At 60.6% G+C, this 57,671-nt stretch carries 48 protein-coding genes (2 of these 48 only partly in view); 17 read left to right on the top strand and 31 right to left on the bottom strand.

Translation table 11 applies throughout. The features are described from left to right. From HB376_RS15665 to HB376_RS15650, 4 genes are all read right to left on the bottom strand, one after another. A protein-coding gene (locus HB376_RS15665) for an ABC transporter permease (RefSeq protein ID WP_276572812.1) crosses the window boundary here: on the bottom strand, nt 1-294 show its 5' end (the start). Its footprint begins 444 nt before the window's first position; the window shows 294 of its 738 coding nt (coding positions 1-294); the start codon lies at nt 292-294; its stop codon lies beyond the left edge, outside the window. 345 nt (nt 295-639) lie between these two features. After that, nucleotides 640-1,326, bottom strand: a complete 687-nt coding sequence (locus HB376_RS15660) for a GntR family transcriptional regulator (RefSeq protein ID WP_213764571.1) — start codon at nt 1,324-1,326, stop codon at nt 640-642. Nucleotides 1,327-1,368: 42 nt separating this feature from the next. Next, complete coding sequence (gene ilvD, locus HB376_RS15655; RefSeq protein WP_213764570.1) at nt 1,369-3,042, bottom strand: dihydroxy-acid dehydratase; 1,674 nt, start codon at nt 3,040-3,042, stop codon at nt 1,369-1,371. A 12-nt stretch (nt 3,043-3,054) separates the two neighbouring features. Continuing rightward, nucleotides 3,055-4,401: an FAD-dependent oxidoreductase gene (locus HB376_RS15650; protein ID WP_213764569.1), complete on the bottom strand. Its 1,347-nt coding sequence runs from the start codon at nt 4,399-4,401 to the stop codon at nt 3,055-3,057. 122 nt (nt 4,402-4,523) lie between these two features. On the opposite strand from HB376_RS15650, the gene HB376_RS15645 reads away from it, so the two are divergent. Continuing rightward, the gene (locus tag HB376_RS15645; protein ID WP_213764568.1) at nt 4,524-5,894 is read left to right on the top strand and encodes an MFS transporter; all 1,371 of its coding nucleotides are present in this window, start codon (nt 4,524-4,526) and stop codon (nt 5,892-5,894) included. 235 nt (nt 5,895-6,129) lie between these two features. Here the strand turns inward: HB376_RS15645 and HB376_RS15640 are convergent, their stop codons facing one another. From HB376_RS15640 to HB376_RS15590, 11 genes are all read right to left on the bottom strand, one after another. Then, the gene (locus HB376_RS15640) at nt 6,130-7,077 is read right to left on the bottom strand and encodes a LysR substrate-binding domain-containing protein (protein ID WP_213764567.1); all 948 of its coding nucleotides are present in this window, start codon (nt 7,075-7,077) and stop codon (nt 6,130-6,132) included. Continuing rightward, nucleotides 7,074-7,928 carry an alpha/beta hydrolase gene (locus HB376_RS15635; protein WP_213764566.1) on the bottom strand — a complete coding sequence of 285 codons (855 nt, stop codon included), beginning with the start codon at nt 7,926-7,928 and terminating at the stop codon, nt 7,074-7,076. The genes HB376_RS15640 and HB376_RS15635 overlap by 4 nt, the downstream gene beginning before the upstream one ends. After that, nucleotides 7,925-9,028 (bottom strand): zinc-binding dehydrogenase, encoded by a 1,104-nt coding sequence (locus tag HB376_RS15630; protein WP_213764565.1) that lies wholly within the window; start codon nt 9,026-9,028, stop codon nt 7,925-7,927. Before HB376_RS15630 ends, HB376_RS15635 begins: the two co-directional genes overlap by 4 nt. Nucleotides 9,029-9,050: 22 nt before the next feature. Beyond that, nucleotides 9,051-10,277, bottom strand: coding sequence for an FAD-dependent oxidoreductase (locus HB376_RS15625; protein WP_213764564.1), 1,227 nt, complete (start codon nt 10,275-10,277; stop codon nt 9,051-9,053). Beyond that, nucleotides 10,274-11,263 carry a fatty acid desaturase gene (locus HB376_RS15620; protein WP_213764563.1) on the bottom strand — a complete coding sequence of 330 codons (990 nt, stop codon included), beginning with the start codon at nt 11,261-11,263 and terminating at the stop codon, nt 10,274-10,276. Before HB376_RS15620 ends, HB376_RS15625 begins: the two co-directional genes overlap by 4 nt. Nucleotides 11,264-11,407: 144 nt before the next feature. Then, nucleotides 11,408-12,925, bottom strand: a complete 1,518-nt coding sequence (locus HB376_RS15615) for a sugar ABC transporter ATP-binding protein (protein ID WP_213764562.1) — start codon at nt 12,923-12,925, stop codon at nt 11,408-11,410. A 15-nt stretch (nt 12,926-12,940) separates the two neighbouring features. Continuing rightward, nucleotides 12,941-14,500, bottom strand: a complete 1,560-nt coding sequence (locus HB376_RS15610; RefSeq protein ID WP_213764561.1) for an FGGY-family carbohydrate kinase — start codon at nt 14,498-14,500, stop codon at nt 12,941-12,943. 51 nt (nt 14,501-14,551) lie between these two features. Beyond that, entirely contained in the window at nt 14,552-15,595 is a 1,044-nt protein-coding gene (locus tag HB376_RS15605) for an ABC transporter permease (RefSeq protein WP_213764560.1), read from the bottom strand. After that, nucleotides 15,592-16,584 carry an ABC transporter permease gene (locus HB376_RS15600; protein ID WP_213764559.1) on the bottom strand — a complete coding sequence of 331 codons (993 nt, stop codon included), beginning with the start codon at nt 16,582-16,584 and terminating at the stop codon, nt 15,592-15,594. The genes HB376_RS15605 and HB376_RS15600 overlap by 4 nt, the downstream gene beginning before the upstream one ends. Nucleotides 16,585-16,660: 76 nt before the next feature. Then, nucleotides 16,661-17,956, bottom strand: a complete 1,296-nt coding sequence (locus HB376_RS15595; protein WP_213764558.1) for a sugar ABC transporter substrate-binding protein — start codon at nt 17,954-17,956, stop codon at nt 16,661-16,663. 80 nt (nt 17,957-18,036) lie between these two features. After that, a complete protein-coding gene (locus tag HB376_RS15590; protein ID WP_213764557.1) occupies nt 18,037-18,378 on the bottom strand; it encodes a non-heme iron oxygenase ferredoxin subunit in 342 nt (113 codons plus the stop codon). Between the two features lie 503 nt (nt 18,379-18,881). On the opposite strand from HB376_RS15590, the gene HB376_RS15585 reads away from it, so the two are divergent. After that, entirely contained in the window at nt 18,882-22,061 is a 3,180-nt protein-coding gene (locus HB376_RS15585; protein WP_213764556.1) for an EAL domain-containing protein, read from the top strand. 108 nt (nt 22,062-22,169) lie between these two features. Here the strand turns inward: HB376_RS15585 and HB376_RS15580 are convergent, their stop codons facing one another. Continuing rightward, the gene (locus tag HB376_RS15580; protein WP_213764555.1) at nt 22,170-23,576 is read right to left on the bottom strand and encodes a DHA2 family efflux MFS transporter permease subunit; all 1,407 of its coding nucleotides are present in this window, start codon (nt 23,574-23,576) and stop codon (nt 22,170-22,172) included. A gap of 15 nt (nt 23,577-23,591) precedes the next feature. Further along, nucleotides 23,592-24,020, bottom strand: coding sequence for a MarR family transcriptional regulator (locus tag HB376_RS15575; RefSeq protein ID WP_213764554.1), 429 nt, complete (start codon nt 24,018-24,020; stop codon nt 23,592-23,594). A gap of 226 nt (nt 24,021-24,246) precedes the next feature. Between HB376_RS15575 and HB376_RS15570 the strand changes: the two genes are divergently transcribed. The 5 genes from HB376_RS15570 to HB376_RS15550 all read left to right on the top strand — a co-directional run bounded on the left by HB376_RS15570 (nt 24,247) and on the right by HB376_RS15550 (nt 28,587). Then, nucleotides 24,247-24,573 carry a hypothetical protein gene (locus HB376_RS15570; RefSeq protein WP_213764553.1) on the top strand — a complete coding sequence of 109 codons (327 nt, stop codon included), beginning with the start codon at nt 24,247-24,249 and terminating at the stop codon, nt 24,571-24,573. A 314-nt stretch (nt 24,574-24,887) separates the two neighbouring features. Next, entirely contained in the window at nt 24,888-26,000 is a 1,113-nt protein-coding gene (locus HB376_RS15565) for an ABC transporter substrate-binding protein (protein WP_255631367.1), read from the top strand. Nucleotides 26,001-26,047: 47 nt separating this feature from the next. Further along, nucleotides 26,048-26,842, top strand: coding sequence for an ABC transporter ATP-binding protein (locus HB376_RS15560; protein ID WP_218627271.1), 795 nt, complete (start codon nt 26,048-26,050; stop codon nt 26,840-26,842). Further along, nucleotides 26,835-27,719, top strand: coding sequence for an ABC transporter permease (locus HB376_RS15555; RefSeq protein WP_213764552.1), 885 nt, complete (start codon nt 26,835-26,837; stop codon nt 27,717-27,719). The genes HB376_RS15560 and HB376_RS15555 overlap by 8 nt, the downstream gene beginning before the upstream one ends. After that, nucleotides 27,712-28,587 carry a transporter substrate-binding domain-containing protein gene (locus HB376_RS15550; RefSeq protein ID WP_213764551.1) on the top strand — a complete coding sequence of 292 codons (876 nt, stop codon included), beginning with the start codon at nt 27,712-27,714 and terminating at the stop codon, nt 28,585-28,587. The genes HB376_RS15555 and HB376_RS15550 overlap by 8 nt, the downstream gene beginning before the upstream one ends. Nucleotides 28,588-28,753: 166 nt before the next feature. Here the strand turns inward: HB376_RS15550 and HB376_RS15545 are convergent, their stop codons facing one another. After that, a complete protein-coding gene (locus HB376_RS15545) occupies nt 28,754-29,296 on the bottom strand; it encodes a hypothetical protein (protein ID WP_213764550.1) in 543 nt (180 codons plus the stop codon). Between the two features lie 485 nt (nt 29,297-29,781). Between HB376_RS15545 and HB376_RS15540 the strand changes: the two genes are divergently transcribed. The 4 genes from HB376_RS15540 (at nt 29,782) to HB376_RS15525 (ending at nt 33,563) form a co-directional block, all read left to right on the top strand. Next, nucleotides 29,782-30,735 (top strand): ABC transporter substrate-binding protein, encoded by a 954-nt coding sequence (locus tag HB376_RS15540; protein ID WP_213764601.1) that lies wholly within the window; start codon nt 29,782-29,784, stop codon nt 30,733-30,735. 260 nt (nt 30,736-30,995) lie between these two features. Further along, nucleotides 30,996-32,672 carry a bifunctional aminoglycoside phosphotransferase/ATP-binding protein gene (locus tag HB376_RS15535; RefSeq protein WP_213764549.1) on the top strand — a complete coding sequence of 559 codons (1,677 nt, stop codon included), beginning with the start codon at nt 30,996-30,998 and terminating at the stop codon, nt 32,670-32,672. 51 nt (nt 32,673-32,723) lie between these two features. Further along, nucleotides 32,724-33,095 (top strand): DUF3564 family protein, encoded by a 372-nt coding sequence (locus HB376_RS15530; protein WP_213764548.1) that lies wholly within the window; start codon nt 32,724-32,726, stop codon nt 33,093-33,095. Nucleotides 33,096-33,113: 18 nt separating this feature from the next. Further along, nucleotides 33,114-33,563, top strand: a complete 450-nt coding sequence (locus tag HB376_RS15525) for a hypothetical protein (protein WP_213764547.1) — start codon at nt 33,114-33,116, stop codon at nt 33,561-33,563. A 92-nt stretch (nt 33,564-33,655) separates the two neighbouring features. On the opposite strand, the gene HB376_RS15520 is transcribed toward HB376_RS15525, so the two are convergent. After that, nucleotides 33,656-34,321: a BON domain-containing protein gene (locus HB376_RS15520; protein WP_213764546.1), complete on the bottom strand. Its 666-nt coding sequence runs from the start codon at nt 34,319-34,321 to the stop codon at nt 33,656-33,658. A gap of 410 nt (nt 34,322-34,731) precedes the next feature. On the opposite strand from HB376_RS15520, the gene HB376_RS15510 reads away from it, so the two are divergent. The 4 genes from HB376_RS15510 (at nt 34,732) to HB376_RS15495 (ending at nt 37,662) form a co-directional block, all read left to right on the top strand. After that, nucleotides 34,732-35,559, top strand: a complete 828-nt coding sequence (locus HB376_RS15510) for a universal stress protein (protein WP_213764545.1) — start codon at nt 34,732-34,734, stop codon at nt 35,557-35,559. Nucleotides 35,560-35,652: 93 nt separating this feature from the next. Beyond that, nucleotides 35,653-35,931 carry a c-type cytochrome gene (locus tag HB376_RS15505; RefSeq protein ID WP_255631374.1) on the top strand — a complete coding sequence of 93 codons (279 nt, stop codon included), beginning with the start codon at nt 35,653-35,655 and terminating at the stop codon, nt 35,929-35,931. Nucleotides 35,932-35,952: 21 nt separating this feature from the next. Further along, nucleotides 35,953-36,309, top strand: coding sequence for a DUF3564 family protein (locus tag HB376_RS15500; protein ID WP_213764543.1), 357 nt, complete (start codon nt 35,953-35,955; stop codon nt 36,307-36,309). Nucleotides 36,310-36,567: 258 nt separating this feature from the next. Then, nucleotides 36,568-37,662: a PAS domain-containing sensor histidine kinase gene (locus tag HB376_RS15495; protein WP_213764542.1), complete on the top strand. Its 1,095-nt coding sequence runs from the start codon at nt 36,568-36,570 to the stop codon at nt 37,660-37,662. A 34-nt stretch (nt 37,663-37,696) separates the two neighbouring features. Here the strand turns inward: HB376_RS15495 and HB376_RS15490 are convergent, their stop codons facing one another. The 3 genes from HB376_RS15490 to HB376_RS15480 all read right to left on the bottom strand — a co-directional run bounded on the left by HB376_RS15490 (nt 37,697) and on the right by HB376_RS15480 (nt 44,997). After that, the gene (locus HB376_RS15490; protein WP_213764541.1) at nt 37,697-38,425 is read right to left on the bottom strand and encodes a Crp/Fnr family transcriptional regulator; all 729 of its coding nucleotides are present in this window, start codon (nt 38,423-38,425) and stop codon (nt 37,697-37,699) included. Nucleotides 38,426-38,848: 423 nt separating this feature from the next. Then, nucleotides 38,849-43,327: a chemotaxis protein CheB gene (locus tag HB376_RS15485; RefSeq protein WP_255631366.1), complete on the bottom strand. Its 4,479-nt coding sequence runs from the start codon at nt 43,325-43,327 to the stop codon at nt 38,849-38,851. 1,400 nt (nt 43,328-44,727) lie between these two features. Next, entirely contained in the window at nt 44,728-44,997 is a 270-nt protein-coding gene (locus HB376_RS15480; protein ID WP_213764539.1) for a hypothetical protein, read from the bottom strand. 625 nt (nt 44,998-45,622) lie between these two features. Here HB376_RS15480 and HB376_RS15475 point away from each other — a divergent pair. Both HB376_RS15475 and HB376_RS15470 read left to right on the top strand, forming a co-directional pair. Further along, nucleotides 45,623-47,419: a hybrid sensor histidine kinase/response regulator gene (locus HB376_RS15475; RefSeq protein ID WP_213764538.1), complete on the top strand. Its 1,797-nt coding sequence runs from the start codon at nt 45,623-45,625 to the stop codon at nt 47,417-47,419. A gap of 465 nt (nt 47,420-47,884) precedes the next feature. Beyond that, entirely contained in the window at nt 47,885-49,687 is a 1,803-nt protein-coding gene (locus tag HB376_RS15470) for a hybrid sensor histidine kinase/response regulator (protein WP_213764537.1), read from the top strand. On the opposite strand, the gene HB376_RS15465 is transcribed toward HB376_RS15470, so the two are convergent. The 9 genes from HB376_RS15465 to HB376_RS15425 form a co-directional block, all read right to left on the bottom strand. Then, the gene (locus HB376_RS15465) at nt 49,629-50,378 is read right to left on the bottom strand and encodes a response regulator transcription factor (RefSeq protein WP_213764536.1); all 750 of its coding nucleotides are present in this window, start codon (nt 50,376-50,378) and stop codon (nt 49,629-49,631) included. The genes HB376_RS15470 and HB376_RS15465 overlap by 59 nt on opposite strands. A gap of 189 nt (nt 50,379-50,567) precedes the next feature. After that, nucleotides 50,568-51,299, bottom strand: coding sequence for a GntR family transcriptional regulator (locus HB376_RS15460; RefSeq protein ID WP_255631365.1), 732 nt, complete (start codon nt 51,297-51,299; stop codon nt 50,568-50,570). Between the two features lie 32 nt (nt 51,300-51,331). Continuing rightward, the gene (gene hpxZ, locus HB376_RS15455) at nt 51,332-51,718 is read right to left on the bottom strand and encodes an oxalurate catabolism protein HpxZ (RefSeq protein ID WP_213764535.1); all 387 of its coding nucleotides are present in this window, start codon (nt 51,716-51,718) and stop codon (nt 51,332-51,334) included. Between the two features lie 14 nt (nt 51,719-51,732). After that, nucleotides 51,733-52,392 carry an isochorismatase family cysteine hydrolase gene (locus HB376_RS15450; RefSeq protein ID WP_213764534.1) on the bottom strand — a complete coding sequence of 220 codons (660 nt, stop codon included), beginning with the start codon at nt 52,390-52,392 and terminating at the stop codon, nt 51,733-51,735. A 25-nt stretch (nt 52,393-52,417) separates the two neighbouring features. Beyond that, on the bottom strand, nt 52,418-54,028 hold the full coding sequence (locus tag HB376_RS15445) for an ABC transporter ATP-binding protein (RefSeq protein WP_213764533.1): 1,611 nt from the start codon (nt 54,026-54,028) through the stop codon (nt 52,418-52,420). Nucleotides 54,029-54,030: 2 nt separating this feature from the next. Next, nucleotides 54,031-54,723 carry an isochorismatase family cysteine hydrolase gene (locus tag HB376_RS15440; protein WP_213764532.1) on the bottom strand — a complete coding sequence of 231 codons (693 nt, stop codon included), beginning with the start codon at nt 54,721-54,723 and terminating at the stop codon, nt 54,031-54,033. Between the two features lie 36 nt (nt 54,724-54,759). Further along, the gene (locus HB376_RS15435) at nt 54,760-55,686 is read right to left on the bottom strand and encodes an ABC transporter permease (RefSeq protein WP_213764531.1); all 927 of its coding nucleotides are present in this window, start codon (nt 55,684-55,686) and stop codon (nt 54,760-54,762) included. Then, nucleotides 55,679-56,794 carry an ABC transporter permease gene (locus HB376_RS15430; RefSeq protein WP_213764530.1) on the bottom strand — a complete coding sequence of 372 codons (1,116 nt, stop codon included), beginning with the start codon at nt 56,792-56,794 and terminating at the stop codon, nt 55,679-55,681. The genes HB376_RS15435 and HB376_RS15430 overlap by 8 nt, the downstream gene beginning before the upstream one ends. Nucleotides 56,795-56,828: 34 nt before the next feature. Then, nucleotides 56,829-57,671, bottom strand: the 3' portion of a protein-coding gene (locus tag HB376_RS15425; RefSeq protein ID WP_213764529.1) for a BMP family ABC transporter substrate-binding protein. The gene runs 255 nt beyond the window's last position; the window shows 843 of its 1,098 coding nt (coding positions 256-1,098); its start codon lies beyond the right edge, outside the window; its stop codon occupies nt 56,829-56,831.

Raw genomic sequence — 57,671 nt, 5'->3', positions numbered from 1 at the left:
CAACTGGGAATAAAGGAACAGCGCAATCACCGCCGGCAGGAACCCGATGCCTTGCCCAATCAGCGACAGTACCGGGATCAGCAAGCCGAACAGCGCGATCGACGGCACCGTCATGAGGATGGCGGCCACATAGAGCACGATCCGCGCCACACGTTCATTGAGGCTGATGGCGATACCCAGCGGTACGCCGGTGAGGATGGCGAAGCCGACGCCCACCGCCACGATCTGCAGATGCTCGACGAGCATGTGCAAGATCGAAGGACCGTTTGTCCAGATGAAAGCGAGCGTTTCCAAGCGTCCTCCGGAAGAGAGCCCAGCCGATTGGGTCGATAGCGCTGCGGGATCAGGGTTTGTCGGTATATGGATCGTTTTCCAGACCACCTCGCCGCCAGAGAACTGTAGCGGCTCAAAATGCACGGCAGCACCACGTTTTCGACATCAAGTGTCACCGAGGCGACGCCCGCGGGTTTTCGCCTGGGGCCGGAGTGGGTTTTGGATTTGGGTTTGCAGGCGCTTTCAGCGCGATTCTGCCTTGCGGCCACGCCTGGTCCCGTTCGCGCTCGGGGGCTTCAGAGGCTGAGGTCTGCCTACGCCCGGAAGGGGGGTAGATCTCGTGCAGAGGGGAACTATGCGCTGCGGCTATCGATAGGAATCGAGCGCCGCGCGTGTAAACGTCTCGACATTATCGATCAGCCGATCCAGCGCATCGCGCGCCAGATCTTCGTCACCGTCCGCGATCGCCGATGCAATTCGCGCATGCAATCGTGCCGCTTCAGGCAGATTCGCCGATTCCTTGTAATGCGCGTACCAGAATCGCCGCGACAAACCCTGCATGAGTTTCATGGCGGAAGTCGCGTATTCATTGCGGGCACTTTCGAGCAGCAAGCGATTGAACGTCCGGTCATGGGCAAGAAACGCATCGCCGTCATTCTCCTGCGCCGCCTGCTCCATCTGCTCGGCCAGCGTGGCGAATTCCGCGCGCTGCTGCGAGTCTGCGCGTTTCGCCGCGACTGCCACCAGATACCGTTCGAGTTCGCGCCGGACTTCGAGCAGCTTCAATTGCTTGCGCACGTCGATCTCGGAAATGATGATGCCGAGCTTCGGTACGATCACCACCAGACCTTCGCGCGCAAGCTGCTGCAACGCTTCGCGCACGGGCGTCCGGCCCAGGCCCAGCAGCTTCGACAAGCCGTTTTCGGAGACGATCTGCCCCGGCCTGAGGCTGAGTGTTGCTATGCGCTCCTCGATCTGCGTGTACGCCTGGCCTGCGAGGCTTTGCTCTTCGTTGTCGACAATGACAGGATTGACCGGCACGGGTCCGTTCATAAATGGGCCTTCAGAGTGATTGGCGGACCCGGCCGGCGACCATCAGCGCTTGCCGAGCACCGCGCCTTTTGAAAGCGGCTGCACCAGTTGCTGGTACATGGAAAGCCAGCCCTTTTCAGTCGTTGCGCGCAGGGGCGGAAGCGCCGTGAGGCGCGCCTCCATTTCGCCGTCCGAGATTTCAAGAGTCATCGATTTCTCGTTGAGGTCGATCGTTATTATGTCGCCGTTTCGCACCACTGCCAAGGGACCGCCCTCCGCCGCCTCCGGCATCACCTGCCCGATGGTAATGCCGCTGTTCAAGCCCGACAGCTCGCCGTCGGTCACAACGGCTACCGTGTCTCCCAGCCCCGCGCCGACCAGCGCCGCCATGAAGCTGGCAGCGAACACCGTGCCCGGCCCCCCCTTCGGTCCCATCATGCGCAGGACCACAACCGAACCGCGCGCGATCTCGTTCTTCTCGATTTGCGCGATCGCATCGTTCTCGTCTTCGAATACCGTCGCGGGTCCGGAAAAGCGCCGCACGTGTTTCGGCACGGCGGAGAGCTTGACCACCGAACCGTCCGGCGCAAGATTTCCCCTGACGATGATCAGGCCCGGCTCAGCAAAAAACGGCGTCGCGAGCTTGGCGATAACCGCTTCGTCCGGCGCCGGACGCGCGTCCAGGTTCGCTTGCAAGCTGCTGCCCGTCACAGTCATGACGGAGGTATCGAGTACGCTTTGCAGTTGCTTCATCGCCCCGGCGCAGCCGCCGGCGGCCGCAAAATCCTCGATCCGGTCGGGTCCGTTCGGGCGCACCTTGGTGATCTGCCCGACCAGCGCGCCGGCTGCTTCGAATTCGCCGATGATATTCACATCGCACTCGCTCTCGATAGCGGCAGCCAGCAGATGGCGCATCACATTGACCGAGGCGCCGATTGCCACCGCCACCCGGACCGCGTTACGAAACGCCGCCGCCGTCATGATCTGGCGCGGGCGGATATCCCGGGCGACCAGGTCCATGATCGCGACGCCGGCGCGTGCCGCGTAGTCATTGAGCGCTTCGCTGCCCGCGCGGATCGGCGCGTTGCCCGGCAGCGTCATTCCCAGCGCTTCCGCCATGCAATGCATGGAATTGGCGGTGGCGAGGCCCGCGCACACGCCCGGCCCCTTGATCGCGTGGCATGTCATCTCGGTCAGGTCATGCAGCGTGATCTTCTTCGCCTTGTACGCGCCGACCGACTTGTAGACCTCTTCAATATCGACATGATGGTCGCCGCACTGAGACCCCAGCTGAAACCCGCACGTGACGATGATGCTCGGCACATTCAGCCGCCCCGCGGCCATGAGTTGCGCGGGCGTGGTCTTGTCGCATGAAGCGAGGAGCACCATGCCGTCCAGTTCGGCGCCTTCCACCTGGACCTCGACGTCGTTGACCAGCAAGTCGCGCGTGGGCATCAGGTAGCGCCCCTGCTTGCCGGCGCTGGTGACGAAATCGGATGGCGCCACCGTGCGGATTTCCAGCGGCACGCCCCCGGCTGCGCGAATCGCGTCCTGTACAACCTGCGACACGCCATCGAGATGCTGATAACACACCGACAATTTGCTCGATGAATTCACGATCGCGATCTTCGGTTTTTCGAAGTCCGCTTCCGTCAAGCCCATCGCCAGCCATTGCGAACGGCGCACGGCCCAGCGCGTGGTGCCCGGCGTGAAATTACTGCGCAATTTTTGAGTCATTGTGGAGTTCCTTTAATCGAGTTGTGCGCCATCGCGGTTGAGCAGCAAGCGGATATCGCGACCTGCCAGCCTGCTCACCGGAATGTGTTCGTTGACAGCCAGCGCCGCGGCGTGGCCGATTGCATGACCATAGGAAAAGCACTGCGCCGTGACGCGCGCGGACGCCACCGCTTCGTGTTCGGCCGATAAACATCGCCCCGCCGTCAGCAGCCCGTCGCCCCCTTGCGGCACGAAACAGCCGAACGGGACTTCGTAGTAATCGTTGAGCAGCCACTCGACGCGCGGCCGGCTGCCGCTATGCAGCTCGATTGGCCACGGTGAACGCGCGATGCCATCGGCGAATTTCTTGCCCGCGAGAATGTCGGCGTTGAGCAACGTCTGCACGCCGAGCGCCTGACGGCTTTGTCGAATGCCGACCTGCACGCCGGTGTCGTTGACCCAGCTCGTCTCGCATCCCGCCAGATGGTCGCGGAAGAAGCGCGCATACTCACGCACTTGCAGGCGCCCTTCGAACTCCGCTTCCGTGAAATCCCGATGGATCATGGAATTGAGCTCGCGGCCATCGGCGCCCGTGATACGCGTGCAATTGCAAAGCAGTTCGCCCGGACGCGGTGTAGGGAACAGCCAGATCTTGGCGCGCGGCAGCGTATAGCCGCGGCCATTCGCCTCCACGAGCTGCGCCGATATCTCGGGCGGCATGATCGTGTCGTGGCCGTACGCGCTGAGAAACCGCTCCACGTCCACACCGCCGAGGCGAAAGATCATGGTCGGATTCTGAACGTGACCGTTGTCCCCCATCGAGGTCGGCCAGCCCGCCATGGTGACCAGGTCGGCGTCGCCGCTGGCATCAATCGTAATGGGAGCCAGCACCCGCACCTTGCCGCTTTTCGTATAAATCTGCGCGCCGGCGACGCGCCCTTCGTCCAGCAGGACTTCCGTCACCGTCGCGTGATAAATCACGGTAATACCGGCTTCGCGCAGCAGCGCATCCGCCACCTCGCGCCAGACCAGCGGATCGTGGACCACCGTATAGGTCTTGCCGTATTTCACCGGATCGCCAAGGCCGCCGCGCGCATGCATCATCGCGATGAATTCATCGACGAAACCATGCACCAACTGGTTGGGCGGCGCGTCTCCATTGCTGGCTTCGTACAGGCCGCACACCGTGCCCGACAGGCCCGCGACCGCGCCGCCTCCGCAGAACCCGTAGCGCTCCGCCAGCACGACCCGGCAGCCCTGCCGTGCCGCCGTTACCGCCGCTGCGAGGCCCGCCGCGCCGCCGCCCGCGACGAATACATCCGCTTCGATAGTCTCGACCGGACGGACGTCGCGCGTCTCCAAAACGATCGTTCGAGTCATGAATCTCCTCCATCCAAGGTTCGTTTTCTAGTTGACACTCTAAGCAACAACATCATATTCTGTCAACATGTCACTGACATACTACCAACATACAAGATCATTTTGACTTAGGAGACAGCCTTATGAGGCCGCGCATTCCGTACCGGTGGATCATTGCCATCGTTCTATTTGTTGCCTACAGCATCCAGTACCTTGACCGGGTAAAAAGCAGCGTCCTGAACCCGATGATTGCGCACGATATCGGCCTCAGCACCGGTGATATCGGCACGGGCGCATTCCTGATGCTGCTGTTCTACGGGCCGTCGCAATATGTGTCGGGCCTCCTCACGGACAAGTTCGGACCGAAGCGCATCCTGGTGTTTTCGGTGGTCGCGTGGTCGGTGATGACCATGTACATGGGCGCGATCCAGACGCGCAACGAATACCTCTTGCGCATGGCGTTGTTCGGCATGCTGGTGGGAACTGAATACGTGCCGTCGGCGCGTATTCTGATGCGCTGGTTCAACAAGGAAGGCCGGGCGCGCGCGCAGACTATCCTGGCGTGGGCCTGGATTCTCACGCCCGCGTGGGCAAGCGTGGTGGCGACCCAGTTCGCCGCGCATGCGAACAGCTGGCGGATCGTATTCGTGGTCACGGGCGCGTTGGGTGTCGTCCCGCTCGCGATGATTCTGCTCTTCGTGTTCGATCGCCCCGAGCAGTACAAGAAGATCACGGAAGAAGAGCTGGAATATGCTTACCGCGACGAGATCGCTTCCGGCACCATCAAGCGCGGTGAATATCGCAACGCGCAGCAGGACATCATGCGCAACGGCGCGGTGAGCTTTCTCGACCTGTTCAAGAACAAGACCTACGTAGCGGTTGTTTTTGTCGATATCGTGATGCAGATCACGTTGTACGGCGCACTCACCTGGATCCCGCTTTACCTCTCGGACACCTTCGGTTTCAAGCTGCAAACCATGGGATGGTGGAGCGGACTTTATTTTCTCGCGGGCGCGGTGGGCAGCTTCGTATCGTCCTATCTCTCCGATAAAGTCTTTCACGGCAACCGCAAGATCATGATCCTTGCGTGCTTTATCGGCCTCGCTCCGTTCGTGGTTTTGCTCGGCTCATTGCAGCATGCCAATCAGTTGCTGCTGACTATCGCGCTTTGCGGCATGGGATTCTTCGGCAACATGGCGTGGGGACCGTTCCTCGCATTGCCTGCCGAAATTTTCACGCCGGAGGTATATGGCAAGGCGATGGGCTTCATGAACGGCGCGGGCTATTTCGTCGCGGCGTTCTCCGCGAAAATCTTCGCGATTCTTGTCACTGTCGATGCCCTCGGAAAGAAGGACTACAGCAACGGATGGTATTTCATCGCGCTGTGCGTGGTTGCAGGGGTACTGGCGGCGAGCCGGATCAAGACCGGATCTCCGGCAGGCGAGCAAAGACACCCGGACCATGGGCTGAATGGGGCGCCAGGGCCGCGAGAAAAAGGGCAGAACGTGCTCTAGCATGCTGCTGCAATGCGGGCAGAACAGGAACCAGGCGCCGGAATCGGTGCCAGATAAAATCTGGCACCGTCCGGTTCAGGAAGAACGTTTGAAGTACAAAGTCCAGGACCGTTTGCCGGCACCGTTTGCCGGCACCATTTGCCAGCGCTGTTCAACATGTACGTACGCGTCGGAGTCCTCCCTCTTCAGTTCCAGGGTGGCACCCCGTCACAGCGCAGGCTTGACGTGAGTTGCGCTATCCCAGGTCGGCGGCTTTCAATACCGCTGGGGATTTAACGCTTCCGTCCACGCTCGATTCTGCGAGATCCGTAAAAGCAGCAATAGTCTTCGCGCCTCTTCTCGAACGCAAACAGACGACATAAGAATGCGTGAAGCTCTTGTAATCTGAAATGTGCAGGACATGCAGGTTGTCATGGGGACGATATTCCGCCTGAGACACTATGCCAATGCCCAGCCCCTCCATCACCGCTTCCCGCACTGCATCGCGCGATACCTCCATGACAACTTTCGGGTGCACGCGATGTTGCGTCAGCTCCTTTTCGAGCGCAGTCCGTGTCATCGATCCCCGCTCGCGCATGATCATTCGCTGACCGTCGAGTTGCGCCAGCTTGATGCTGTCCAGCAGCGCCCACGGGTGAGAAGAATTGACGAAAACGAGGATCTCATGGGAGCCGAGATGGCGCGAGTAAAGCCGGGCATCGTTGACAATGCTGCCGGTGATCGCGACATCCGTGCTCGAATCCAGGATCTTCCTGAGCACGCCATCGGAGTTATCGCTATCGATGGAAACCTGAACCAGCGGATACCGTTGCGTGAACTTCGCGAGCAGTTTCATCACGAAGAAAGGCCCGACTGTCCCAATCCGAATAGATCCGGACACGGCTTCACCGGTCGAGCAGAGCAGATCGACCGCTTGTTCCTCAAGCTCGAATATCTGCCGCGCGACCGCGAACAGGGCCATTCCGGTTTCACTTAGCTGCAATCCCTTTGGAGAGCGAATGAATAGTTCGACGCCATAGTTCTCCTCCAACTGCTTGACCTGTACGGTCAGGGTCGGCTGGCCAATGTGAAGAAGCAATGCCGCCTTCGTGAAGCTCATCTCCTGGGCGACGGCATAAAAGGACCGCAACTGGTTGAAGTTGACGAAGGCGAGTTTGCGCTCGCGCGGTCGTTCCGGCGTCATGCGGGTTTGCATCCCGTGCGGCTCATGCGCGCATCGATGGCACTCAGGACGAGGCCGTCATCGCGAGTAAGGTCCATCAGTACCGTGTAGTGATTGCGGGCGGGCAGCATTGTGACAGTCGTGTCGAGACTACGTGAGGCGCGGTACGCAGCAAAGCGCCGGGTTTGCGAGTCGATAAAGCCGGTCGTCTCCTCTGCACCCACACCGAGGATCATCCAGCCGCCGAAGGGGCTTAGCCGGATCGGGCTAAGTGCTTTGGCATCGGCCGGGGTCAGGCAGATTTGCTGAGCGAGACTGGTTTTCATCAAAGGCTCAAGATCGAAAATTCCACTGATACAAGCACATCCGGCGATAGGTAAGCCCCGTCCCGCCGGCGCGGCGAACGAGGTTGCAACCGCCAACGCCGCAAGATGACCACCGGCCGAATGTCCCGCGATCACCATCGACGAAAAGCGCGGCAACTGAGCGCGCCCCGCTGTGTCCAGCCAGTGGAGCGCTCGACCGATGCTCGCGACAATGCCCGTCAAAAGCGTCTCCGGCGCAAGCGGATAATTTAACACCGCGACAGAATAACCCAGCTTGACGAACGGCCTGGCGACAAACGCAAACGAGCGCTTGTCCATGCTGCGCCAATAGCCTCCATGGATGAACACAAGCAGCGGCGCGTCGACCTCGCCGGCGAACAGATCTGCTCGCTCGAGCGGATGACTACCGTACGGGACGTCGAGGGTACATGCATGCGTGCTGCGGACGTCGGCACTCAAGCGGTCGATCGCGTCGTAGATGTGCCGCCGCTCGGGATACCGCGCGGAGAAAAAGTATTGCGACTCGATTGCGGGATCTATCGTCACTCGAATGACACCACGCTTCTGAGCGACTCCCCCGAAACCATGAGTTCGAAGCCGCGATTGATCTGATCGAACGGCAGGCGGTGCGTGACGAGCCGGCCGATATCTATCTGACCGTCCATGTAGAGATCGACGATACGCCCGAGTCCCGTGCGCCCGCGCACACCGCCAAAATAGCTCCCTTTCACGGTGCGCCCATAGCGCACAGCGACCGGTGGCACGGACATGAGCGCATCGCGCGGTTCAACGCCCAGCAGCACGCAAGTGCCCCATCCGGCGTGGCAGCAATCGAGCGCCTGGCGCATGACGGCGACATGGCCGGTGCATTCGAAGGCGGCATCGGCGCCGCCGTCGCACAGGTCGCGGATTTCTTCCAGAACGCGGCCCGCGCTGGCATCGATGTAATGCGTCATCCCGAGCTCCCGGGCGATCTGCGCCTTCGACGCATGCAGGTCGACGCCGATGATCGCATTCGCGCCGGCAATGCGCGCGCCCTGCACGATATTCACGCCGATACCGCCCAGCCCGAACACGACCACGTTATCGCCTTCGCGCACATCGGCAAGCGCTGCCCCGACGCCAGTGGTCACGCCGCAACCGAGCAGACAAACCGTGTCGAGCGGCGCGTCCTTGCGAATTTTGGCAAGCGCGATCTCGGGTACAACGGTGTAGCGCGAGAATGTCGATGTTCCCATGAAATGGTGCAATGGCTCGCCCTGCCATTGAAAGCGCGGTGAACCATCGGGCATGACGCCCCGATCGCGCGTCGGCTTGATCGACCAGCACAGGTTCGTGCGCCGGCTCAGGCACATTTTGCAGACGCCGCATTCCGGGCCGTAGAGCGGAATGACATGATCGCCGGCGCGTAGCGTGCTGACGCCAGGACCGGTCTCGATCACCCGGCCCGCGCCTTCGTGTCCCAGCACCGCGGGATACACGCAACTCGAATTGCTGCCCTCGATCGCGGTAAGGTCCGTGTGACACAAACCGGTCGCGGCTATTTCGACCAGGACTTCGCCCGTTCGCGGTCCGTCCACCCATATTTCATCGATGACGAAAGGCAAATGGGGCGCCACGCAAATGGCGGCAAGACTTTTTATCATCGGCGTTCGGTGGGAGTGGTTATCAAGCGGGGCGGGATTCGGCTTTCGCTGCCTTCACTTTCGGTGTGGGAAGGGCCGCAGGATCGATGTCGGCACAGTTTTGAATCAGCTTTTGGGCCGCGCGCACATCGCGTCCGCAATCCACCCCGATCACACCACGCAGCGCATTACCTTCCAGGTAATAGATCACGAACGAACCCTGGCCGGGGTTACCACGCAGCACGGATGCATAGCGGTCTGAAGGCTCGCCTGCCAACTGGATGTTGCGCCCGAACTGGTCGGTCCAGAACCATGGGACATCGCGAGGCCTGGTTTGCGCGCCGCACAGCACGGCAGCCACTGTTTGGGCATCGTCCTCGGCCTTGCGCCACGATTCGATCCGCGATGTCGCTTGCGTATGCGTCGCGCGCAAACGCGCCACGTCGCCGATCGCAAAAATGTGCGGGTCGTGCGTACGGCACTCGCCGTCGACAAGCACACCGTTTTCCACCGCCAGCCCCGCCTGAGACGCCAGTTCGTCGTTTGGCTGAGCCCCGATCCCGACCACGATCACGTCGGCCGCGACCCCTGCGCCGTGTTCCATCTCGATCCCATTGGCACGCAAGCGCGTCACGCGGGTGTCGAAACGCAAATCGACGCCGTTGCCAGCGTGGAGCGACGTTATCCACTCGGCGAAACCGGTGGGCAACAGGCGCATAAGCGGGCGCTCGGCCGCTTCGATCACCGTTACGCGCGCGCCCAGTTGTACCGCACTCGACGCAACTTCCAGTCCGATAAAACCCGCGCCGAGCACGGCAACGCGCGCGTCGCGAAGCAAGCGAGGCGCGAGCGCGGCTGCATCGGCAAGCGTGCGAAGCGTATGCACGGGCGCCCCGGCATCGACCTTGCCCGGAAACGCCCGCGCGCGCGCGCCGGTTGCGAGAATCAGCGCGTCGTACGGAACGACTTCACTGCTCGCCAGCCGGACCGCACCGCGACCACGATCGACTTCGACAACCGCATCGCCGAGTGCCAGCTTTACGTCGAGGGCATCCCACTCGCCAGAAGCAACGAGATGCGTCGACTGCGCCGGCGCGATGCCGGTCAGAACCTCTTTCGACAACGGCGGCCGTTCATAAGGCGGGTGCATCTCGTCGCCGAGGACTGTAATGCGTCCGGCAAAACCCAACTGGCGAAGATTGATTGCGGCGCGGCCGCCCGCATGTCCCGCGCCGACGATGACAACTGACTGAGGCAGGTTCACTGTCATGCCGAACCGCCCGTTGACGATTGCCGCGCAAAGCGCCGGCGGACCATGATTTCCCGGATGATCTGCGAATGCACTTCTATATAGCCATTCGCAACGCAGTGGAGATGCGGACGCATTTCCTTGTGCAGCCGCGCCAGCGCATGAAACGGCACCGATGACGCCACGTGATGCTCTGCATGAAACGGCATGTTCCAGTACAGCGTGCGAAAAACCGGATTGGCGAGCGTGGTGCGGGTGTTGGCCAGGAGGTCGGGACTTTCGTCGGCGCCGGTATGCTCGGCCATGCGGATCGCCCGCAGCACCGGTTCGCCGAAAAAGCGCGGCAAAAGCCAATAGATCACGACAGCCCATGAATGGAGCGCGATGGAAACTGCCGCGACGACGAGGTATAGCGCAAGCGTCAGGACAATCTCGCGGCGGACGCGGCTGACATCGCTTTGCGGAATGAAACTGCGCTCCACCGTCGTGAACCGGCCGGTAAGGCCGCGCCAATAAGTCCCCACCATTTTCGGCCAGAACGACGCGCCGAGTATCAGCAAGACGTACTCACGAAGTGTCGATGGAAACGGCACGATGTCCGGATCGAGACGCTCATGTTGCGTGTATGTGTGATGCGCCGTATGCCGGTACTTGAAGTACAGGAACGGCCGCATGCTCACTACCGCTGCGAACATGCCCACTGCCGTGTTGAGCCAGCGCGAGCGAAACGCGGTGCCGTGCGAGCACTCATGCAAGGGTGCAAACAGCAGCACGATGATCGCGCCATGCAGCACGGTTGCAGGAATGACCCAGAGCGTTCCCAACGACAAATAAATCAGGCAGCCCGTGAACAATAGCGTGCCGAGGTGAGCCGCCAGATGCAGCAAACCGGGCACGTTGCTGCGTTCGCGCAGGGCCTTGAGGCTCTTCTTCGGCACCATGGCTCCGCCGGTCAGCGGCCATTCCTCACTGCCCAGTCTGTTTGCGTTCAATCCATCGGTTGTCATTCATCCACCCGCGAGACATTTGATTTCGATTCCGCCGGCTGCGTTCAACGCATCGGGCGCCATTGATGTCATCGTAGGGATCGGCTTGCTTTCTGACCAATTCATTGTTTGAACGCACCCATTGATGAAGCTGGGGCACGGCGCTCAGATCGCCTGCACCGCGCTCACGGCACAATGCGCGATGGCCTCGGCGTCGAAATCCGCGCGCGCGAAGTGACCCGTTACGCGCCCCCGGCTCATGACCACGATGCGGTCGCATAGCGCCATCAACTCAGGCAATTCGCTCGATACGAGCAAGATGCCCTTGCCTTCATCCGTGACCGATTGCAGCGCCTCCCAGATCTGCGGCTTGCCACCCACGTCGACCCCGCGCGTGGGCTCCTCGACAACAAAAAGCCGTGCGTCGCGCGCCAGCCACTTCCCGAGGACGACCTTCTGCTGATTACCGCCGGACAAATTGACCACGCCGCGGTTCGGGTCCTTCGCCTTGATCGCGAGCCGTTCGATCAGGCCCCGGCTGAGCAGGTCGCGCCGCCGCCGCGACACCAGCCCGACGCGCGTCAGGCGCCGCAAAGTCGTGAGCGCGAGGTTGTCATGCACGGACATGGTCGGAACGAGGCCTTCCGCCTTGCGATCGGCCGGCAGGTACGCGAGTCCGTAACCCACCGCGCGCCGTGGCGTAGTCAGCTTGCGGACCACGCCGCCGATGCGGATCTCACCGTGATCCACGCGCTGCAAGCCGAACAGGGCGCGAATTACCGACTCCCGTTCGCATCCGAGCAGGCCCGCGATCCCTACAATCTCCCCCTCCCGCAGCTCGAGCGACACTTCGCTGAAACGCCCTTTCGCGCCGAGCCGATCCACTTCGAGCAGCAAGGCGCCGGGCGCACGAGCACGGCGCGGTGGAAAGCGCTCGCCGAGTTCGCGGCCGACCATCGCCTGAACCAGTTGCTCGGGTGTCGTGCCGGCCGCGCTGAAGCGCGCGACAGACTTGCCGTCGCGCAGCACGGTGATGCGATCCGCGATGCGCAGCACTTCTTCAAGCCGGTGTGACACATATATGATGCCCAGACCTGCCGTGCGCAGACGGTCGAGCATGCCGAGCAACGTATCAACGTGCTCGCTCGTGAGGGAGGCCGTCGGTTCGTCGAGAATCAGCAAGCGCGGCTTTGACGCAAGCGCCTTGCAGATTTCCACGAGTTGCTGCTGGCTCAGGCCCAAAGACGACACGTGCGCCCTGCAATCGATCGCAACGTGCATCATGCTCAGCAACTGCCGGGCACTCTCTTCCATCTGCTCGGTGTCGATATTGCCGAGCCGCGAACGTGGTTCGTTGCCAAGAAAGATATTCTCCGCGACCGTCATGTTCGGGCACAACGCGAGTTCCTGATGCACGAGCACAACACCGTTGTTACGTGCCGCCGCAGGCCCGTCGAGCGTCAGCGCCATGCCATCGAGGCGCATTTCGCCATGGTCCGGGCGCTGCAGACCATTCATGATCGCGAGCAGGGTCGACTTGCCCGCGCCGTTCTCGCCCACGAGCGCGTGCACCTCGCCTGCACGAATGTCGAAACTGACTTCATCCAGAGCGACGACGCTTCCGAACTGCTTGCGGATGCCCGCGACCTCGAGGAGCGGCGGCGGCTGAGTGGACGTGGACATGAGCGGTTCCATCGATCAATGCTCCTGTCCGATCCGATAGCGCTCAAGCAGCGCGCGATGATCGTCCATCGAACCGCGCAGGTTCTCGTAGACCTGACCCCAGAGCCCGAAAAATTCGTCATATCGTTCGTGGATTTTCGCGTCTGGTTCGATCGTTTCCCGAATCCTGACTATCGCCTTGACCGGCGTCACCGGGTCCGGGTAAATGCCCGCGCCGACACCCGCCAGAATCGCATCGCCAAATGGCGCCGCCTCGCCAATATCGGGAATGGCCAGCGGCAGGTTGACCACGTTCGCGGTGATCTGCGTCCACAGGCGGCTCTTGGCCGGACCGCCATTGAGGATCAGGCTGTCGAGCTTGACGCCCGCCTGCTGCGCGATCTTCACGTTCGAATAGAGGTCGAACGCCACACCCTCTACGAGCGCACGAATGAAATGGCCTCGCGTGGTGTCGGGGCGCACACCAAAAAACGTGCCGCACGCGTTCGAATTCCAGTTGGGGGCGAGCGAGTTGCCAAGGTAAGGCAAATACAGCAGGCCGTCGGCACAGGGCGCAATGCGCGCGGCCTCGGCCGTGAAGAGGTCGAACACATTCTGACCGATACGTTCGGCCAGCCTCCATTCGTAATCGCCGAACTGATCGCGGAACCACTTGAGCGAGGCGCCGGTGAACGCCATAGGCGCGTCGAACATCGTGAGGCCGGGCAGGACGTGCGGCCACTTCAGGATGCGGAATTCGTCGACCTCCTGTTCTGTCGGAATCATGATGCCGAGATTCGAGCCGGTGCCCATCGAGTAATACGCCTGGCCCGCTTCGGTCACGCCCGCACCAAGTGCCGCCGAGCTGATATCAGTGCCGCCCGCTACAACCGGCGTGCCGGCACGCAAGCCGGTTTCGGCCGCTGCCTGGCGCGTCACCTCGCCTACCACTTCGTGCGAACGGTAGATGCGCGGATATTTATCGATAGGAATGCCAATCGCTGCCGCAACGTCTTCGTTCCAGCACTCGCGCCGGTAGTCGTAGGGATAAAACAGGCCCGCATCCCCTGTATTTATCGAAAATGTACCGGTCATCTTGAACGTGCAATAGCCCGTCGGCGAGACGAATTTATGCGTCGCGTTGAAAATGTGCGGCTCGTGCTTTTTGATCCAGAGCGCCTTCGGCTCGATAAACCACGGCGCGATCCGGTTGCCGTTATTCCGGTTGATGGTTTCCTCGCCCACACGTTCCCGAATCTCGGCGCATTCGCGCTCCGAGCGCGCGTCCATCCAGATCGGTGCGGGACGCAACGGCTTGCCGTTCTGATCCACAGGCAGCGTGACGCCCACCAGGCCCGACATGGCCACGCCGCGAATGGCGTCGGCGAACGCACCCTGCTCCAGGCACGCGCGGATAGCCGCGCTCACCGCGCCCCAGTAGTTGTCAGCTTCCTGTTCCGCCCAACCCGGCCGGGGATGGAACAGCGGATGCTCGCGCGACGCGTGCGCGACGATCCTGCCGGTGTCCGTATCCAGGATCGTCGCCTTGACGTTGGTCGTGCCAATATCGATGCCGAGGGTGAGATTCGCCGCCATGTTTCGTCTCCTTAAGTTGTTGTTTAAACAGCTCCACCACTGGACGGGTTCCTAGCGTGCGCCGCGCCGCAGCCATTGAACCAGCGCCACCGCCACGATCAGCACCACGCCCACGATCAGGTTCTGGTACCACGCGCCGACACCCCACATGTTCAGGAGGCTCAGGCCGATCGCAAAGATAAGACCGCCGCACAGCGTGCGGAACGGCGAGCCGTAGCCGCCCGCGAGGCTCGTACCGCCGAGCACAGCAATCGCGATCGCATTGAGCTCATAGCCATTGGCGAGCGGTGCGTCGACCGACATGAGCCGCGAAGTGAACAATACGCCGGCGCAGGCAGCGCAAAGACCGCTAGCGACATAGACCAGCACGATCCACCCGCGCACGTTGATGCCGGCGAAGCGCGCCGTCTTTTCATCGCCGCCAATCGCATAAATGCGCTTTCCGATCACGTGCATGTGAAGCAGCCACGCGAGCGTCAGGAAAAGCACGAAATAGGCGACCGTGCCAAGTGGAATGCCTAGAAGATGCGCTTCGCCAAGCCATTGGTACGCGTCTGAACGCACATAGAATGCGTGACCGTTGGTCAGCGTGTAACTCAACCCGCGCAGCGCGCTCAGGCTCACCAATGTCATGACGAACGGCGCGACCCGCCCGTAGGCAACGCCCACGCCGTTGACGAGACCCGCGAGCGCACCGAGCAAGAGTGTGAGTCCGATCAGCGGCAACGCGGGCCCGACATACGTCCCACCGCGGGCGATCATGCGGATATCGAACTGTGCGCCGATCAGGGACATCAACTGGATCGCGCCAATCACACTGAAAATCATCACGGCCGCCACCGACAGGTCGATGCGTCCGGTCAGCAGCACGAGGGTCATGCCCATCGCGAGAAATCCGAACACCGCGACATCACGCATCAGCGTGTCGAGGTTGGCGGGGCTGAAAAAATACTCCGATGTGAAATACGCCAGCACGAGCAACGCAACCAGCAGCCAGATCAAAGGCTGCGCGATAACCGCCCGCGCCGTCTGCCTTACCGGCAGTCCGAGGGAACGGCGCGCGGCGCGGCGTTCGGTATCGAGAATGCTGCTCATGCTTCACGCTCCTTGCGCTGCAGGCTATCCGGAAGCACCACGGCGAGAATGACGCCGGCGGTGACGATCTGCTGCAAATAGCTGCTCATGCCCAGCATGTTGAGCGCATTGTTCATGGCGCCGATAATCAATGCCGCTACCACCATGCCGCCTATCGTGCCGCGGCCGCCGGCAAGCGATACGCCGCCAAGCGTCGCTACCGCGATCACGCTCAGTTCGATGCCATTGAACGCCGCCGGGTCAATATAAGAAAGGCGGGCACTTTCCAGCATGCCAGCGAGCGCGGCCGCAGCGCCGCTCAGTGCGAAAACGAGCAGCTTGATCCCGTCGACATTCACGCCTGAAAGCGCCGCAGCGCGCGGATTGCCGCCTGCGGCGTAGAGCGCGCGGCCAAACACGGTGTGGCGCGTGGCAATCAGCGCGAGCACGACCGCCACGATCAGGATGAGGATCGGCACGGGAACGCCAGCTATCGATCCGCGTCCCAGCCAGAGGAAACCCTCCAGCTTCGACGGGAAGATGGCCTGGCCGCCCGAGAGCAAGTTAGCCAGCGCGCGGGAAATGCCGAGCGACCCGAGTGTGACTATCAGCGAAGGCACCCGCAACACGGTGACGCACAGGCCGTTGATCAGGCCGAGACCGATGCCGGTTACCAGCGTAGCCGCCAGCACGGCGGCGACCGATCCGCCGGGCACGAACTGCCCGCCGACCACCCCCGCCAGCACGGCGATACCGCCTACCGACAGGTCGATTTCGCCTGCCAGCAGCACCAGCGTCATGCCGAGCCCCATTACGCCTACGGTCGATACCGCCAGCAGCACGATCCGCAGATTGTCGCTACTGACGAAGCGCGGATTGATCAGATAGCCGGCGATAACCAGCAGCGCGAGCAGCCCGAGCCGTGGGAGCGCCGGCGCCATCGCGTGGCCGCCTTGCTGCCGCTTGCGAGCCGGGGCTGGGGCCGCCGCCGGTAGAGTGGGCTGATTCATATTTGTCTCCTGCAAATGTCCGTGGCACGCCCGCTAACCGATGCGTGCGTGCCACGGACGGTGCTTCAGCGAAGTCTCATTTCCCCGGGCCGTAACCGTAGGGCCATTCGTCCGGAGTCACCGTCTCAATCCCGCCGATCTTCATCTTCGTCTTCGTGATCATCGGAAGGTTGGGCGTGAGCACCAGCTTGGGCGGTGCCTGCTTGATGAGGCCTTCCTTGAAGCCGATATGCTCGAGGACGACACGCACGCCGAGATCGCCGATCAACGGTGTGTACGGCGCGACCATGTCGATGTTGCCATCCTTCACTTCCTTGAGGACCTCGTTCGCGTCGTCGTCGGCGAGAATCACCAGTTTCTTGCCGCCCGGGCCGCTGTTGAGACGCTTGGCCTCCCGGATTGCATCGAGCGCGCCCATGGCTTCCTCGCCTCCGGCGTTGAACACCACGGAGATGTTCTTGTACGCCTGCAGCGCATCCGCCGTCGCCTTGAATGCAAGCGTACGATCGCTGTTCACCTGATATGACGCAAGAATGTGATAACCATTGCTCTTGCCAATGGTTTGCAGGAACGCGCCGGAACGGATCGCGTCAGCGGTGCTGCCAAGATCCTTGCGGTTCATGATGAGCTCGCCCTGGCCGCCCGTCGCCTGCTGGAGATAGATGCCTTGCTGAACCCCGTTCGCGTAGAAGTTGCCCATCACTTCCGAACTGATCTTCGTCGACGATGTCCGCCGGTCCACGCTGACCACCGGAATACCGGCAGCGATTGCACGGTCCACGGGCGGACCCATCGGCGCTTCCCGATTCGGCCAGAGCACGATGCCGTCATACTTCTTCGCGATCCAGCCGTCGATGACCTGCGACATGCGGTTATCGTCGAACTGCGCATCGACTATATCGATCTGCACGTTCGGATGACGTGCAGCTTCCCATGCGGCGGTGTCGGCCAGGCTCATCAGCCAGGGGTTGTTGAAGCCGTGAAAGACGAAACCAATTCGATACGTCTTCTTGGGATTGAGCACCGGGCCATCGGGCAGCGGCATGTAGTCGGTGAACGGCGCCTTGATCGTGACCTTGCTGTAATGACCCGTGAAGGTCGCGCCCATCCCGACTTTCCATACATAGCCCAGCGCAAGATTGCCCACCGGGTAGTCGGCCAGATAGTCCGCGAAACCGTCCTTGTCGAAGAGCTTCTTGACGTCCGGATTCGTCATTGAAGCGCTCGTCACGCCGCTATATTGCTTGATGACCCCGTTTAGCTGGGTGTGCACGGATTCCTGCGCGCCTGCGTTGACGCTTGCGAACGACACGCACGCGTAGCCGGCCAGCGCTGCGGCCATGCGCACCGCACTGTTTTTATAGCCAATCATTGTTGTGCTCCTCCATGCTTCGATGGAATGCCGCCGGATCGGCGGTCTGTGTTTATGTGTATTTCCATAAAGTCTATTGCTTAGTTTTCCTCCTTTATTTCAATTTCGGCGAAAACGTGTCCATCCTCGACCCGGGTCGCGAACGTCTTTAAATTCTCGGTGACGGGCGGCGACATCGCGCGTCCGGTGGGAATGTGGAACAGTCCCTGGTGCAACGGGCATTCGACCGTCTCACCGTCGATATATCCATCCGACAGATGCGCGTAAGCGTGGGTGCAGATATCACTCGTCGCATAAAATGTCCCGTTCACGTTAAAGACCGCGATACATGTGCCGGCTGCTTCGCAACGTTCCACATCGCCATCTTCAATATCCTCCGCGCGCGCAAGTTTGATCCATTGCGTCGAATTGCCTGCTTGCAAACAACCTCCTTGTGAGTCGGTTTCGTGTTGAATCGATGCTAATTGCGACCGTTACCTGGAGAAAATTCATTATTTGAATGAGCCCATTGACGCACTGGAGGTCGGCTGGCCACCCGCTTGACGTCGAGCGGTCACGATTAACGCGGTAAAGGCCATCGGGATAAACACTCCCGGTTCAGTGAAGAGGAATGCGGCGTTGCGCCAGCAGAGGCGCGACTTTCATGAGGTGAAGCCGACAGCGCGGCGAGTGCTTCGTTACCGTTACGCGGACACCCCCACGGCAAGCCTTGCGAGCGCTCGCACCATCGTGTCGCGTTTCCGGCACCGTCTTGGGGAGTTTTAAGCACAGGCTAAAGAAGTCGTTCAACCGGTCGATAGCATGACTAGGGAGTTTCCTCGACCGGACCTGACCCAGGTCCGACGTTCCCCGCACGGAGAAACGCAGTGAAACGTCTGACTTATGACAGCCGGGGAGAAAGCTTCGCGGTCGAGCGGCAGCGCTCATGAAACGTAACCTGTTCTTCCGGTTTCTTGCGCGCCTTCGTGTCGGCCGCAAGCTGCTGCTGATCTATCTGCTCGACCTGAGCGCAGTGCTGTATATCAGCGGCATCCTGATCCACGAGAAGTACATCGCGATCGACTTCTCCGACAAGGAGTTGATCGGCAACGCCTACGTCGCGGCCGCGCACGACGCGCTCATCGACTTTGCACTCGCGGGGGCCGGGCAGCCGCAGACGCCGGCCCAATTGCAACGCACGGCGAACCGCCTCGCCGACGCAGAGCGCCTCTATGGCGCGAACATGCAGAGCGCCGAGCTCAATGCGCGTGTGCTGGCCGTGCTCGCGGCCAGCGCGGCGGCGCATGCGAGCACCGCAACTGCGGACGGCGGCCTCGAGGCGACACGCGAACTGGTGACGCGGGTCGGCAACCAGTCGAACCTGATTCTGGACCCGGACCTCGACAGCTACTACTCCATGTCGCTGTCTATCCTGCGCTATCCAGAGCTGCTCAACGACGTCAACCGGATCGGCCGCCACCTGCACGATGCCAGCGCGAATCGTCGCGCCGCACCGATGAGCCGTGACGAGATGCGCACCCGCTACCTCGTGCTGGAAGGGCAGCTCGACGCTGTATTGCAGGGGCTGCGTTCCGACTACGCGGAGGCTTCCGCCGCGAACCCCCTGCTGGCAGGGACGATCGGGCCGCCAGTCGGGCGCATGCTCGCCGCGATCGACGCGTATCGCCGTGTGGCTGGTGCCGCGGTCGACGCCGGCTCGGCGGTGGACACGCTTGCCGCGCTCGATGCCGCGCAGCAGCGCGTGGTAATGAGCGTGAGCGACGCGTGGAGTGTGACCGCCAATCAGCTCGAAACACTGCTGCATGAGCGCGTGCGTGGCCTCTTTGAGCGCATGTGGCTGCATCTCGGCACGGCGCTATTCCTGCTGTGCGCGATCCTGAGCATGGTGTATTCCGTCGCACAGCAGATTTCGCGGCCACTGCGCCAGCTCGCGCGCGTGATGGACACGGTGCGGCGCACGGGCGACCATTCGCTGCGTGCCAGCTGGCATAGCCAGGACGAGATCGGACAGCTCGTGCGAGGCTTCAACGACATGCTCGCGCAGCTCGACCGCGAGCGCGACGTGCAGAAGGAACTCGCGGCGACAGCGCGCGCGTCGGCCGCGCAGCATGCGCTCGTCGAAGCGACCCCCGTGCCGATGGTCGTCACTGCGATCCCCGGGCACGAGGTGCTGCACGCGAACACGCCCGCGCTTTACTGGCTGAATGGCTGCACGGTCGACCCGTGGGCCTTCGGTCTCGACTCGGAGGTTCGCGCGCGTTTCTTCCAGCAACTCTCCGACCGCGAGGCCGTCGACGAATTCGAGGTGCACTGGAAGGCCGCGAGCGAACCCACCTGGGCCATGCTGTCAGCGCGGCGCTTCAACTTCCAGGGACGCGACGCCGTGCTGACCGCGTTCACGCCGATCAACCAGATCAAGCTGATGGAGCAGCGCCTCGAACTGTGGGGCAAGGTGTTCGAGGCGTCATCCGAAGCAATCCTGATTCTGGATTCGCAGCGGCGGCTCGTGACTGCCAACGCGTCGTTCTATCGTGCGACGGGGTATCGTGCCGACGACGTGGCAGGCAAGGAACCCGCTTTCCTTTTCGGCGCGCAGGAGCACGACGACATTTTCCCGACCGTTATCGATTCCGTCGATCGCCTGAGCGCATGGCATGGCGAAGCGCACGTGCGGCGGCGCGCGGGCAGCGACTATCCGGCATGGCTGATGCTGAGCGCGGTGCGCGACCGGCGCGCGAACCTGTCCCACTACATCTGTACGCTGATCGACATCACGGACCGCAAGAAGAGCGAGGCGCGCATCCAGTTCCTGGCCGAGCACGACGTGCTGACGGAGCTGCCGAACCGCGAGCTGTTCGTGAAGCGCCTTGGCGTCGCGCTCGGCAACGCGCGCCGCACGGGGCAGCGCATCGCGGTGCTGTTCATCGATCTCGACCGCTTCAAGAACGTCAACGATTCGCTGGGCCATCACATCGGCGACAACCTTCTGCGCTCAGTCTCGCGGCGCCTGTTGCAGGCCGTGCGCAGCAAAGACACGGTTAGCCGGCTCGGCGGTGACGAATTCACGGTGATCCTGAACGGCGTCAGCAACGCGGCCGACGTCACGCGCACGATCGATGAGCGTTTGCTGCCGCTCGTGCGCCAGCCGCACGAACTCGGCGGTCTCACGCTGCAGGTGTCGTGCAGTATCGGCGTGGCGCTTTTCCCCGACGACGGCGAGGACATCGAGACGCTGATGCAGAACGCCGACGCCGCGATGTACCAGGCGAAGGCCGCGGGACGCAACCTCGTCAAGTTCTTCGCGCCCGACATGGCCGAACGCGCCCGCTACCGGCTGACGCTCGAAGCGTGCATGCGCACCGCGATCGAGACGCATGAGTTCCGGCTCGAGTACCAGCCGTGCGTCGATGCGCACACGGGCGAACTGGTGGCCGTCGAAGGGTTGCTGCGCTGGAACAGCCCGCAGATCGGCAAGGTGTCGCCCGCGCAGTTCATTCCGGTCGCGGAAGATACGCGGCTCATCATTCCAATCGGCGCGTGGGTGATAGACGAAGCATGCCAGCAGATCGCCGCGTGGGATGCAGAAGGACTGATGCCGCTGCGCGTCTCGATCAACCTGTCAGCGATCCAGTTGAGCGGGTCCGACCTGATCGGGACGCTCGCGGACAGTCTCGCGCGGCATCGCGTGGACCCGTGGCGTCTCGAACTCGAGATCACCGAGACCGTGCTGATGGACAACGCGGAGAACTATCTCGCCACGATCAACGCGATCCGCGCGCTCGGGGTCAAGCTATCGCTCGACGATTTCGGCACCGGTTACTCAAGCCTCAGCTATCTGAACCGCTTTCCACTGGATCGGCTCAAGATCGATCGTGCGTTCGTGCTCGACATGCTCGATGCCCCGGCGGATCTCGCCATCATCCGGGCGATCATCGAGCTCGGCCACGAACTGGGGCTGCGCGTGGTCGCCGAGGGTGTCGAGAGCGAGCATCAGGCTCGCATCTTACGCACGATCGGTTGCGACGAGCTGCAGGGCTTCCTGTTCTCGAAGGCGTTATCGCCTGCCGATTTGTGGTCCTGGACCAACACGCGCGAGGTGGCGTGAGCGGCGCGGCAGCTTCTTTCGTGGCGGTGGGGTGGTACGGATTCAGGAGAAGGCAGGAAGGCAGTCACGGCATTTGCGGCCAATCCGGCAACGATAAACCGTGAACGCTCACGCTTCTGATGCGCGATGTATTCGCAGCGGAAGGAGCGTTGCCGCCCCGAAAGCCAACAAGTGAAAACAGGAGAGCATCACAAAGGCCATCAGGAATTGCCGTGGCTGAGCGTTCGCCGGCTTGTGCATCGTCAAGGAAATCACCACGGCCAGGAGCGTGGTCGCAATCGGCCCCCCGACCCTTTGTGCAATGTTCAACGCGGTGTTCGCGACGGCGAGCCGCGCTTTCGGGATCGATGAATAGGCTGCCGATATCGACGGTATGCTGATCGTTCCTTGACCCGCCCCGGCCAGGAAAAGGCTGACCACGGCCCACGCAACCGAGAGCTGATGCCCTGTCATCCAGAGGAACGTGATCGTGCTCAGGAAAGCCAGCAACGCACCTCCCGCCGAGACCGCGCGGCAGCCATATCTTTCTGTCAGGAATCCCAGAAGTGGAAACGAGCACATCATGCCGACACCCGTCGACGCGATGATCCAACCCGCATGCGCGGCGGACAACCCACAGCCTGCGATCAGGTACAAAGGAACGACAAGTTGCCGCCCAAACAAAATGCCATTGGCGAAAAATTGCGTGGCCGCGGCGACAGAGAAAGTCCGGTCCGCAAAGATCCGCACGTCGATCAGCGCGTAACTGCCCTTGCGTTTCGCGTGCCGCAAGAATCCCGCAAGAAACACGGCGCCAGCGAGCAGAACCCATCGTCCCTCTGTGTGCGACGCATTTTGAAGCCCGTAGATGAGCGCAACGAGGCCAGGTGAAATCAGCGCGAAACCGAGGAAATCGAACGGGCGCTTTTGTAGAGAGATGGCGTCGCCCGGAAGCAGCAAGAAAGCCAGCCCGACACCGAGAATGCCGACCGGTACGTTGAGGTAGAACAGCCAGGACCACGTGGACACGCCAAGAATCGTCCCGGCCAATACCGGACCAAGGATGGGACCAAGCAGAATAGGCAGGGCGGTATAGCCCATCACACGCGCCATGTTTTTTCCCGCCACGCGCGCAATCATCATCTGTGTCATGGGCGCCAGCACGCCGCCTACCAGACCCTGGAATACGCGGGCACAAATCAGCTCACCCATGCTTCGGGACGCCCCGCATAGAATGGAGGCCAATGTGAATGTCGCGAAGCCGATGATGTAGAGGCGCTTCGCGCCAATGCAGTCCACGAGCCAACCGTTGAGTGGCAGCATCAGCGCCATTGCCAGCAGGTAGCCGCTGATGATCCACTGCGCAGTCGCAATCGACGAGTCGAGCGTGTGACTGATGGTCGAGAGCGAAACGTTGACCACGGTGGAATCGAGCTGCGTCATGAACGGCCCGATCACGGCGACGAGGGCCACTTTCCAGACAGACGGATCAATCCCGCCAGGCGCGTTGGCGCTCTTCTTCATCTCGTTTTTCATTCGCTCCTCATGCGCCTATTTCTCGGCCAGCCTCTTGATGATCCCGGCAGCCTTGAACAGCGTGTCTCGCTCCTCGGCATCGAGTTCCGCGATCACCTGCGATAGCCACATCTGCTTCGCCTCGCGATTTTTCTTGCGTAACCGAACACCTTTCGGCGTCAACGCGATAAGCATCTGCCGCCCGTCGGTAACATGCGGCGTGCGTTTCACGATGCCCATTTCCTCGAGCGAGGTAATGGTCGTTCCCATGGACTGCGGCTTCATCCCTTCGGCGCGCGCGAGTGCCGCGATAGTGGCGGGTCCGTCATTAGCCAGCCGCGACATGACGACGGATTCCGTCATCGAGAGCTCACTCGCATGGGATTCGTTGCGGGTACGCCGTACGAGCAGTCCTACTGCTTGCATCAAGTCGATGACGGCTTGCTCGAAAGTCCTGGTAGACATGATTTTTCAAACGCGGTCAGGTTGAGTGTGTGTCAAGGATGAATGTCATCAGTCAAACTTGCAAGATAAACTTGCAAGTTTGACTGGTTAGTGCGAATCTTGACCTGTGCGTTGGCCGGCCGTCGGCATGATGAATCGGCAGAGTGCCACGGACCACATTGACCACCCGCTTCGCGGGATAAGGCGGTCTCAACAAACACTGTTATGACAATTGGAGAGCCATCAGATGTCCTGGTATCAGTACCTTTCCTACTTCCTGGGCGGAGCGGTTGTTGCCAACGCGATTCCACACGTCGTAAGCGGAATGATGGGGCGATCTTTCCAGAGTCCATTTGCCACGCCATCGGGCAAAGGGTTGTCGTCGTCAACCGTTAATGTCTTGTGGGGAGCGTTCAACGTCGCGCTGGCGTATCTTTTGATCTACCGGGTTGGAAGTTTCGATATACGCGTCACGGCGGACGCCGGCGCCGCGGGTCTCGGTGCGTTGTTGATGGCGATCTTCGCCGCCCGGACGTTCGGGCGGTTTCATGGCGGCTTCCCTGCCGCCAGATAACGGGCTAGGTGCCCCGTTGAGCGTGTCGGCCACGACCTGAAGGTCACAATCCAGGACGTTGACAGTGTTGACCCAGGCGACCGGTTACACGAATGCTTCCGGCACATAAACGGTTTCGCCCCTTTCCCGGAAGAGTCGGCACCTTACGGCAACCTGCATGTTTCCTGCTATCGAAAGAATTTTTAATTAGTTAGGCGCGGGACCCGCGAAAGCGAAAATCGTCTTTGGCTCAGGTTGCGAACATGCGCGCTTTTATGCGCGGCCGCGTCGTTCGTGCCTGAAGATTTCGCCGCTTCCTTTTGCCAGGTATCCCGATGCTCTCTACCCCGACCCGGTCCCGCCTGCGTGACCGCACGATCTCCATTGCCGTCGCATCGATCGCGGCGTCGCTGCTGCTCCTCCAGAGCGGCTGCAATTCCCGCGATGGCGCCCCGAGCGTCGCGTCCACAAGCGGTGCGCAAGCCCAGAACGTGACGTATTTCAAGTATCCCGACAATCCGGCATTCGACCTCGTTTATCTGGCGGACAAGCTCGGCTACTTCGACGGTACGAGTACGCGTCCAAAGTATGTCGGGAAGGTCTCGGCGCCGCAGATCATTCCGCTGGTCGGCACGGGTGAGATCGACTTCGGTACACGCATGGTGCCGCTCGTCATCTCCGCAATCGCCAGCGGCGCCGACATCAAGGTCATTTCCGCCGGCGGCGAGACCCTGCCCGACGCACCGCACATGAAGTACTTCTCGCGGAAGGACTCCGGCATCACGCAGCCCAAGGACTTCGAAGGCAAGACGGTCGCGTTCAACAGCTTCGGCGCGTGCGCTGAGTTCGTCACGAAGAAATACCTGTCGCAGCATGGCGTGGATGTGTCGAAGGTGAACTGGCTGGTCGTGCCCGACAATCAGTCCCAACAGGCGCTGGTCACGAAGAACGTCGACATCGCGATCATTCATCCGCCGTTTTCCGGCGCCGCCGAACATGACCCGCAGCTTCACAAACTGTGGAGCGACTGGGACGAGGATCACGGGCTTGGCGGGATGGCGCCGTACAGCGTGAACGGTGCGTTTGCGCGTGCTCATCCGCAGGCGGTGCGCGACTTCGTGACCGCCATTGCCAAGGCGGGGAACTGGGTCAACGCGCATCCGGACGAAGCGCGCAAACTGACGGCCGAGCGGCTCGGGATCGATGTCGACGTGGTCGAACGCTATGCCTACGTCAAGGACCTCGTCGTCACCACCCCGCCGATCCAGTATTACATCGACATCCTTGAACAAGCCGGCAAGATCCCGAAGGGCAAGGTCAAGGTCGAAGACGTGTACACCAACGAATACAACCCGTACGCGCAGCCGCCCGCACGCGCGAATGCGCCCGCGGGCTTGAGCAAGTCCGCATCGGCCGCGCCGGGTCACGACGCGGAAGCGGCATCGTGAGCAGCGTATCACCGCACCGCGACAAGATCGTCGCCGAGCATCTCGGCCTGACTTATGTTGACCAGGGAACGCCGGGGCAAGCGCGCAGGAATGCCGTGCTCCAGGATTTCAACCTGTCGGTGCGCGAAGGAGAATTCCTCTCGGTGCTGGGACCCAGCGGCTGCGGCAAGTCGAGCCTTCTCAACATACTCGCCGGACTCGTCCCGCAGACCACGGGCGATGTTCGCATCGACGGACAGATTCTGAGCGGCGTCAGCCGAAAGCTGGGGGTCGTATTCCAGGGATATGCGCTGTTCCCCTGGCGCACGGTCATCGAGAACGTGGAAATCGGCCTTGAGATCCGCGACGTAAAACGCGCCCAACGCCGCGAGCAAGCCGCGCACTTTCTTTCGCTGGTCGGATTGCAGGCGTACGGCAATCATTATCCGCACCAGCTTTCCGGCGGCATGCGTCAGCGCGCGGCCATTGCACGAGCGCTCGCCTACGGACCCGAAGTCCTGCTGATGGACGAGCCCTTCGGTGCGCTCGACGCCCAGACCCGCGAGACGCTCCAAAGCGAACTGCTTACCATCTGGGAGAAAAGCGCCAAGACCGTGGTCTTCATCACCCACAGCATCGATGAAGCAATCTTCCTCTCCGACCGTGTAGCAATCATGACGCGCGGTCCTGGCCGGGTGAAGGTGATCATCGACATTCCCCTGCCTCGGCCACGCGACGACACCGTGCGTAATTCAGCTCAGTTCCTGGAGTTGCGGCAGCGCGCGTGGGCGTTGCTAAAGACCGAGGTCGCCGAGACGCGCAGCACGACCGAGCGCGAAGATACGAGGACCCTCAATGCCTGATCGATCTTCCGCGACGGCCGCCCTCCCCGCCAGCGAGCAATTCGCTTCCGACACCGCCGCCTCGCAGTCGAAAGAACCTGCGCGGGCCGCAGCGTTTTCACGCGTGCGCGCTCATGCAGTGCGCGTCTTCGAGCGCAGCGTCGCGCTGGTTGCGTTCCTGCTGTTATGGGAATTTCTGCCACGCGCCGGCATTGTCAACTCGGCCTATCTCAGTCCACCTTCCGCTGTCCTGGTTGCAATCGCGCATCTCTTCGAAAGCGGCGAAGTGTGGAAGCACCTTGGCAGCAGTGCGTTTCGCTCTATCGCGGGCTTGTTGCTCGCCGTGGCGGCCGGGATCATAGGCGGCTTTTTGCTGGGCTGGTTCCGTCGCGCTGAACGGATCGCCGATCCGCTTTATCAATTGTTGCGACAAGTCTCCGCATTCGCACTGTTCCCTGTCTTCATGCTCTTTCTGGGCATAGGGGAATCGTCGAAGATAGCGATCATCGTGTGGGCCGCATTCTGGCCTGTGCTGCTCAACACCCTGTCCGGCGTCAAGCAAGTGGAGCGGATCTTTATCGATTGCGCACGGTCGATGGGCGCCAAGCAAGGATTCATATTTGCCAAGGTGATCTTGCCGGCAGCCTTGCCGCAAATACTGACCGGCATCAGGCTTGCCGGTGCGTACAGCATCACCGCGCTGGTCGCAGCCGAGATGATCGGCGCCCGCTCAGGGCTGGGTTTCTACACGCTCAACTCACAGGAAACGTTCCAGATCCCCGATATGTACGCAGGCATCGTATTGCTCGCACTCTTCGGATTGCTTATCAACTACGGCCTCTCGTTGCTTGAGCGCAAGCTGCTGCGCTGGCGCGTCGGCATTGCACAAAATGGCTAGCGACGGAGCCGGCGCCAGCACGCTCGGTCCGCGCTATGGGTCAAGGACGCGCAATCGTACAGCCGTTTTTCTGCTGGTGCTTGTGTGTATTGGCGCGGTATTGAGCCGGTTCGTCACGCTTGAAAAACCGTTCACGGCCGCCAGCCTTCGCGGCCGGCTGATTGTCGCGGTGCCGCCCCGGCCCGCCCCTGTGTTGACGGTCGGGCACGTGGACCGCACGCTGCGATCGCCTGATCCTTTCTCGGCTGCATTGGCCGCGGATCTTGGACGGCGACTGGGACTGCCCGTCGATCTGTTGCTTAGCGAGCCCGATGCTGCGGCGGTCGCGGTCGCAACGGGCAAGGCCGATGCTGCAATCGACGGCTTGCCGTTCCAGCCGGGTTCGACGCTATCTTTCTCACCCGTCTCCTATGCGAGCGGCCGCGGACAAGCGCTGGTCCTGCGTCACGGAAACGTACACGACTGGGCGGCCTTGCGCGGAGGCTCGATCTGCACGTCGACAGGTAATGCTTACGGCCCCCGAGCCGCGCGGCTCCATGGCGTGCGTCTAATTACCTACGACCGCCCACTCGACGCGCTGCTGGCGTTCCAGGCCGGCGAATGCACCGCCCTGGTCGACGATGAGCTCGTCATCAAGTCGCTATTGAAGCAGCCCGACTGGAGCTATTACAGCGTGCTCCCCGGCAATATCGATCCAACGCCCTCGTTCATTGCGACGCCGGGCGGGGATGCGGCAAGCATGCGGTTCGTCGATGCCACCATCCGCGAGTGGCGCCAGAGCCGATGGCTGACGACAGCGCGCGAAAGCGTGGCGAAGCAGCTCGCTTTCGACATGTTCATCGCCGAGAACGACTTGTACTGCCATTGACTTGATGCACCGCTCAAGGTCTTAGAAACTATCCGGTCACCGGCTGCTATCCCAACGGCCAGACCGTGCCTTCACCCGAGGGGCCACTCGGCTTCAAACCGGGAGTTCACTCAGATACTCCGCTCCGAGGTGACATGCGCACGTCGCCGCCCACCCGCCCGGCATGTCATTCGGGATCTGCCGGGAGAAGCCTCATGCCGTGAATCTCGCAGAAAACCCGCTGACGCAATTCAACCGTCGCACAGGGATGCGTCATCAAGGCCCAGTAAGTGCCGGGCAGATCGCGATCCTGTTGTCTGGCTCCCCAGATCTCGTACAGTTCGCACACGTCTGTCACCTCGCCAAAACGCGCCAACATCGCGCTCCAGCGATGGTCGAGCGCCTCATGCAGGATATCGGCAGCGGCTCCGCCTTCGGCGGCAAGCTGGACAGCGGCGTGATGCACTTCGAAATCGCTGCGGCCACGCCAGCCGGGTCCGCTGAAATAACGAACGATGCCGTGCAGCACCGGGCCGCTGAGACAGGTTCCAAGGACCGAGCAGTGGAAATGCGGCTCGAGTTCAGCTAACCTCAGGCGCCCGTCGCCCGCGTCGGCAATCGGGCCGTCTTCCGGATTTCCTTGATCAGTTGATCGATTGTTCCGTGCCGGACGGTACGTCGCACAATCGTCCGCCGGCGTCTGGGCACGCGGATGTGGCAAACCATGCATCGGGACACCTCTCACCGGATAATCAGCGCAGATCCAACGCGTGACGGGCCGCAAAAGATGGCTGGCTTCGTCGTTTCGTAATATACAGCCAAATATAACGTCTTGTCCTTTGTCCTGCTGCCTGGATAACCCACCGCAGTCGAGAGGCCGACCGCGCGCGGCGCGGCTCCTTGCACAAGAGCAGTACAGTGAACAAACAAAACCGCCGAGCGCGAGAAATCCCGGTGGCGGGAATGGCGACGGCCGTTGAAAACACATGCACCCGAGCGTATATGCATATTCCCAAACGTCATTTATCCGGTACATATTGCGGCCTGTAGACTACCCGGCAATTATCGGTGTCGCGCGGAGTGCTTGTGCGCCTCGACCGCCCGCATAACAATTCACGAACTGGCACAAAGCATCGCGATAAAGATATGAAAAATGGTATCCGGGGTTCAGTGGTCAAGCGTCTGGCGCATGCCATGGTTCTTTGCGGCGCGGCAATGCTCGCGTGCACGGCGCATGCCGAGGGCAAGATCAGCATCGCGCAGCAATTCGGTATTGGGTATCTGATACTCGACGTCGTCCAGGATCAGCACCTGATCGAAAAATACGGCAGGCAGCAGGGGCTGGACATCAAGGTCGAGTGGCGCACCATTTCCGGCGCGACAGGCATGAATGAAGCACTGCTCGCCGGCGCCCTGGACGTGGTGTCGGCGGGCGTGCCGCCCATGTTGACCGTCTGGGACCGCACCCGTGGCAAACAGAACGTCAAGGCGGTCGCAGCGCTCGGCTCCATGCCCAATTATCTGCTGACCAACAACCCCAACATCAAGACACTCAAGGACTTCACCGACAAGGACCGCATCGCTGTGCCGGCGGCGGGCGTCGGCTTCCAGTCGCGTACCCTGCAGATCGAAACCGCGAGGGTCTTCGGCGACAGCGACTACAAACGATTCGACACGATCTCGGTCAGCCTGCCCCATCCGGATGCGACCGCCGCGCTGATCGCAGGCCACACGGAAATCGACGCGCATTATTCGAGTCCGCCGTTTCAGTACCAGGCACTGGAGCATCCCAACATCCATAAGGTGCTGAGTTCCTATGACACGCTGGGCGGTCACGCCACGTTCAACGTGCTGTACAGCACGCAGAAATTCCACGATGAAAATCCAAAGACGTACCGCGCCTTCTACGACGCGCTGGCGGAAGCGGCCCGCATCATCAATAGCGACAAGAATGCCGCCGCCGCAACCTATATTCGCGTAGAGCATTCAAACCTGCCGTTGGCGCTAGTCCAGAAGATCGTCAACGATCCCGAAATCGAATTCACGATTTCCCCGCAGCGCAGCTTCGTCTACGCGAGCGAGCTCAACCGGCTCGGTGTCTTGAAGAACAAGGCAACGTCATGGAAGGATTACTTCTTCCCCGAGGCGTATGCCTTGCCGGGTAGCTGAGACGCTGCGAATCGCCCGTCGTTTCCCCGGCCGCAGATCCCCGCCGCAGCGCCGGGTCGGACTACTGAACTGAAGCCAGCCGGCGCCGGCTCTAGACCCGGCGCCCGACCCGTACCTGCCGGTATCCTGCCCGTCCCACCGACTTCCCTCAATCGACGTACGCCCTTGATCTGGGTCAAGCGGGCCTACGCTGGAAACGCGCGAAATGGAGTGATGGCGCGGCATGAAAAGCCGCGTGAAAATCTCTCAGGGCGGTCACCATGACAGCACATAGCTCGATGCGCGAAAGGAAAGCGACGCATGAATGGCGGTTGATCGATACGGCACTGCGCCGCTCATGTACATATCGACATCCTGCCGGACAGATCCGCAGAATCGAAACGCATATATCGGTGATCTATCTGGCCGGGAGACACGCATACAAGGTCAACAAACCGGTGACGCTCAGCTTTGCCGATTTCACGCGGCTGACAACGAGACAGCATTGCTGCGAAGCCGAAGTACGGCTGAATCGGCGCCTCGCCAAGCGTTTCTATAGAGGCGTGATGCCACTCAGCCGAGTTGGACGTACCGCGAGGCTTGGCGGAGACCGATGCGTGATCGGCTATGCGGTGCACATGAAGCGTTTCAAGGACGGCTGCCTGTTCTCCGATCTGGTGAACGCGAATCGGCTGGGCGACAAAGCAATCGAATGTGCAGCGGAGCGTATCGCCGGTTTTCATCAGTCCATTCCGGCGCTTGCGCCCCGGCGAGAATACGGATCCGCGCCTTTGTTCCACACACAGGTGAACGCTGTTCTCGACGGACTCGAAGGCGCTGGTGTGGGGGTTCCATCGGCCATACGCGCGTGGTGTCACTCAGAGCTTGAACGACTGGCGGATGACATCGAAGAACGCCGGCGCCAGGGCTTCGTTCGCGAATGCCATGGCGACCTGCACCTCGACAACCTGGTTCAAACAGGACGCGATGTGCTCGTCTTCGATTGCATCGCCTTCAGCGAATCGCTGCGCTGGATCGACGTGATGAACGACGTTGCGTTCCTCGTCATGGATTTGCAGGCGCACAAGCGGCCCGACCTGGCAGCCCGTTTCCTGAACCGATGGCTATTTTTGACTGGCGACTTTTCAGGGCTACGCGTCCTGCGGCTTTATGTGGTGTATCGCGCGCTGGTGAGAACCTTGGTCGAAACCCTGAAGGCACGCGGCGACCCATCGGCGCAGCGTGCCCGTTGTTACCTCGACTGTGCGATCGAGGCAATCCAGCCGCAACATGCAACGCTTCTGCTGTGTCATGGCCTATCAGGATCAGGCAAGTCAGTGGCAACGGCAGAACTGGCGCCGTTCATCGGCGCGGTGCGGATTTCAAGCGATGCCGAGCGCAAACGTGATCGGCCGCTTCAGGCCGCCGGGGGCAAAACGCTGCCACGTACCGCCTACACACATGCCGCGATCGATGCTCACTACATCAGGCTCCGCACTCTGGCCAGCCGGGCTATCGAGGGTGGCTACAGTGTCATCGTTGACGCAAGTTTCCTCAAATACGACCATAGGCAGCGCTTTTTTGAGCTTGCCCAAGCGTTGTCAGTCCCAGTGCTGATCCTCGACTTCCACGCGTCCACCACCAGTTTGTTCCGTCGTATCAGAGAACGGAAATTGGACCCGCAAAGACTCAGCGATGCCGACGAGCAAGTCCTCGTGAAGCAACTGGCGAATGAGGATCCGCTGCTACCGGAAGAATGCGCGCGAACGCTGTTCTTCGACACCGATGTGCCCCAGACCAGGTTCGGCGAGCGCGCGTACTGGAAGCCGCTACTTTCATTTTCAAGCTCACGCGTGACGCTGCAAAACGTTCATCCTGTTGAGCCGGCCGCAAGCGCGCACATGAGGCCGAACGCAACCTTGACTTGCATCAGCCATGCGAGTGCTGCAAATGCCTAGACTTCGAATTGAACCATGAATGCTGAGCCGCATTGCCGATACGGAGTTCTCATGCGCATCACCGTCCATCTCGACACGTTCGACCGCGTTTGCCCGTGCGGATATGCCATCCTTGAACTCCACAAGCAGTCCCATCGCTGGACGTGCGAAAACCAGTTCGGTTTGATATTGCCCAAGGAAGGCACGCTGGCCGCTACGTCGTCAGGCACGCTTCTTTGCGGGCAGACGGATCGTGCACGCGTATGCCTGCTTGAAGGTCTCGACACCTTTGCCGATACCGGGCCGTTCGAGGGTGAAACAGGGCTCGCCATGTGGTACGGAAATCAGGGTATCCAGCCTGCTGCAGGCCACTGGCACGTCGAGCTTGCGCAAGATTGTGATGAACAGTGGCATAGCCTTTCTTCCCCAAGCGAGTCGGAATAAACCAACGTGGAGCCCGTCATGTCCTTAAAAACCGACCTCGATGGTGTGCGCAATACGTATCGCCTATGTTTCGTACGTGCGCCATGGGCGTTCCTCACCCGCCTGACGCTCGATCAACAGTGGGGCGAGAACTGGCAGCACTCACCGTATCAGCAGTTTGCGGGCACCCCCAGCCATCACTTGCCTGACCAGCTACTGACTGTCGCATTCGACGGGCCGCTATACACGCCCGATACCGGCTACGACAGCGGCTCGCACAGCGTACTTGAGATCAACGCGGGCCTTGTGCCGTGGCTGAGAGCTGAAAGCTACGCCGGCGGCCCGTCCCTGCACATAATGGCAGGCGCAACGCTTGAGTCGTTCGTGACGTCCGTCGAACTGGCTGGCGGTCAGGTCTATGTTCCGCTTGGGTGGGGCATCCAGCCCGGCATTTCGTCCTTGGCTGCGCAACTCCAGGTTCCAGCTTGAACGGATGAATTGTTTCTGACTGCTTCAGGGTTATCTATGCCGTGCGTTCGCGAAGACCGTCGAGTACTGCCTCGCGCCCGGTTGCGAAGATTTTAGAGTGCCGGAACTGATTCCACCACCAGGTGATCGACCACCGCGTGTACACCAGGCGCGGACCACGCAGCGCCACGAGCGGCCTCCCGTTCGCCGTGGCTTCCCACCGTGCCACTCAGGGTCACGACACCGTCATGCACCTCGATGCCGATGTGTTTGGCCTCGCGCTCAGCGTGGCGCAGCAGAGCCCGACTGATCTGTTCACCGACGTCGGCCGGAGCGAGACCGCCGCGCACCTTGATCATGTTTGTGACACCCGTCACGCCGCGCATGTGCGTAATGCGCCGTGCTGCGCGATAACGTTGCCAGTTCAACTCGACATCGCCACGCAGCGTTACCCAACCCTTTTCAACCTGGACCTTCACGGCGCCTTCCTTCAGCCCGACCGTCCATTGCAAGATCGAATTGGCAGCCCGGGCGATATCGGCATCGCCCATCACATCCTTGGGCGGCAGACGGACCTCCGCCTGGACAACGGTGGCCTTGACACCAGACACCCGTTGCACCGCCTTTTCAGCGGCGAGTTTTTCCGCATAGCTTGCCGGATGACCGAGCAGAGTCACAATGCTGTCCTGCACTTCAACCACGAAGCTCGACGAATCGACTTCCGGCGTCCAGTCCAGTTCCTCTTCCACGTCCTGCTTCAACTGTAGGTCGGTTTTCATAAAATCCTCTGCGATAAATAAAGCGCGCGGCAGACCGCGCGCCAACGGCTTAACTGATCTGAAGGCGTTTTTGCTCCGATGGCGCCTTCTTCGGAAGCGTCAGCGACAGCACACCATCCAGGTCAAGATTTACCCCCGAGGCGAGCGGGCGAGCGAATTCGGTTGCCATGATCGAGTCCTCATTCCGTATGAACCAAGGCGCGAAGAGCGCCGTAGGGTCGCTGTCAATTTAGGCCTGGGACTCGGCTGGCCGTTGACCTATATCAATCAGCCTGCCCGCGATACGACGCCCGCTCGCACTTGATCTACATCAATCGGCGCGCAGTAGCAGCTCATAAACTTTCTAATCAGGAGCTCACGACCCGGATTGATGCGGGCGCCTTCACTGACTCACCCATGGAGCACTCGTGATGAGCTACAAGACAATCCTGGTACATATCGACGACAGCCAGCGCAGTGACGCGCGCGTGGAGTTCGCCGTCGACTTTGCGCTCAAGCACGACGCGCACTTGATCGGACTTTATGTCGTGTGTCAGGACCTTCTGCGACCTCTGTTCAGACGTGACGAAAGCCTGAACCTGGCCGTCAACGAAGCACAGAGCGCAGCACGGCAGCAGCGGGCTCAAGAGCATTTCACGGCTGCGGCTCAGCGCGCGGGCATCAACGGCGAGTGGCGCGCACCGCCCGGCCCTGCCATCGAAAACGCCACGCTGCACGCACGCCATGCCGACCTGTTGATTCTTGGTCAACAAGATCCAGCGGACCCCGCGGCGTATGTCGCAAGGCATTTCCTCGAAGATCTGTTGATGGGCGGCGGTCGACCGGCCATTCTGCTTCCGTATGCGGGGCGCGTGAAGCGCTTCGGCGACTCGGTGTTGATCGCATGGGATGGCGGCCGGGCAGCCGCGCGCGCGGTGAAGGACGCCCTTCCCATTCTGCAATGTGCGCGTTTAGTGAAGATTGCCTGCGTGATCCGGCATCTTGAAGAAGGGGAGACGGCCGGACTCGAGCTGACGGCGTATCTGGAACGGCAAAACGTACGCGCCGGGTTTACTTTATTGCTACACGTATCCGGCGTCAGCACCGGCGCTATGTTGCTGAATGCCCTCGCCGATACGAACTCGGATCTTCTGGTGCTCGGCGCATACGGTCACGCACGCGCCGAAGAACGGGTGCTTGGCGGCGTGACCAGAACCATGCTCGAAAGCATGATCGCCCCGGTATTCATGTCTCATTGAACGATGACGTTGCGTCACTTTTTGAGCCTGTCGATGCAGCCACTTCAGCTATCACGTCGGGCCGGTATCGCGGGTCTTTTACTGTGCGCAGGAATGCAAGCGCTCGCGTCGCCGGAGCCGGTCGCACTCGTCGATCAGCAACACTGCATGTTCTGCCATACCGTCGACTCACCCTTTCTTGCGCCATCGTTTCAGCAGATCGCGGAGCGTTATCGCAACGTTCCGAACGCCGCTCTGATGCTCGAAGAAAAATTGCGGGTCGGCGGCCCCGCACATTGGGGCGATATGGCCATGCCGGCGCCAGCGGATCGCGGTGGCCCGCTTTCGCGAGAAGACGCCCGCACGCTCGTGCAATGGGTATTGAGTAACTAACCTGAAGTTGCGGAGGACACAATGCGTATCACGATCAAGTTGGACCAACCCGCAGACCCCGACGCGTTTGCAGTCCTTTGGCTGGATCTGGAATTGCACCACTGGTCGCGGGAAATGCACAGCGGCGTCGACATTCCGTCCTGGGGCCTTTTGCGCACCGCGCCCACCGCAACGTTTATCTGTGACCCGGATTCAACAGACGCACTGTGCACCTTGACCGGACTCGATCTGGACGACCGTACTCGCCTGATCGAAGGCCAGTTTGGACATGTGGTGTGGCATGGCGGCTCGAACTTGAAAGTGCGCCTGGATCGCTGGCATGTGCAATGCGTCGAGTCCGATTCGATTAAAGCCGAAAACGAGGTATTTGACGAGTAAATGCGTGCGCCTCAAAGGACGCCGGAGGGGGCTGAGTCCTGTTCACCACTTCATCATCTGTTTCCCCCTCTCATGCGCAAGGGCAAAATTGATTCAAATCAATGCTGGCTCAAGCCACTGCCCGTAACAATGCGGGAACGCTCGGCGGGCTATCACAGCGCCGCTTGTCGTGGGCGTGTCAGTCTTTATCGCTCGCAGTGTCGAACGATCCCTGCCGCTCATGCGGCGATTCAGTATGACTGCCCTCGCGCAATGCCCATGAACAACCAAGCCAAAGAGTCGCCGCAACGAGACAGGCCGCATGTCGATCTGCTGCTTGCAAGCGATGCGAGTTTCCGGATGTTGGTCGAGGCAATCGACGGCTACGCCATCCTGATGCTCGACATGTCGGGTGTCGTCGTAAGCTGGAATGCCGGTGCGCAGAAGATGAAAGGCTATCGCGCCGATGAAATTATCGGGCGCCACTTCTCGGTCTTTCATACGCCTGAGGATCAGGCGGCCCTAAATCCGGCTACCCAGCTCGCCAAGGCAGCCGCGAACGAAACGTCGGAAAGTGAGGGCTGGCGCTTACGCAAGGACGGTTCGAAGTTCTGGGCGAACGTGGTCATCACCGCGATCCGCGATCAGGCGGGCACCTTGATAGGTTTCGGGAAAGTGACGCGTGACATGACCGAGCGCAAACGCCTCGCCGACCTCGAACACATCAGCTTGATGTCAGCGAGCATCGAGGCTGCCCGGGAAGAGGAGCAGGTTCGCATCGCGCGCGAGCTTCACGACGATCTCGGGCAGCAACTGACCGCTCTCAAAATGGCCCTCGTCAATACGGAGCGCGATCTCGGGCCTGACCAACACTCGGAGCCGCGACGCAATCCTTACACAAAGGACATGCTCGACTTGCTCGATCGAACGATGGATTCGGTTCGAAGAATCGCAAGCGGCCTGCGCCCCATTCCACTCGACACTTTGGGCTTGCAGCCCGCGCTTGCATGGTTCATCGAAGATTTCACGAAACGACACGGCATTGATGTCCTGGCGCGCATTGAGATCGGCAACATGGATCTGGGCGAGCCGGCCCAGACATCCCTATTCCGAATCGTCCAGGAAGCACTGACCAATGTGGCCAAGCACTCGTTTGCGACGCAGGTAAGCGTTGAACTGGCGCGCGCGGGCAAGACGTGCGTCGTTCACATTGAGGACAATGGGCAAGGCTTGGCGACCGGAACCACGCCCAGCCCGACATCGTTTGGTCTGCTGGGGATGCGCGAACGCGTCCATCGGCTGAACGGCACAATCTCGGTCGGGAACGCGCCTGGCAGTGGGCTTCGCATCAGCATCGCGTTGCCTTTATGGTGATCGACGAAAGTGGTGAACCCCGAAACGGCGACCGTTATTCCAGTCCTGCCAGCCTGCGAAGTTTGCTGATGTCCAGCAACGTGATAAAGCGCGGTCCGTTCCGAAGGATTGCTCCTTGCGATTCGAGTGAATGAAGCGCGCGACTGACGGACTCGACTGACAAGCCAACGTAGTCGGCAACGTCATGCCGCGTCATTGGCAACATGAGTTCTCCGACGGGTTGACCGGGCGTCACATAGGCCCGCTCTATCCAGAGCAGGAAATTCGCGAGCCGCGCCGGACCGTCGTTCTTCGAGACGGTAATCGTATGATGCTGCGACTGGCGAAGTTCATGACACAGCTTGCAAAGCAAGTTGATATCCAGCCGCGGGTCGCGCTCGAGTATGGCCCCTAGCGCATCGATCGGAATCTTGTAGGCGATGACCGGCGTAAGCGACTGCGCTGTCGCAACATAAGTGCCATTTTCGCTAAGTCCCATCAAGTCCCGAGGGAACAGGAAGGAGGTAATTCGCCTGTCCCCGTTTGGCTGAAGTTGGTATGTTTGCGCGACGCCACTCACGATGTTGTAGACGAACAGCGCCTGCCCTCCCTCCGGATAAAGCACGGTATGACGCCGAACGTTGATAAGCCTTGAAATGCCGATCAATTCATCCTGTTCGGAAACTGACAGCAACTCCACGGCAGCGCCATCGCCGCTGCGTTGAAATGGTGTTGCATAAATGGAGGGCCGAAAACCCTGGGCCGAGATGGAGTCGTCTGTCATTCGACGTTTTGCCCTAATCTTTCTTTCATGGTCCGATGGTTTATGCAACCAGGCGAATCGCATGATAACTGTGTTGTAAAAACATGCGGTCCGATGCATATCCGGCTTCGTCGAAGCCAACTGAAGGCAAGCAACTGAAGGCAAGCAACCGACTGCTGCGTTTGCAGCGTATAAGCTGACTCTACTTTGTCAATTGATTCAGATCAACTGATCGTATTCGCGGCACGCGGCAAAGCTGTAATCCGCCTGGCTGACCACGCACGCGACCAATGGCGGCGCACATTCCACCATCATCTGTCATGACATTGGCAGGGCCTTTCCCAGTCAGGATACGAGCGGCCAACAGGTGCCGCGAACGATAGCCTGCCGCTCATCTTCCCCGGCCCGGTAACGGGCTCGACAAGATCCATTACGTCAGCACGCCTACGGTCTCGCGAGAGCGCTCGCTGCTGGCCCGCTTTGCCCGAGTTGACCATCCGTGTGCCCCCACGCGGCAGCCAGTGCGAGACGTGCCAGCGCCGGAAGCGATTTGCAGCCCGTTTTCTTCATGATCGCGGCGCGGTGGTTTTCAACCGTGCGCTGGCTGATGCCGAGAGCCGTTGCAATAACTTTGCTGGGCTGACCAGCAAGGACACGATCCATGATCTCGCGCTGCCGGGCGGTGAGGTCCGCCATGTGATCGGCTGCGCTTTGCCGCCAGGCAATTGACTTGTTTGAATCCACCGACTTTTCAAACGCCCGGTCAATGCTCTGAAGGAGCTCACTGCGGCCAATGGGCTTTTCGATGAAGTCCAATGCACCCGCCTTCATGGCTTGCACCACCGTCTGTACGTCGCTGTGTCCGGTGATCATGATGACCGGCAGCCAATGGCCCGCGTCGTGAAGTTGCTGCAGCAATTCGAGACCGCTCATGCCGGGCAAAGAGGCATCGAGCAGGAGGCAGCTTTCGCGCCCCGGGTGCCAGCCTTCCAGGAATGCCTCCGCGCTCGCGAAGTCCTCGACGCTCCGGCCCGCGTCCTCGAGCACGCTGCGAATTGCCCCGCGCACCTGAGCATCGTCGTCGACGACGAAGATGACCGGCGAATCTTTATCGCCTGCAGTCTCCACAGGCTGCGCAGCGGGCATAGGCGTCGCAGCTTGCGAGGTTGCCAGCAAACGCTGGACGACGTGCGTCAACTCCTCGAACTTCACCGGTTTGACGACCTGTTCGCAATGGTGAAAGGCAATGTCGCGCAAGGTTTCCGTTGAGATGTCGCCGGTCAGAATAATCACGGGAAGTTCGCTACGCAGCTTATCGCGCATCTTCACGACAGCCTGGACTCCGTTCATGCCGTTAGGCAAGTTGTAGTCCGCCAGTACCAGGTCGGGCAGGACGCTCCCCTGGGCCAGCCATTCGAGCGCGGCGACACCATCGGGCACGCCCACCGCATGATGCCCCTCTTCGTTGAGCGCGAGCTCAAGCGCCTCGCGCACCTCGGGATCGTCTTCGATGACCAGAATCATGCCTGGGCGGCGCGCGCTTCGAATCGCCTCTTGATCTGCCGCGTACGAGGGCGTGGGTTGAGACTGTGGTGGTGTGCCCGGCGGCGGAAGATCGACTTCGATAGCGAATGCTGAACCCTTGCCGAGCTGGGAACGCACCCGCAATCGGTGACCCAGCAAATCCGCGAGTCGCTGGACGATGGACAGGCCGAGGCCCAAGCCCCTGCTCCGTTCACGCGCGGGGTTATCGAGTTGATGGTATTCCTGGAAGATCGCCTGAAGTTCGTCTTTGGCGATCCCCACCCCCGTGTCCCATACCTCGATGCTCAGCGTCCCGTGGCGTCGCCGACAGCCCAGCAGCACCTTGCCGTGCGGGGTGTATTTCAAGGCGTTCGACAGCAGATTCCGGATCACCTGTTCGAGAAGACGCGGGTCGCTGTATAGCGTGAGGCTGCAGGCCGCGACGTGCAGAACGATTCCCTTTGCTTGTGCCTGAAAGCTGAACTCATTCTTCAGCCGGTGAAGCAGCTCGTTGACCGGGAAACTGACCATGTCGGCGTGGACCGTGCCCGCTTCGATCTGGTTGATGTCGAGCAGCGTATTCAGCATCTCAGACATCGCGCTGATCGTTTCATCGAGCCGCGTCAACAGATCCTGCCCTTTGTCACCCTCGACCGTTTTCACCAGCAACCCCTGGAGCAAGGCAAGCGTCTGGAGCGGTTGGCGCAGGTCATGGCTCGCAGCGGCAAGAAAGCGGGATTTCGCGATATTCGCCAGCTCGGCTTGTTTCCTGGCGAGTTCCAGCGCCTTCGCCGTACGCTTGCGTTCGGTGATGTCCGTAAAGGTGATCACCACGCCGCCCACCCCGCCGTCCTCAGTACGATAGGGCAGTATCCGTCGAGTGAACCACATGTCGCCTCGGGTTTCGATCTCCCGCTCGACCGGTACAAGACTGCGCAGCACCGTCTGCACATCGATCGGGAGCGCACCGTCGGTCGCAAGCGAATTCAGGTCCGCGAGCGGCCGGCCGATATCGCCTGGAATGACGTTGAAGAGCGATCGGGTAGCAGGTGTGAAGAAGCGGATCTTGAGTTCGGTGTCGAGGAAGAGCGTCGCAACATCCGTGCTGTACAAGACATTCTGGAGATCGTTGCTGGTTGTCCGCTGCCGTTCCAAGGTTTCCTGAAGTTGCCCGTTGAGAGCGGTAAGCTCCTCGTTAAGCGACTGCAACTCTTCCTTGGAGGTGAGCAATTCCTCGTTTGTGGACTGGTATTCTTCATTGGCCGACAAAGCTTCTTCGTTGATTGCCTTCTGTTCTTCGCTCGATATCTCAAGATTGCGAATGGCGCTCTGCAATTGCGCCCGCGTAGCTTCAAGTTCCTGCTCCAGTTCAGTAGCCTTTGCCTCGTTCTGCGGCTCGACGGGATGAGCGGTTTCCTTGTGTTTCAGTTCGACTTGCTGCTGGTCGATGAAGCAGACCAGCAGCAACGCCTCGCCCTCCGTCATCACGGGCTGGACCTCAATGCTGAACGCCAGGGGACGACCATCGTAGGTCACTCGGCCGCCGTTGATGACGGTGCGTACGTTTCCCTGACTGGCCTGTTGGATCGCCGACCGGAGTTTGGTGCGCACGCCCGGTCGCGCCATGGCGAAGAGGTCGTGAGTGGGCTGCCCCGGTGCGACGCTCAGATAACGATCCGTCGCACCCAGCGAGTAGAGACACTCGTGCTGGTGATTGACCAACACCGCCGCCGGCGCATAACGCTCGATCACCAACCGTCGACAAAGCTCGGCGAGAGCGGACTGGCGCGCAGGTTCCTGGCCCTGTCCCGGACCTGCAGGAACTCGCATGCCGCCACCGGCAGGCATCGAAAAATTCAGATCCCCGGGCCCGCTGTGACCGATATGCCGATAGAGCCTTTCCTGCTTGGAGATCAGTTCGAAGCGGCCTTCGGCGTGGCTGATTGTCTCTGCATTACCCAGCAGCAGAACGCCTCCCTCGCGCAACGCAAAATGAAACAACGAAACCACCTTCTCCTGAGCCTCAGGGAGCAAATAGATAAGAAGGTTTCGACAGGAAACCAGGTCGAGACGGGAGAAGGGAGGATCTGCAAGCACATTCTGAACAGTGAAAACGATCGCTGCACGCAACTCGGGCAAGACCCGGTAATGGTGATCCTCCAGCGAGAAGAAGCGCGCAAGGCGTGCTGGCGACACGTCGGCCTGGATGGTTTCAGGATATACACCCTCCCGAGCCGTGGTTACAGCATCCGGGTCCACGTCAGAAGCGAGTAACTGGACTTTGATATTGCGCTTCGAGACCGCAATCTCCTCGATGAAGAGCATCGCGATCGAATAGGCTTCTTCTCCCGTACTGCATCCAGCCACCCAGATTCGTATTGGGCGATCACCCGTGTGACTGCTGACCAGATCAGGAATGATTTTCTGCGCAAGGAAATCGTAGACCTTCGGGTCACGAAAGAAGTGGGTGACATTGATCAGAAGATCCTTCGCAAGGAGCTTAAGTTCGCCCGCGTCGTTTCCAAGTATTTCCAGGTACCGGTCGATGTTGCCGTTCGCCACTCCAGCCATCGCCATGCGTCGTTCGATGCGACGCTTCAGCGTTCCCGGTTTGTAAAGCGTGAAATCGTGCGCGGTTTTTGTGCGGAGAAGTTGAATGACCCGCTCCAACGCGTGCGGCACGCCATCCAGGTCTTGCCGCGTATTCACTGCTACCGAATCATTCTGCGTTGGCGTGAGCGTTATGCCCCGATCGTATTTGATCAGCGCTTCGGCAATCGCGGCCACCGGCAGCACCCGATCCACTATCCCGGTTGCGATTGCGCTGCGCGGCATGCCGTCATATTCGGCCTCGTCAGGATCCTGCGCGATAACGTATCCGCCTTTATCCTTCAACATTTTCAGCCCGATGCTGCCATCGGCACCCGTTCCGGAAAGGACGACACCGATGGAACGTGGACCCTCTTCCTCGGCCAGTGAATGCAGCAAAAAATCGAAGGGCAGACGCGCGCCGTGGCGCTCTTGAGGTTGAGAAAGATGGAGTGCGCCGTTAGCCACCGAGAGATAGGCTCCGGGAGGAATGATGTAGAGGTGTTCACGCTCGAGCGACATGCCGTCCACTGCCTGCACTACCGTCATTGACGTGCGGCCGGCGATTAACTCCACAAGCATGCTTTCATGCGTGGGATCGAGATGTTGGACCAGGATGAAAGCCATGCCGGTACCGGCGGGTAGCGCATCCATGAGCTTTCTGCAGGCCTCAAGGCCGCCCGCCGATGCGCCTATGGCAACGACCTGAAAAGCCGCCGACGCACTGTGCAGATGGCCGACTGGCAATGCGAGTCCGCCCCTCGATCGGGATTGACTCGTTCGCGGCTGATGCCGTGAGATGTTTAACATCACATATTCGTTCCGGAACGTGCCTCCAGACGGAAGGCGAGTGATCGGCAGGTGGCGTGATGCAATCGATCTTGAAACAGTATCTGTGCGGGCTATGGCGCAGAAAGTCTAACGTTGGGTAATTCGACTAGCCCTGCCCATAGCACTTTCCGTCGCGAAGGCCCTATAAGCCAATGACTAGACGCCCGATGTCATGATTCCGGCCACGCTACATAGACTTATCGAAACGCGGTGCTACTAGTCGGAGGTTAGCGCCCCATTAAGAAGCGACGCAATCCTTCATCTACGATGGCGCCTATAGGTTTAATAACAAAGGTGATATAGAAATGCATTGACTCAAATCAATTCCCAGGGTCGCGTGAATCCGAATGGACGCCCAGAGCGGGCAGAGTTGATGCCTTCCGTGGCCGACCGATTGTTGCGTGGCCTATCTGCTATCTGTTTAGCACCTGCCTATCCCACGGTGGCATATCCGGCGACGTGCACTCCAATAAGAAGTGCAACCGGCCACACACCTTTTGGCTGGAGCCGTTCCACAGTTTGTGGCTCTTCTGAAATTACGAGAATTAAAACGGCAATTCACTTACGTTGGCATTCTTGAGTTGTCAGACCTTGAATGGAATGCCATTAAGGGCATTGCTCGTTATCGCGAAGGACGTCAGAGCCCCAGACGGCAATACGACCCCAAGCTTATTGTTAGTGGAATTCTGGAGAAGTTAGGTACAGGTCGAAGTTGGGCCGAAACCGAAATCCAATGGCCCAGCCGTTCCGCTTTAGGAGGTGCTTACTCGTACTTGAAAGAGACGGGAAGATGGGAAAACATGCTGGTCGCTCTTTGGAAGGTTCGAGCACATTCGGGACCGACTGCGCACCCGCACCAGACATAGATTTAATTTCGTGGCACCGCAGGTTTGCAATTTTCTAGCCCGAACGAACCCGCTAACGGGGAACGTCCCCGCGTGGAAGTCGAGCGCGCGGGAAATGGAAGCAGCGAGGCTGGGACCCGTCTCGCGAGACCGGACATGCTGAAATAGTGGGGCTGCCGGACGCGCTTGTGCCGGGAGGCGCCTCCAGCCATTGGACAAGGAAACCGCCGCGGTGGGAGTCGAAGTGACCCGGCCGCCTATTTATTTCGACGGCTGAGAATGCGGCCTCGGCATGTTCCATGCGTAAGCCCCCGCGGCCAGAGCATGTGCAACAGGCGCTCCGAGCGAGCCGCCCATAACACAGCGATACGACATCGATAACCATGCCTTCATTTATATACTACGGATAACTGATCATTAGATAAGTATCTTGCTGCTGCTCCCACCTCCACAACTACAAATCGTGATAATAGTGCTTCATGATCTGGACAGAATCGCTAGACCAACCTCTCCTTCTGGCCCGCGACATCTCCCTCAACTGCCTCCCCGATAAAGATCACGCATCTGAGCTGCCTGGTCACTATTCTGAAAATCTTCCAGCTCGCGCCTTACTTGCTCACGTGTTTTTCCCATGGAAACAGGAGCCGCCGGAGTGACAGCCGGAACCGCGACCGCTGGATCCTGCGGGGTGCTGCCAGCCACTACCGACTCGTTCTGATTGGTCGCTGATTGGGCGAAGCATCCGTCTGCCGTGACTCCAGCCATCAGGGCAAGACAGACGGCGATCGATTGATGAAGTTTCATGAGCGTTCTCCTTTGGAGTTTAAGAGATCGGCCTGTGCATCGTTCGCCGACCGACAGCGGTCCTGGTACAAGCCAAGCAGGTTCGGCTCGTCGCGACGGCCAACCCGATCCGGGTATGCTTGAAGAGTTCCCTTGCAGCGTTGCTGTCATATTCATTCTTGGTCAGACGACACGCCGTCACAACGCACATGCGTAGGCGACGGACAAGGAACGCAGGTGAAAGATGTATGCACTCCCGTTCGCCGATCCGGGTGACGTATCAGCTAGCCGCCTTCCATGACCGAACTCCTTGCCAAACCGCCCAGCTGCGGGCAACGCACATCATCTTGCCGATACATTTGTGGCTGATGGCAGGGATCGCGACCTGTTATTCTGCTTTTATCGCGCTGTGGCCAGGCATTAGAGCGTTTTGCACCCGCTACCACCCGCCGCTTTCGCTGGAATTTGCCGTCTTTCCGTTAGCCACGTTCAGTGGAAACCGATCTAACCCGTGGTGCGCCGACCAAGCCTCTCAATGTCGCGCACTATCCGCCCACGGCGGCTTTCCTGATCAAGCAGCCTTATGAGATCGTCAGGCTTCGTAGTACGCAAGTTCAGGTCGGCGGCAATGGAGCGTGCGTTCCGTATGGACTATGCACGTCGCTACGCGGGCCAACGCAGGCTGGCTGGCGCCAGTCTCATCCTGCTATGGATCGCGGTTTTTGCCCGTGATTGGTTGCTGCTGAACACGCTTGATCCCCGCATCCTCCTCCACGTTGGCTATGTGCGACTTGCAGGTGCCGTGGGGATGGCTGTGCCGGTATGGTTGATGTGGGGACCACGCGCCTTTGACGAACGCTGGGCCGTCAGATTACTGTGTCTAGTGACGCTAAGCTGCTGGGCCGCCCTATTGGGATTGGTGAACGTTTACCCGGCGGCCCGGATCGGACAGGAGGTTTTCCCCGGCTTTTTTGTTGTCCTTTTCCTGATATTCACGTTGTTCCGACTTCGCGCAATCACGGCAACATGGTTAGTCGGACTATGCGTTGTCACCTTCCATTTTATAGAACTGAGTCGTTACATCTCGGGTAGTGTTTCCACGCCGTGGTCTCACTGGATCACCCGTGGAGCTATGGTGTTGACGATGTATCTCGCCGGCATTGTCGTCTGCATTCAGTTTGAACGCACCGCGCGGCGCGAATTTGTGTTCCGGCGGACGTTGCGCGCAGCCAAGGCACGCGTTGAAGCGGCGTCCCGGGCTGTCAACCAGCAGAATGAACGCATGAGAGAATTCGTTAGAGAGAAGGAGCGGTTCTTTTCATCGGCCTACCACGACATCCAGCAGCCTCTCGCCGCGATCAACCTCTTCATCCGTAGCGCGCGGATAAAACTCGAAGGTGAACACGCCGCGAGCCATGATCTCGACGTCATCGAGGAAACCGCGCGCGACATCCTCGCCATGTTCAAGGATATCCAGGACTATAGTGAACTAGGCTCATACGTCCCGCACCTGGCGCCAGTCGACACACAAGCCGTGCTGACAGAAGTCCTCGAGCAATACCTTGAACCGGCAAGGTCGCGGGGCATCGAGTTGAGAATCAGCGGACGTCGGCACCCCCCGCCACCCATTGAAAGTGACCGCTCCTTGTTCAAGCGGGCATTGTCCAATTTCGTATCGAATGCGATCAAGAACACTTCCGCAGGGGGTGTCGTCATCGGCTGGGTGGAGATCGGGGAACGCCTTCGCATCGACGTGCGGGACACAGGAGTTGGTATCTCGCCCATGCATCGGGAGGCGATATTCACCGAGTACTATCAGATCGACAACCCGGGGCGCGATCGCTCGAAAGGCTTGGGGCTTGGGCTGTCCATCGTGCACCGGGTCATTGGCATTCTGCCGCAGCACAGCATGAGTTTCTGGTCGGTCGAAGGCCGTGGGTCGCGCTTTTCCCTCTACGCTCCGATTTCTGAAATGACACCTGCCACTAAGACGGACGATCCAAAGAGCGACGCATCCACGTCCGTCCTCAGGGGCAAATACGTCCTGCTGTGCGACGACGAACCGATCGTCCTGGAGGGCCTGCGCCGGTTGTTCGTCAGTGCTGGCGCGCTGGTGGACACCGCCGAGTCGATGGCGGGATTCGACGCCATTTTGGCCGATGACTGCCGCATACCCGACGTCATTGTCGCCGATATCCGGCTGCGAGTCGGCCCAACCGGTATTGAGGTTGCCGAACGAATCAGGCAGCATTTCGCATGGGCGGGCGTGCTTCCCGTCGCATTCATCACGGGTGAACTGGTATCTCCCCGCACACTTCGCGATTTCGCCGAACCGTTCGTTCTGCTGCGGAAGTCTTCCGCGCCGGAGAGCACGCTCGCTGAAGTTAGTCGGCTCATTGCCGACAGGCAGCCGGCAGGCTTCGATCACGTGCAGGATGAGTGACTGGCGGGACCAGCCTCGGATAGAAGTATGTCCCTATATTCCCTATACGCCCCTATTAGCCAGCGGCAGTACGAGGGGCGGCCGAGCCGGGCAACGCATCAGGTAGTTGCCCTCCATGACCGAACTCCTTGCCGAACCGTCCAGGTGCGGGCGAGGACGCATCATGTTGCTGATACATTTGTGGCTGATGGCAGGAATCGCTACCTGTTATTCTGCTTTTATCGCATTGTGGCTACGCATGAGGGTGTTGTGCACCCATTACCACCCGTGCCGCTTTCGCCGGAATTCGCCGTCTTTCCGTTAGCCGCGTTCGGTGGGAACCGGCTAACCCGTGGTGCGCCGACCAAGCCTCTCAATGCCGCGCACTATCCGCCCACGGCGGCTTTCCGAATCAAGCAGCCTATGAGATCGTCAGGCTTCGTAGTACGCAAGTTCAGGTCGGCGGCAATGGAGCGTGCGTTCCGCATGGACTATGCGCGTCGCTACGCGGGCCAACGCAGGCTGGCTGGCACTATCCTCATACTGCTATGGACCGCGTTTGTTGGCCGTGATTGGTGGCTGCTGAACACGCTTGATCCCCGCATCCTGCTCCACGTTGGCTATGTGCGACTTGCAGGCGCCGTGGGGATGGCCGTGCCGGTATGGTTGATATGGGGACCACGTGCCTTTGACGAGCGCCGGTCCGTCAGATTGCTTTGCATAGTGATACTAAGTTGCTGGTTCGCCCAATTGGGGGTGATGAACGTTTATCCAGTGACCCGGGTCTATGAGAACATTTTTCCCGAATTTTTTCTTCTCACTTTCCTGTTATTCACATCGTTCCGACTTCGCGCAATCACGGCAGCGTGGTTAGTCGGACTATGCATTGCAAGCTTTCGTCTTACCATTTACCTCTGGCTATGGGCTAACGTTTCCACGCCAGGGTTTCACCGGGTTTCCTGGGCTTCCCGAGGCAATACGGTGTCTATCATGTATCTCGCCGGCATTGTCGTCTGCATTCAGTTTGAACGCGCTGCCCGGCGCGAATTCGTGTTCCGGCGGACGTTGCGCGCAGCCAAGGCACGCGTTGAAGCGGCGTCCCTGGTTGTCAACCAGCAGAATGAACGCATGAGAGAAATCGTTAGAGAGAAGGAGCGGTTCTTTTCATCGGCCTACCACGACATCCAGCAGCCTCTCGCCGCGATCAACCTCTTCATCCGTAGCGCACGGATAAAACTCGAAGATGAACATGCCGCAAGCCATGATCTCGACGTCATTGAGGAAACGGCACGCGACATCCTCGACATGTTCAAGGATATTCAGGACTATAGTGAACTAGGCACTTACATCCCGCACCTGGCGTCAGTCGACACACAAGCCGTGCTCACGGAGGTCTTTGAGCAATACCTTGAACCGGCAAGGTCGCGGGGCATCGAGTTGAGAATCAGCAGACGTCGGCGCCCCCCGCCGCCCATCGAAAGTGACCGCTCATTGTTCAAGCGGGCATTATCCAATTTCGTATCGAATGCGATCAAGAACACTTCCGCAGGGGGTGTCGTCATCGGCTGGGTGGAGATCGGGGAACGCCTTCGCATCGACGTGCGGGACACAGGAGTTGGTATCTCGCCCATGCATCGGGAGGCGATATTCACCGAGTACTATCAGATCGACAACCCGGGGCGCGATCGCTCGAAAGGCTTGGGGCTTGGGCTGTCCATCGTGCACCGGGTCATTGGCATTCTGCCGCAGCACAGCATGAGTTTCTGGTCGGTCGAAGGCCGTGGGTCGCGCTTTTCCCTCTACGCTCCGATTTCTGAAATGACACCTGCCACTAAGACGGACGATCCAAAGAGCGACGCATCCACGTCCGTCCTCAGGGGCAAATACGTCCTGCTGTGCGACGACGAACCGATCGTCCTGGAGGGCCTGCGCCGGTTGTTCGTCAGTGCTGGCGCGCTGGTGGACACCGCCGAGTCGATGGCGGGATTCGACGCCATTTTGGCCGATGACTGCCGCATACCCGACGTCATTGTCGCCGATATCCGGCTGCGAGTCGGCCCAACCGGTATTGAGGTTGCCGAACGAATCAGGCAGCATTTCGCATGGGCGGGCGTGCTTCCCGTCGCATTCATCACGGGTGAACTGGTATCTCCCCGCACACTTCGCGATTTCGCCGAACCGTTCGTTCTGCTGCGGAAGTCTTCCGCGCCGGAGAGCACGCTCGCTGAAGTCAGTCGGTTCGTTGCTGCCCAACAGCCGACAGACTTCGGTCATGCGCGGGATCCGTGACTGGCGGCACGCCGAGCTTGATCCCTCTATCAGCCAACATGACGATAAGTTCCGTACGGCGCCGCAGATTGAAATGCGTGAGCAGATGACTGACGTATTTTCGGACGGTAATGTCCTCGAGCCCCATTTTCAGGGCAATTGCCTTCGAGGGAAGTCCGCGTACCAGCCACGCCAATGTTTCAAACTCTCTCGGACTGAGCCCCAGATCGGATGCGCTGCTCATGTCGGAATTACCGCTCGGCTGCGCTTTCCCAGGACCATTTGCCGGAGCCTCGCCCGTGCCCATGTCATGCCTGAGCCTCGCGATGCTGGCCGCAGGCAGGAACACGCCTCCGGCAAGTACTGCGCTTATTGCTGCATGAAGCGCTTCAGGAGGTGAGGACTTTGGCACATATCCCATGGCGCGAAGTTCGATGCAACGACTGATGGTTTCCACGGTCTCATCGGCCGAAATCACAATCACCGGTAACGACGGTCGCGACTCCCTCAGTTCGGCAAGTGCGTTGCAACCGTAACCGTCAGGAAGGTCGAGATCGAGAAAAACGATGTTCAGGAGTTCGCCAAGCGCATGCTTCAAGCCCTGCGACAACGTACTCGCGTGCAGCAACTCGATCCCGGGAAAGAGGTCTCTCAATAGCAACGCCAATCCGGCCCTGAACAGTTCGTGATCATCGACGATCAGTACGCGCATTCCGTCGTCTCCCAGGAACACATTCGAGGCGAGCTGCCGTTACATCGTTACGCCCATCGTTACACCATTACGCATTCGGATACTACACGCAGTACAGCCATTTCAGTGGCCTCTGAAGTCAGCCATTGATCAAGCGAACGCTTGATCTGGTTAATCGCGCGCTCGCGTAGCACGGCTCGTGCCACACACCTAAGACACGAATGGCAGCTTCACATCGCGCGCCGCATCCAGCATCGACACCGTGATCTTGCGGACTTCCAGCTTGCTCTGCGTGATATGGGCACGCAACAGGATGGTCGCTTCGGTCAGCCGGTTGCGCTCGATGAGATGCAGCATGGTCGAGTGCTCGTCGTAGGTCGCGCTGGTCCGGTGAGGCTTGAGAAAGTCGAGCCGGCGCACGATGCGGATACGCTCGGTGACGTCGTTATGAACGCGCACCATCTCCGCATTGCCGGTCGCGGCCACGATCTGCCGATGAAAATTTTCGTCCATGCCGAACATCTTCACGGGATCGGCTTCACGCGCTTCCGGCTCGACGCACCAGATTTCCTTGAGCGCATCGATAGCCTCACGCGCCCCCTCGCTTCCCGATGTCAACCGTTCAAGCGCGGCCACTTCAAGCACGATGCGCAAGTCGTAGAGCTGATCCATCTGGTCGAAGTCGATTCGCGCGACCTTCCATCCTCGCCGGAAACCAACCTCCAGATAACCCTCGCGTTGCAGCCGGAACAAGCCGTCGCGCATTGGCGTGCGCGATACGCCGTAGTACTGTGCAATCCCGTTCTCCGAAAAACGATCGCCCGGAAAAAGCCGGAAATTGAAGATATCGTTTTTCAGCCGCTGGTAGACCTGCTCGGCAAGCGGGTTGGCGGCGTTCGGCTCGATCGCTTCCATACCTGTTTCAATTGTGTCTTCCGGCATGCGGGTTCCCCTTTGTTCTTATTATCGGCGTTTCAGGGCCCGGGAATAAGGCTCACGTGCGCGGCGATGATTGTGAAGCCTTTGGCAGGACCGAGGCGCGCCCAGGTCTGCATCTGACGTCCGACCAACGGCGTCGCGTCGCTGGTGAATTCCGTGCTGACAGTCGCGAAGTCGCGGCCGAATGTTGTGATGACAGTCCGATGCAACCTGCGCGAGGCAGGCACCGGCGCACATGTTTCGCGCCATTGGCGAATCGCCTCGCCGCCATGCTGAATTTCGGCAATGCCATAACGCACCGTCTCCGGTGCATTCCAGAACAACGCGTTCATCGTTTCGATATCGTTCGCCACGAGCGCGCGCTCATACTCGACGAACGCCGCACACACCTCGGCGATGACTTCCGGCAGGTTGATGTCCATCGTCGGTAGGTTCCTCACGCTGCGGTAAAGGATGACAAGGGCGCGGTCCATCCAACAATACCGCCTTGGGAGCGCACCATTTCCAGAGTCGCCTGCTTGAACGCCGGGAAATAGCTGGCGGTTGCGTCCTCGACAAGCAGGCAGTCGTAACCGCGGTCGTTCGCTTCGCGCATGGACGTCTGCACGCACACTTCCGTCGTCACACCGGCGAAAACAAGATGCGTGATATGCCGCGCCTCCAGTTCCTGAGTCAGCAATGTCGCATAGAACGCGCCCTTGCCGGGCTTATCGACGACAAGCTCGCCTTCGGCCGGTGCAAGTGCGTCGACGATCGCATTGCCCGGTTCGCCCCGAATCAGGATGCGGCCCATCGGACCTTCGTCACCAATGCGTGCATTGGGCGCGCCGCGAAGGCGCTTGGACCGCGGACAGTCCGACAGATCCGCCGCATGCGATTCACGCGTATGGACCACGAACCACCCGCTTTCACGCGCTAAAGCCAGCAGCGCGGAGACAGTCGGCACGATCTGCGCAAGCAGCGATACATCGTTGCCCAGCGACTCGCCAAAGCCACCGGGTTCAATGAAGTCCCGCTGCATGTCGATGATGACAAGCGCAGTTGTCGAGGGCTCGAATGTAAAGGGACTGGGTAACGCCGGTATCGTGATCGTCATGGCCGTTCCCCGCAACGGTTTAGTCTCATTCGATGACCTCCTTCAACGCTTCGGCAACCGGAGCAACCTGGGCCGTCGAGTCGCCATGCCCCGCCATGTAGTGGCCGAGCGTCGCGCGTTCGGCACTCGCCGCAGGCGTCTCATACACGAGTTCCCCCTCCGCGATCACGACAATCCGGTCCGCCAGTTCCAGCAATTCGTCGAGGTCTTCGCTCACGAGCAGGACCGCCGCGCCGGCATCGCGCGCCGCCATGATGCGTGCGTGAATGTCCGCCACCGATGCGAAGTCGAGACCGAACACCGGGTTCGCCACGATCAGCACATCGACCGGCTGACCCAGCTCGCGAGCGAGCACCGCGCGCTGGACATTGCCGCCCGACAGCGTGCCGATAGCGCGTTCGGGCAACGGCGGGCGGACGTTGAAATCGTCGATGAGAAGCGCGGCGCGATCCCGCATCGCGCGCCGGTCGAGACGCCAGCCGCCGCGACGCAATGGCGTGCGATCGAAGTCCCGGAGAGCCAGGTTTTGCGCGACGCTCATGTTCGCCACGCACGCGTTTTTAAGCGGCTCTTCAGGGATGGCGAACACACGGCGGCGCGTCATTTCCTCGCGCGTGGCGTGGTACGCGTCACCGGCTATCTCCATCTCACCCGTCTTCACGCGGCGTTGCCCGACCAACGCCTCGACCATCTCTTTCTGACCGTTGCCCGATACCCCCGCGATCCCGAGTATTTCGCCCGATCGAACCTCGAGCGACGCGCGTCTGACCGCGGCATGGCCCCGGTCATCGTCGATAGAAATGTCACGCATGGCAAGGCGTATTCGCGCTGCGGGGTCCACCGGCTTGCGCGCGACCCGCTCGGCATTGACCGCGTCCATGACCGCGGTGTCGCGCGTCTCGGCGGCGCCCATCATCAAACCAGCGAGCGCGTCGCGGCTGGTCGCCGATACCGCGCTCGTCCCGACCTGCCTGCCCTTGCGCAGCACGGTCACGTCGTCGGCATACGCCATCACTTCGCGGAACTTGTGCGTGATCATCAGCACGGTCAGCTCGCCGCGCATCGTCAGGTCGCGCATCAGGCCGAGCACTTCATCCGCCTCTTGCGGCGTCAGCACGGAAGTGGGTTCATCGAGAATCAGGAAACGCTGCCGGAGATACAACTGCTTGAGAATTTCGAGCTTCTGCTTTTCTCCGGCGGCAAGGCCAGATACCGGCGCGTCGAGCGGCAGGCGAAACGGCATGCGCTGCATGAACGCATCGAGCGCTTCGCGTTCCGCGGTCCAGTCTATTTTCCAGGGCAGGCTCCCGCGTGCCAGCAGCAGGTTCTCCTCCACCGACAGCCCCGAGGCCAGCGTGAAATGCTGGTACACCATGCCGATACCCAGCGCTTGCGCATCGCGCGGGGAAGCGATGTGAACCTCACGGCCATCGGCTGAAATCTGGCCTTCGTCGAGCAGGCCGTAACCCACCAGCCCTTTCACGAGGGTACTTTTGCCCGCACCGTTTTCACCGAGCAGCGCGTGAACCGTGCCCGGCCGGACCTTGATGGACACGTTATCCAGCGCACGAAATGCACCGAACGACTTGCCGGCGTTGTGCACTTCCACCCCTAACGCATGCAAAGGAGTCGACATGATCAGCCACCAAGAATGGTCAGGAGTGCGTTCGAATCGGATACCGCGCCGAACACGCCGCCTTGCATCGTGATCATGTGCAGCGCCGCCTGATGGTTGGCGGGGTCGGTCGCACCACAGCAGTCCGCGAGAACGGTGCATTCGAAACCGCGGTCGTTCGCTTCGCGCATGGTGGTATGGACGCAGACGTCCGTGGTGATCCCTGTCAACACCAGGTTCACGATACCGCGCGTGCGCAGGATCAACTCGAGATCGGTCGCACAGAACGAGCCCTTGCCGGGTTTATCGATGATAATTTCGCCCCGCAGCGGCGCCAGTTCACTGATGATTTCCCAGCCCGGCTCGCCACGCACGAGGATGCGGCCGCACGGGCCGTCGTCGCCAATGCCCACGCCTTCGGTGCCCGCGCGGCGACTGCGCCAGCGCTTGTTCGCCGGCAGGTCCGACAAATCCGGCCGATGCCCTTCGCGCGTATGAATGATCGTGAAGCCCTGCTCGCGCATCATGGCCATCACGCGCTTGATCGGCTCGATCGGCGCGCGGGTCAGTGACAGGTCATATCCCATCTTGTCGACGTACCCACCGTGGCCGCAGAAATCCGTCTGCATGTCGATCACGACAAGCGCCGTGTTATTCGGGCGCAGGTTGCCATCGAAGGGCCAGGGGTACGGAGAGGCATTAATGAATCGGTTCATGGTCATGGCCGCCTTGAAAATGGGTAAGCAGGTCGTTCAGCGTGTAAGACTCAGCTCGCCCGGTGCGCCGGCAAGCGTGCGGTCCGGACGGCAATTGATGATCATGATGGCGAGCGTGAGCACGTAGGGCGCGGCGTTATACAGGTAATAACCGCTCGTCACGCCAATCGACTGCAACGCTGGCCCGAGCGCCCCCGCTGCGCCGAAAAGCAGCGCGGCCCACAGGCATCGCAACGGTTGCCAGCGCGCAAAAATAACGAGCGCGACGGCCATCAACCCTTGCCCGCTGGAAAGCCCTTCGTTCCAGCTTCCCGGATAAACCAGCGACAAATATGCCCCGCCGATCCCCGCAAAAAATCCGCCCACTGAGGTTGCGATTATGCGAATCCGCGTGAGCGGATAACCCATCGCACGGGCCGTCTCGGCGTGATCGCCGACCAGACGCAAGGTCATGCCCCAGCGCGTCGTGCGCAGCCCCCACTGCAATACGAACGCCAGCACCACGCCGATCACGAACAGCGGGTTGATATGCAGCGCGTTGTGCAATTGCGGAGAACTCGTCCATGTGCCGAGATCGAATGATTGAAGACCCGGCGCCTGCGGTTCGATAAACGGCTTGCCCAGATAAAACGCGAGCCCCGTTCCAAGCAACATGAGCGCGATGCCGAACGCGATGTCCGACACCCGGGGCAGCGAACAGACAAGCCCGTGCAGGCATCCGAGCAGCAAGCCGACCAGCCCGGCCGCGAGCACCCCGGCCCACGGCGAGCCGGTCAGGAAAGAGGCGGCATAACCGCTCATCGCGCCCGACACGAGAATACCCTCAAGCCCGAGATTCACGCGCCCGCCCTTCTCGGTCAGGCATTCGCCCAGGCTCACGAACAAATACGGCGTGCTGACGCGGATCGCGCCGGCGAAGAGGGACAGCAGCAGGATCACGAAGGGCGAATGTGCGTCAGGCATGGGTCTGCTCCATCGGCAAGTTGATGTCGGCGAGTGCGGCGGCTTGCAGTTGCACTCGCCACGCGGCGATCCTCCCGCCCAGCGCTTCCCATGCGAGCAGGTTCGCGAACAGCAAGCCTTGCAGCACGAGCGTGGTGGCGTCGGGAAGATCGAGCCGGCGTTGCAGCAGACTGCCGCTCGCTTCGATCCCGCCGATCATCAACGCGCACACAATGATCGCGAGCGGATTCTGGCGGGCGGCGAAGGCGACGAGAATGCCCGCGTATCCGTAACCGGCGAGCAGCGATGCGTTGGCGCTGCCCTGCACCGCTGCGACTTCGAACATGCCGGCAAGACCCGCCGCCGCACCGCCGAGCGCGCAGGCGGCCAGCGCGAGCAGGTTCACCGGCAAGCCGACCAGCCGCGCCGCGCGATTGCTGCCGCCGACCACGCGCATCGCAAAGCCCTTGGTGCTGTACTTGACGAAGACCCACGCGCCGATGCACGCAAGAACGCCCCACAGGAGGCCCCAGTGGACCTCCAGGCCCGGGAGCGACCCAATCATCATGGAAGGGGGCACGGGGAGCGTGGAGGGCTTGTTGAGACTTGCCGGGTCGCGCAACGGCCCTTCGACCAGATGCTTGAACAGCGCAATGGCGATGTAAGCCATCAACAGGCTGCTGATGGTTTCATTCACGCCGCGCCATTGCCTTAGCGCGCCGACCGCGCCAATCCAGATCGCGCCCGCCAGCATGCCCGCGAGCGCCATCAACGGCGTGGCAATCAGCCATGGCGTACTGGCCGGGAGCATCTCCGGGACGATGGCCGCGCACATGCCGCCGAGCGCCAGCGCGCCCTCACCGCCGATCACGATCAACCCGACCTGTGCAGGCAACGCGACGCACAGCGCGGTCAGCATCAACGGTGAAGCGCGCAACAAGGTGCTTTGCCAGGCGAACGACGAACCGAACGCGCCCTGGAAAATCAGGCCGACGGCATCGAGGACCGGCTGGCCCTGCACCAGCAGGAATAACGAAAACAGCACCAGGGTTCCGACAAGCGCGAGCACCGTCGGGATCGCCGGCAACAAGGCGAGCAGAACGCGGGCAGTCTGGGCATGGGGACGCATCACGGCTCCTTCAGGAGGTCAGCATGACTAATCATCAGATCTGGCCGGCCACGCCCGCCACGAGATAGTTCATGCTCTCCAGCGTGTAGTCGGTCTGTACGTGGCTCGTTCCGGAGGCGATCGCAACGCCACCCTTGTTGTCCTTCATCGGCCCCTTGAAGATCACGAAGTCGCCCGCCATCATGCTGCCCTTGATCGCGTCAGCGGCCGTCCTCGCGTCGGGCGTGACCTTCGCGCCGTACGGCGACATCTTGACGAAACCCTCCTTGAGACCGCCGCGCAGCACGTTAGGCTGAGGCTTGCCGGCCTGTGCATCGGCGACGAGCGCCTTGTACGGTGTCGCCCAATCCCACTCGGCGCCGGTGAGATAACCCTTGGGTGCAAGCGCCGCCTGGCTCGCGTGATAACCGCAACTCATCACGCCGCGCTTCTCCGCCGTTTCCACCACGACCTTCGGACCATCGACGTGGCAGGTGATGACGTCGCAACCCTGATCGACGAGACTGTTGGTCGCTTCCGCTTCCTTCACGGGCATCGACCAGTCGCCGGTGAAAATAACCTGCGTGGTGATGGCCGGATCGACGGACTGCGCGCCGAGCGTGAACGAGTTGATATTGCGCAGCACTTGCGGAATCGGCTTGGCCGCGACAAAGCCGAGCTTCTTGCTCTTGCTCATGTGCCCGGCCACCACGCCATTCAAGTACTGGCATTCATCGATATAACCAAAGTAGCTCGCAATGTTCGGCGGATTGCCTTGCTTCCATAAGCCGCCGCAATGCGCGAACCGGACGTTCGGATACTTGGCGGCCATCTTGAGCACATGCGGATCGAAGTAACCGAACGAGGTCGCGAAAACGAGCGTCGCGCCGTCCTGTTC

The organism is Caballeronia sp. dw_19 (assembly GCF_018449515.1).
Classification (GTDB): domain Bacteria; phylum Pseudomonadota; class Gammaproteobacteria; order Burkholderiales; family Burkholderiaceae; genus Caballeronia.
Note: the sequence above shows the minus strand (reverse complement) of the source record. Positions and strands in the feature narration are given on the sequence as shown.

Coding starts and splice junctions, on each gene's coding strand:
- HB376_RS15620 (WP_213764563.1), bottom strand. CDS start 11,263: ATGACAACCGATGGATTGAACGCAAACAGACTGGGCAGTGAGGAATGG.
- hpxZ (WP_213764535.1), bottom strand. CDS start 51,718: ATGGACATCAACCTGCCGGAAGTCATCGCCGAGGTGTGTGCGGCGTTC.
- HB376_RS15485 (WP_255631366.1), bottom strand. CDS start 43,327: ATGTTAAACATCTCACGGCATCAGCCGCGAACGAGTCAATCCCGATCG.
- HB376_RS15640 (WP_213764567.1), bottom strand. CDS start 7,077: ATGACGCCGGAACGACCGCGCGAGCGCAAACTCGCCTTCGTCAACTTC.
- HB376_RS15495 (WP_213764542.1), top strand. CDS start 36,568: ATGAACAACCAAGCCAAAGAGTCGCCGCAACGAGACAGGCCGCATGTC.
- HB376_RS15545 (WP_213764550.1), bottom strand. CDS start 29,296: ATGCATGGTTTGCCACATCCGCGTGCCCAGACGCCGGCGGACGATTGT.
- HB376_RS15520 (WP_213764546.1), bottom strand. CDS start 34,321: ATGAAAACCGACCTACAGTTGAAGCAGGACGTGGAAGAGGAACTGGAC.
- ilvD (WP_213764570.1), bottom strand. CDS start 3,042: ATGACTCAAAAATTGCGCAGTAATTTCACGCCGGGCACCACGCGCTGG.
- HB376_RS15535 (WP_213764549.1), top strand. CDS start 30,996: ATGACAGCACATAGCTCGATGCGCGAAAGGAAAGCGACGCATGAATGG.
- HB376_RS15645 (WP_213764568.1), top strand. CDS start 4,524: ATGAGGCCGCGCATTCCGTACCGGTGGATCATTGCCATCGTTCTATTT.
- HB376_RS15660 (WP_213764571.1), bottom strand. CDS start 1,326: ATGAACGGACCCGTGCCGGTCAATCCTGTCATTGTCGACAACGAAGAG.
- HB376_RS15500 (WP_213764543.1), top strand. CDS start 35,953: ATGCGTATCACGATCAAGTTGGACCAACCCGCAGACCCCGACGCGTTT.
- HB376_RS15580 (WP_213764555.1), bottom strand. CDS start 23,576: ATGAAAAACGAGATGAAGAAGAGCGCCAACGCGCCTGGCGGGATTGAT.
- HB376_RS15440 (WP_213764532.1), bottom strand. CDS start 54,723: ATGAACCGATTCATTAATGCCTCTCCGTACCCCTGGCCCTTCGATGGC.
- HB376_RS15430 (WP_213764530.1), bottom strand. CDS start 56,794: ATGCGTCCCCATGCCCAGACTGCCCGCGTTCTGCTCGCCTTGTTGCCG.
- HB376_RS15650 (WP_213764569.1), bottom strand. CDS start 4,401: ATGACTCGAACGATCGTTTTGGAGACGCGCGACGTCCGTCCGGTCGAG.
- HB376_RS15570 (WP_213764553.1), top strand. CDS start 24,247: ATGTCCTGGTATCAGTACCTTTCCTACTTCCTGGGCGGAGCGGTTGTT.
- HB376_RS15540 (WP_213764601.1), top strand. CDS start 29,782: ATGCTCGCGTGCACGGCGCATGCCGAGGGCAAGATCAGCATCGCGCAG.
- HB376_RS15510 (WP_213764545.1), top strand. CDS start 34,732: ATGAGCTACAAGACAATCCTGGTACATATCGACGACAGCCAGCGCAGT.
- HB376_RS15490 (WP_213764541.1), bottom strand. CDS start 38,425: ATGACAGACGACTCCATCTCGGCCCAGGGTTTTCGGCCCTCCATTTAT.
- HB376_RS15605 (WP_213764560.1), bottom strand. CDS start 15,595: ATGAGCAGCATTCTCGATACCGAACGCCGCGCCGCGCGCCGTTCCCTC.
- HB376_RS15585 (WP_213764556.1), top strand. CDS start 18,882: ATGAAACGTAACCTGTTCTTCCGGTTTCTTGCGCGCCTTCGTGTCGGC.
- HB376_RS15470 (WP_213764537.1), top strand. CDS start 47,885: ATGGACTATGCGCGTCGCTACGCGGGCCAACGCAGGCTGGCTGGCACT.
- HB376_RS15505 (WP_255631374.1), top strand. CDS start 35,653: ATGCAAGCGCTCGCGTCGCCGGAGCCGGTCGCACTCGTCGATCAGCAA.
- HB376_RS15575 (WP_213764554.1), bottom strand. CDS start 24,020: ATGTCTACCAGGACTTTCGAGCAAGCCGTCATCGACTTGATGCAAGCA.
- HB376_RS15550 (WP_213764551.1), top strand. CDS start 27,712: ATGGCTAGCGACGGAGCCGGCGCCAGCACGCTCGGTCCGCGCTATGGG.
- HB376_RS15555 (WP_213764552.1), top strand. CDS start 26,835: ATGCCTGATCGATCTTCCGCGACGGCCGCCCTCCCCGCCAGCGAGCAA.
- HB376_RS15450 (WP_213764534.1), bottom strand. CDS start 52,392: ATGACGATCACGATACCGGCGTTACCCAGTCCCTTTACATTCGAGCCC.
- HB376_RS15460 (WP_255631365.1), bottom strand. CDS start 51,299: ATGCCGGAAGACACAATTGAAACAGGTATGGAAGCGATCGAGCCGAAC.
- HB376_RS15435 (WP_213764531.1), bottom strand. CDS start 55,686: ATGCCTGACGCACATTCGCCCTTCGTGATCCTGCTGCTGTCCCTCTTC.
- HB376_RS15595 (WP_213764558.1), bottom strand. CDS start 17,956: ATGATTGGCTATAAAAACAGTGCGGTGCGCATGGCCGCAGCGCTGGCC.
- HB376_RS15465 (WP_213764536.1), bottom strand. CDS start 50,378: ATGCGCGTACTGATCGTCGATGATCACGAACTGTTCAGGGCCGGATTG.
- HB376_RS15615 (WP_213764562.1), bottom strand. CDS start 12,925: ATGTCCACGTCCACTCAGCCGCCGCCGCTCCTCGAGGTCGCGGGCATC.
- HB376_RS15610 (WP_213764561.1), bottom strand. CDS start 14,500: ATGGCGGCGAATCTCACCCTCGGCATCGATATTGGCACGACCAACGTC.
- HB376_RS15630 (WP_213764565.1), bottom strand. CDS start 9,028: ATGATAAAAAGTCTTGCCGCCATTTGCGTGGCGCCCCATTTGCCTTTC.
- HB376_RS15530 (WP_213764548.1), top strand. CDS start 32,724: ATGCGCATCACCGTCCATCTCGACACGTTCGACCGCGTTTGCCCGTGC.
- HB376_RS15600 (WP_213764559.1), bottom strand. CDS start 16,584: ATGAATCAGCCCACTCTACCGGCGGCGGCCCCAGCCCCGGCTCGCAAG.
- HB376_RS15445 (WP_213764533.1), bottom strand. CDS start 54,028: ATGTCGACTCCTTTGCATGCGTTAGGGGTGGAAGTGCACAACGCCGGC.
- HB376_RS15625 (WP_213764564.1), bottom strand. CDS start 10,277: ATGACAGTGAACCTGCCTCAGTCAGTTGTCATCGTCGGCGCGGGACAT.
- HB376_RS15525 (WP_213764547.1), top strand. CDS start 33,114: ATGTCCTTAAAAACCGACCTCGATGGTGTGCGCAATACGTATCGCCTA.
- HB376_RS15565 (WP_255631367.1), top strand. CDS start 24,888: ATGCTCTCTACCCCGACCCGGTCCCGCCTGCGTGACCGCACGATCTCC.
- HB376_RS15475 (WP_213764538.1), top strand. CDS start 45,623: ATGGACTATGCACGTCGCTACGCGGGCCAACGCAGGCTGGCTGGCGCC.
- HB376_RS15480 (WP_213764539.1), bottom strand. CDS start 44,997: ATGAAACTTCATCAATCGATCGCCGTCTGTCTTGCCCTGATGGCTGGA.